This window comes from Microbacterium sp. ZW T6_19 (genome assembly GCF_044987465.1).
GTDB classification, from domain to species: domain Bacteria; phylum Actinomycetota; class Actinomycetes; order Actinomycetales; family Microbacteriaceae; genus Microbacterium; species Microbacterium natoriense_A.
The window spans coordinates 222,579-277,186 of the sequence record NZ_JBJDRH010000002.1; the positions used below are offsets into that span (position 1 = coordinate 222,579).

56 protein-coding genes, 2 tRNA genes and 1 pseudogene (2 of these 59 cut by a window edge) are annotated in these 54,608 nt (G+C 67.3%); 19 read left to right on the forward strand and 40 right to left on the reverse strand.

The window, feature by feature from the left end; genetic code table 11:
• Positions 1–64 carry the start of a nitroreductase family protein gene (locus ACI3KT_RS03510; RefSeq protein ID WP_404902608.1) on the reverse strand. 509 nt of this gene lie to the left of the window's left edge, so only the first 64 of its 573 coding nucleotides appear in the window; its start codon is at positions 62–64; the stop codon falls past the left edge of the window.
• Between the two features lie 101 nt (positions 65–165).
• Between ACI3KT_RS03510 and ACI3KT_RS03515 the strand changes: the two genes are divergently transcribed.
• Entirely contained in the window at positions 166–705 is a 540-nt protein-coding gene (locus ACI3KT_RS03515) for an MOSC domain-containing protein (protein WP_404902610.1), read from the forward strand.
• Between the two features lie 162 nt (positions 706–867).
• Here the strand turns inward: ACI3KT_RS03515 and ACI3KT_RS03520 are convergent, their stop codons facing one another.
• Positions 868–1,359: a DUF2199 domain-containing protein gene (locus ACI3KT_RS03520; RefSeq protein WP_404902611.1), complete on the reverse strand. Its 492-nt coding sequence runs from the start codon at positions 1,357–1,359 to the stop codon at positions 868–870.
• A gap of 167 nt (positions 1,360–1,526) precedes the next feature.
• On the reverse strand, positions 1,527–1,952 hold the full coding sequence (locus tag ACI3KT_RS03525) for a hypothetical protein (protein WP_404902613.1): 426 nt from the start codon (positions 1,950–1,952) through the stop codon (positions 1,527–1,529).
• A gap of 67 nt (positions 1,953–2,019) precedes the next feature.
• Between ACI3KT_RS03525 and ACI3KT_RS03530 the strand changes: the two genes are divergently transcribed.
• Entirely contained in the window at positions 2,020–2,475 is a 456-nt protein-coding gene (locus tag ACI3KT_RS03530; protein WP_307296839.1) for a MarR family winged helix-turn-helix transcriptional regulator, read from the forward strand.
• Between the two features lie 27 nt (positions 2,476–2,502).
• On the opposite strand, the gene ACI3KT_RS03535 is transcribed toward ACI3KT_RS03530, so the two are convergent.
• The 5 genes from ACI3KT_RS03535 to ACI3KT_RS03555 are packed head-to-tail and all read right to left on the reverse strand — an operon-like array spanning position 2,503 to position 7,360.
• Complete coding sequence (locus ACI3KT_RS03535) at positions 2,503–3,525, reverse strand: hypothetical protein (RefSeq protein WP_404902615.1); 1,023 nt, start codon at positions 3,523–3,525, stop codon at positions 2,503–2,505.
• 35 nt (positions 3,526–3,560) lie between these two features.
• The gene (locus ACI3KT_RS03540; RefSeq protein WP_404902617.1) at positions 3,561–4,145 is read right to left on the reverse strand and encodes a hypothetical protein; all 585 of its coding nucleotides are present in this window, start codon (positions 4,143–4,145) and stop codon (positions 3,561–3,563) included.
• A gap of 23 nt (positions 4,146–4,168) precedes the next feature.
• Positions 4,169–6,523: an ATP-binding cassette domain-containing protein gene (locus ACI3KT_RS03545; RefSeq protein WP_404902618.1), complete on the reverse strand. Its 2,355-nt coding sequence runs from the start codon at positions 6,521–6,523 to the stop codon at positions 4,169–4,171.
• 22 nt (positions 6,524–6,545) lie between these two features.
• Positions 6,546–6,956, reverse strand: a complete 411-nt coding sequence (locus tag ACI3KT_RS03550) for a VOC family protein (protein ID WP_373426286.1) — start codon at positions 6,954–6,956, stop codon at positions 6,546–6,548.
• Between the two features lie 5 nt (positions 6,957–6,961).
• Positions 6,962–7,360, reverse strand: a complete 399-nt coding sequence (locus ACI3KT_RS03555; RefSeq protein ID WP_292908834.1) for a helix-turn-helix transcriptional regulator — start codon at positions 7,358–7,360, stop codon at positions 6,962–6,964.
• 180 nt (positions 7,361–7,540) lie between these two features.
• On the opposite strand from ACI3KT_RS03555, the gene ACI3KT_RS03560 reads away from it, so the two are divergent.
• A complete protein-coding gene (locus ACI3KT_RS03560) occupies positions 7,541–8,128 on the forward strand; it encodes an HdeD family acid-resistance protein (RefSeq protein WP_404902620.1) in 588 nt (195 codons plus the stop codon).
• 69 nt (positions 8,129–8,197) lie between these two features.
• Here the strand turns inward: ACI3KT_RS03560 and ACI3KT_RS03565 are convergent, their stop codons facing one another.
• Entirely contained in the window at positions 8,198–8,962 is a 765-nt protein-coding gene (locus ACI3KT_RS03565; protein ID WP_292908740.1) for an SDR family oxidoreductase, read from the reverse strand.
• A gap of 121 nt (positions 8,963–9,083) precedes the next feature.
• On the opposite strand from ACI3KT_RS03565, the gene ACI3KT_RS03570 reads away from it, so the two are divergent.
• The 4 genes from ACI3KT_RS03570 to ACI3KT_RS03585 all read left to right on the forward strand — a co-directional run bounded on the left by ACI3KT_RS03570 (position 9,084) and on the right by ACI3KT_RS03585 (position 11,745).
• Entirely contained in the window at positions 9,084–9,557 is a 474-nt protein-coding gene (locus ACI3KT_RS03570) for an NfeD family protein (protein WP_404902621.1), read from the forward strand.
• 8 nt (positions 9,558–9,565) lie between these two features.
• Entirely contained in the window at positions 9,566–10,483 is a 918-nt protein-coding gene (locus ACI3KT_RS03575) for an SPFH domain-containing protein (RefSeq protein WP_292908744.1), read from the forward strand.
• A complete protein-coding gene (locus ACI3KT_RS03580; RefSeq protein WP_404902622.1) occupies positions 10,480–11,256 on the forward strand; it encodes a glycerophosphodiester phosphodiesterase family protein in 777 nt (258 codons plus the stop codon). The genes ACI3KT_RS03575 and ACI3KT_RS03580 overlap by 4 nt, the downstream gene beginning before the upstream one ends.
• 105 nt (positions 11,257–11,361) lie before the next feature.
• The gene (locus ACI3KT_RS03585) at positions 11,362–11,745 is read left to right on the forward strand and encodes an RNA polymerase-binding protein RbpA (RefSeq protein WP_404902624.1); all 384 of its coding nucleotides are present in this window, start codon (positions 11,362–11,364) and stop codon (positions 11,743–11,745) included.
• Here the strand turns inward: ACI3KT_RS03585 and lnt are convergent.
• From lnt to ACI3KT_RS03630, 9 genes are read right to left on the reverse strand one after another with little or no spacing between them, the layout of a single operon-like run.
• Entirely contained in the window at positions 11,742–13,265 is a 1,524-nt protein-coding gene (gene lnt / locus ACI3KT_RS03590; protein ID WP_404902626.1) for an apolipoprotein N-acyltransferase, read from the reverse strand. The two genes, ACI3KT_RS03585 and lnt, sit on opposite strands and share 4 nt — an antisense overlap.
• Positions 13,266–13,276: 11 nt before the next feature.
• Complete coding sequence (locus tag ACI3KT_RS03595; protein WP_404902627.1) at positions 13,277–15,739, reverse strand: DEAD/DEAH box helicase; 2,463 nt, start codon at positions 15,737–15,739, stop codon at positions 13,277–13,279.
• Complete coding sequence (tatC, locus tag ACI3KT_RS03600; protein WP_404902869.1) at positions 15,736–16,500, reverse strand: twin-arginine translocase subunit TatC; 765 nt, start codon at positions 16,498–16,500, stop codon at positions 15,736–15,738. Before tatC ends, ACI3KT_RS03595 begins: the two co-directional genes overlap by 4 nt.
• A 53-nt stretch (positions 16,501–16,553) precedes the next feature.
• Positions 16,554–16,805 carry a twin-arginine translocase TatA/TatE family subunit gene (locus ACI3KT_RS03605; RefSeq protein ID WP_307296809.1) on the reverse strand — a complete coding sequence of 84 codons (252 nt, stop codon included), beginning with the start codon at positions 16,803–16,805 and terminating at the stop codon, positions 16,554–16,556.
• Between the two features lie 30 nt (positions 16,806–16,835).
• Positions 16,836–17,825, reverse strand: coding sequence for a YafY family protein (locus ACI3KT_RS03610; RefSeq protein ID WP_292908756.1), 990 nt, complete (start codon positions 17,823–17,825; stop codon positions 16,836–16,838).
• Positions 17,822–18,808 carry a YafY family protein gene (locus ACI3KT_RS03615; protein WP_292908758.1) on the reverse strand — a complete coding sequence of 329 codons (987 nt, stop codon included), beginning with the start codon at positions 18,806–18,808 and terminating at the stop codon, positions 17,822–17,824. Before ACI3KT_RS03615 ends, ACI3KT_RS03610 begins: the two co-directional genes overlap by 4 nt.
• Positions 18,808–19,713 carry a hypothetical protein gene (locus ACI3KT_RS03620; protein ID WP_292908760.1) on the reverse strand — a complete coding sequence of 302 codons (906 nt, stop codon included), beginning with the start codon at positions 19,711–19,713 and terminating at the stop codon, positions 18,808–18,810. The genes ACI3KT_RS03615 and ACI3KT_RS03620 overlap by 1 nt, the downstream gene beginning before the upstream one ends.
• A gap of 4 nt (positions 19,714–19,717) precedes the next feature.
• On the reverse strand, positions 19,718–20,743 hold the full coding sequence (locus ACI3KT_RS03625; protein ID WP_404902629.1) for a tRNA (adenine-N1)-methyltransferase: 1,026 nt from the start codon (positions 20,741–20,743) through the stop codon (positions 19,718–19,720).
• Positions 20,740–21,423 (reverse strand): HAD family phosphatase, encoded by a 684-nt coding sequence (locus ACI3KT_RS03630; RefSeq protein ID WP_292908764.1) that lies wholly within the window; start codon positions 21,421–21,423, stop codon positions 20,740–20,742. Before ACI3KT_RS03630 ends, ACI3KT_RS03625 begins: the two co-directional genes overlap by 4 nt.
• A 90-nt stretch (positions 21,424–21,513) precedes the next feature.
• Between ACI3KT_RS03630 and ACI3KT_RS03635 the strand changes: the two genes are divergently transcribed.
• The gene (locus tag ACI3KT_RS03635; RefSeq protein ID WP_292908766.1) at positions 21,514–22,362 is read left to right on the forward strand and encodes a PAC2 family protein; all 849 of its coding nucleotides are present in this window, start codon (positions 21,514–21,516) and stop codon (positions 22,360–22,362) included.
• Here ACI3KT_RS03635 and ACI3KT_RS03640 read toward each other — a convergent pair.
• Positions 22,352–23,179 carry an undecaprenyl-diphosphate phosphatase gene (locus tag ACI3KT_RS03640; protein WP_292908768.1) on the reverse strand — a complete coding sequence of 276 codons (828 nt, stop codon included), beginning with the start codon at positions 23,177–23,179 and terminating at the stop codon, positions 22,352–22,354. The genes ACI3KT_RS03635 and ACI3KT_RS03640 overlap by 11 nt on opposite strands.
• A 42-nt stretch (positions 23,180–23,221) precedes the next feature.
• Positions 23,222–24,517 (reverse strand): M20/M25/M40 family metallo-hydrolase, encoded by a 1,296-nt coding sequence (locus tag ACI3KT_RS03645; protein ID WP_404902631.1) that lies wholly within the window; start codon positions 24,515–24,517, stop codon positions 23,222–23,224.
• Between the two features lie 112 nt (positions 24,518–24,629).
• Here ACI3KT_RS03645 and ACI3KT_RS03650 point away from each other — a divergent pair.
• Positions 24,630–24,712 (forward strand) — tRNA-Leu (locus ACI3KT_RS03650).
• A gap of 87 nt (positions 24,713–24,799) precedes the next feature.
• Here ACI3KT_RS03650 and ACI3KT_RS03655 read toward each other — a convergent pair.
• The 4 genes from ACI3KT_RS03655 to ACI3KT_RS03670 form a co-directional block, all read right to left on the reverse strand.
• Positions 24,800–26,188 carry a diguanylate cyclase domain-containing protein gene (locus ACI3KT_RS03655; RefSeq protein WP_404902632.1) on the reverse strand — a complete coding sequence of 463 codons (1,389 nt, stop codon included), beginning with the start codon at positions 26,186–26,188 and terminating at the stop codon, positions 24,800–24,802.
• On the reverse strand, positions 26,185–27,045 hold the full coding sequence (locus tag ACI3KT_RS03660; RefSeq protein WP_404902634.1) for an alpha/beta fold hydrolase: 861 nt from the start codon (positions 27,043–27,045) through the stop codon (positions 26,185–26,187). The genes ACI3KT_RS03655 and ACI3KT_RS03660 overlap by 4 nt, the downstream gene beginning before the upstream one ends.
• Before the next feature lie 55 nt (positions 27,046–27,100).
• On the reverse strand, positions 27,101–28,198 hold the full coding sequence (locus tag ACI3KT_RS03665) for a VIT1/CCC1 family protein (RefSeq protein ID WP_404902636.1): 1,098 nt from the start codon (positions 28,196–28,198) through the stop codon (positions 27,101–27,103).
• A 145-nt stretch (positions 28,199–28,343) separates the two neighbouring features.
• Positions 28,344–30,086 (reverse strand): DEAD/DEAH box helicase, encoded by a 1,743-nt coding sequence (locus tag ACI3KT_RS03670; RefSeq protein ID WP_292908778.1) that lies wholly within the window; start codon positions 30,084–30,086, stop codon positions 28,344–28,346.
• A gap of 125 nt (positions 30,087–30,211) precedes the next feature.
• On the opposite strand from ACI3KT_RS03670, the gene ACI3KT_RS03675 reads away from it, so the two are divergent.
• Complete coding sequence (locus ACI3KT_RS03675; protein ID WP_404902638.1) at positions 30,212–31,045, forward strand: SGNH/GDSL hydrolase family protein; 834 nt, start codon at positions 30,212–30,214, stop codon at positions 31,043–31,045.
• Between the two features lie 13 nt (positions 31,046–31,058).
• On the opposite strand, the pseudogene ACI3KT_RS03680 reads toward ACI3KT_RS03675, so the two are convergent.
• Positions 31,059–31,290, reverse strand: a pseudogene (locus ACI3KT_RS03680) (TrmH family RNA methyltransferase); the annotation flags it as partial.
• A gap of 379 nt (positions 31,291–31,669) precedes the next feature.
• Here ACI3KT_RS03680 and ACI3KT_RS03685 point away from each other — a divergent pair.
• A complete protein-coding gene (locus ACI3KT_RS03685; RefSeq protein WP_292908782.1) occupies positions 31,670–32,380 on the forward strand; it encodes a DUF998 domain-containing protein in 711 nt (236 codons plus the stop codon).
• A gap of 161 nt (positions 32,381–32,541) precedes the next feature.
• On the forward strand, positions 32,542–33,243 hold the full coding sequence (locus ACI3KT_RS03690; RefSeq protein WP_404902639.1) for a glutamate racemase: 702 nt from the start codon (positions 32,542–32,544) through the stop codon (positions 33,241–33,243).
• A gap of 323 nt (positions 33,244–33,566) precedes the next feature.
• Here the strand turns inward: ACI3KT_RS03690 and ACI3KT_RS03695 are convergent, their stop codons facing one another.
• Entirely contained in the window at positions 33,567–34,454 is an 888-nt protein-coding gene (locus ACI3KT_RS03695; RefSeq protein WP_404902641.1) for a TrmH family RNA methyltransferase, read from the reverse strand.
• A gap of 79 nt (positions 34,455–34,533) precedes the next feature.
• Between ACI3KT_RS03695 and ACI3KT_RS03700 the strand changes: the two genes are divergently transcribed.
• From ACI3KT_RS03700 to ACI3KT_RS03710, 3 genes are read left to right on the forward strand one after another with little or no spacing between them, the layout of a single operon-like run.
• Complete coding sequence (locus tag ACI3KT_RS03700; RefSeq protein ID WP_292908838.1) at positions 34,534–35,364, forward strand: Sir2 family NAD-dependent protein deacetylase; 831 nt, start codon at positions 34,534–34,536, stop codon at positions 35,362–35,364.
• Positions 35,361–35,948 carry a histidine phosphatase family protein gene (locus ACI3KT_RS03705; protein WP_307296779.1) on the forward strand — a complete coding sequence of 196 codons (588 nt, stop codon included), beginning with the start codon at positions 35,361–35,363 and terminating at the stop codon, positions 35,946–35,948. Before ACI3KT_RS03700 ends, ACI3KT_RS03705 begins: the two co-directional genes overlap by 4 nt.
• Positions 35,949–35,989: 41 nt before the next feature.
• On the forward strand, positions 35,990–37,261 hold the full coding sequence (locus tag ACI3KT_RS03710) for an erythromycin esterase family protein (RefSeq protein WP_404902642.1): 1,272 nt from the start codon (positions 35,990–35,992) through the stop codon (positions 37,259–37,261).
• On the opposite strand, the gene ACI3KT_RS03715 is transcribed toward ACI3KT_RS03710, so the two are convergent.
• The 5 genes from ACI3KT_RS03715 to ACI3KT_RS03735 all read right to left on the reverse strand — a co-directional run bounded on the left by ACI3KT_RS03715 (position 37,262) and on the right by ACI3KT_RS03735 (position 43,337).
• A complete protein-coding gene (locus tag ACI3KT_RS03715) occupies positions 37,262–38,068 on the reverse strand; it encodes an HpcH/HpaI aldolase/citrate lyase family protein (protein ID WP_404902643.1) in 807 nt (268 codons plus the stop codon).
• On the reverse strand, positions 38,065–38,550 hold the full coding sequence (locus ACI3KT_RS03720; protein WP_404902645.1) for a MaoC family dehydratase: 486 nt from the start codon (positions 38,548–38,550) through the stop codon (positions 38,065–38,067). The genes ACI3KT_RS03715 and ACI3KT_RS03720 overlap by 4 nt, the downstream gene beginning before the upstream one ends.
• Before the next feature lie 42 nt (positions 38,551–38,592).
• Positions 38,593–39,741, reverse strand: a complete 1,149-nt coding sequence (locus ACI3KT_RS03725; RefSeq protein ID WP_292908840.1) for an acyl-CoA dehydrogenase family protein — start codon at positions 39,739–39,741, stop codon at positions 38,593–38,595.
• Positions 39,741–41,702, reverse strand: a complete 1,962-nt coding sequence (locus ACI3KT_RS03730) for an acetyl/propionyl/methylcrotonyl-CoA carboxylase subunit alpha (protein WP_404902647.1) — start codon at positions 41,700–41,702, stop codon at positions 39,741–39,743. Before ACI3KT_RS03730 ends, ACI3KT_RS03725 begins: the two co-directional genes overlap by 1 nt.
• Positions 41,703–41,783: 81 nt before the next feature.
• On the reverse strand, positions 41,784–43,337 hold the full coding sequence (locus ACI3KT_RS03735; protein WP_404902649.1) for a carboxyl transferase domain-containing protein: 1,554 nt from the start codon (positions 43,335–43,337) through the stop codon (positions 41,784–41,786).
• A 111-nt stretch (positions 43,338–43,448) separates the two neighbouring features.
• Between ACI3KT_RS03735 and ACI3KT_RS03740 the strand changes: the two genes are divergently transcribed.
• On the forward strand, positions 43,449–44,042 hold the full coding sequence (locus tag ACI3KT_RS03740) for a TetR/AcrR family transcriptional regulator (RefSeq protein WP_404902651.1): 594 nt from the start codon (positions 43,449–43,451) through the stop codon (positions 44,040–44,042).
• Here the strand turns inward: ACI3KT_RS03740 and ACI3KT_RS03745 are convergent.
• The 3 genes from ACI3KT_RS03745 to pdhA are packed head-to-tail and all read right to left on the reverse strand — an operon-like array spanning position 44,035 to position 47,503.
• Positions 44,035–45,378 (reverse strand): dihydrolipoamide acetyltransferase family protein, encoded by a 1,344-nt coding sequence (locus ACI3KT_RS03745; RefSeq protein ID WP_404902653.1) that lies wholly within the window; start codon positions 45,376–45,378, stop codon positions 44,035–44,037. The genes ACI3KT_RS03740 and ACI3KT_RS03745 overlap by 8 nt on opposite strands.
• The gene (locus ACI3KT_RS03750) at positions 45,375–46,385 is read right to left on the reverse strand and encodes an alpha-ketoacid dehydrogenase subunit beta (protein ID WP_404902655.1); all 1,011 of its coding nucleotides are present in this window, start codon (positions 46,383–46,385) and stop codon (positions 45,375–45,377) included. The genes ACI3KT_RS03745 and ACI3KT_RS03750 overlap by 4 nt, the downstream gene beginning before the upstream one ends.
• A 2-nt stretch (positions 46,386–46,387) precedes the next feature.
• Positions 46,388–47,503: a pyruvate dehydrogenase (acetyl-transferring) E1 component subunit alpha gene (gene pdhA, locus ACI3KT_RS03755; RefSeq protein ID WP_404902657.1), complete on the reverse strand. Its 1,116-nt coding sequence runs from the start codon at positions 47,501–47,503 to the stop codon at positions 46,388–46,390.
• Between the two features lie 170 nt (positions 47,504–47,673).
• Here pdhA and ACI3KT_RS03760 point away from each other — a divergent pair, with 170 nt between their 5' ends.
• Positions 47,674–48,147 carry an Lrp/AsnC family transcriptional regulator gene (locus ACI3KT_RS03760; RefSeq protein WP_292908808.1) on the forward strand — a complete coding sequence of 158 codons (474 nt, stop codon included), beginning with the start codon at positions 47,674–47,676 and terminating at the stop codon, positions 48,145–48,147.
• Here the strand turns inward: ACI3KT_RS03760 and ACI3KT_RS03765 are convergent.
• Positions 48,119–49,036 (reverse strand): alpha/beta fold hydrolase, encoded by a 918-nt coding sequence (locus tag ACI3KT_RS03765; RefSeq protein WP_292908810.1) that lies wholly within the window; start codon positions 49,034–49,036, stop codon positions 48,119–48,121. The two genes, ACI3KT_RS03760 and ACI3KT_RS03765, sit on opposite strands and share 29 nt — an antisense overlap.
• Positions 49,037–49,103: 67 nt before the next feature.
• Between ACI3KT_RS03765 and ACI3KT_RS03770 the strand changes: the two genes are divergently transcribed.
• Positions 49,104–49,811, forward strand: coding sequence for a 3'-5' exonuclease (locus tag ACI3KT_RS03770; protein ID WP_404902659.1), 708 nt, complete (start codon positions 49,104–49,106; stop codon positions 49,809–49,811).
• A gap of 50 nt (positions 49,812–49,861) precedes the next feature.
• Here the strand turns inward: ACI3KT_RS03770 and ACI3KT_RS03775 are convergent, their stop codons facing one another.
• The 3 genes from ACI3KT_RS03775 to ACI3KT_RS03785 form a co-directional block, all read right to left on the reverse strand.
• Positions 49,862–51,163 carry a dicarboxylate/amino acid:cation symporter gene (locus ACI3KT_RS03775; protein WP_404902661.1) on the reverse strand — a complete coding sequence of 434 codons (1,302 nt, stop codon included), beginning with the start codon at positions 51,161–51,163 and terminating at the stop codon, positions 49,862–49,864.
• 189 nt (positions 51,164–51,352) lie between these two features.
• A tRNA-Ile gene (locus ACI3KT_RS03780) sits at positions 51,353–51,427 on the reverse strand.
• Between the two features lie 30 nt (positions 51,428–51,457).
• On the reverse strand, positions 51,458–51,994 hold the full coding sequence (locus ACI3KT_RS03785) for a gamma carbonic anhydrase family protein (protein ID WP_292908818.1): 537 nt from the start codon (positions 51,992–51,994) through the stop codon (positions 51,458–51,460).
• Between the two features lie 141 nt (positions 51,995–52,135).
• On the opposite strand from ACI3KT_RS03785, the gene ACI3KT_RS03790 reads away from it, so the two are divergent.
• Positions 52,136–52,621, forward strand: a complete 486-nt coding sequence (locus ACI3KT_RS03790; protein WP_292908820.1) for a Dps family protein — start codon at positions 52,136–52,138, stop codon at positions 52,619–52,621.
• A 66-nt stretch (positions 52,622–52,687) separates the two neighbouring features.
• Here ACI3KT_RS03790 and ACI3KT_RS03795 read toward each other — a convergent pair whose 3' ends face one another.
• Positions 52,688–54,154 carry an amidohydrolase gene (locus ACI3KT_RS03795; protein ID WP_404902663.1) on the reverse strand — a complete coding sequence of 489 codons (1,467 nt, stop codon included), beginning with the start codon at positions 54,152–54,154 and terminating at the stop codon, positions 52,688–52,690.
• Positions 54,151–54,608: the 3' portion of an FMN-binding negative transcriptional regulator gene (locus ACI3KT_RS03800; RefSeq protein WP_292908824.1), read on the reverse strand. The gene runs 184 nt beyond the window's last position; 458 of the gene's 642 nt are visible here — the last part of the coding sequence; the start codon falls outside the window, past its right edge; its stop codon occupies positions 54,151–54,153. The genes ACI3KT_RS03795 and ACI3KT_RS03800 overlap by 4 nt, the downstream gene beginning before the upstream one ends.

The following is a 54,608-nucleotide window of genomic DNA, read 5'->3' on the forward strand; positions in this document are numbered from 1 at the left end:
GGCTGAATCGGCCGACCAGCGCTGGGTGCACGTCGGGGATCACGGGCGGGTCGCAGATCGTCATCACACCACTATGCCGCGCCCCGCAGCGACGGGGGAGCAGCTCGGGCGTGGCGCACACGCTTCGTAAGCGGTCGATCGCGTTCGGAGTGGAAGAATGAAGACATGCCGTCTCGGGTCGTCGCCGTTCATTCCAGCCCCATGCACGGCTTCAGCAAGCGGACTCGCGAATCGATCACCCTTCTCGAAGGTGTGGGCGTCGAAGGTGACGCGCACTCTGGCGCAACAGTGCAGCACCGCTCTCGAGTGGCCGCCGACCCGTCACAGCCGAACCTACGGCAGGTGCATCTGATGCACGAGGAGCTGTTCGACGCCCTGAGAGAGAGTGGCCATACGGTCGAGCCCGGTGATCTCGGCGAGAACATCACCACCCGGGACATCGATCTGCTGGCCCTTCCCGTCGGCACCCGCCTGCACCTCGGCGACGCGGTGGTGACGATCACTGGTCTGCGCAATCCATGCCAACAGATCAATGACTTCCAGCCCGGTCTGCTCAAGAAGCTCGTCCGGACCAGCGGCGATGGACGCGTCATCCGACTCGCCGGAGTCATGGGAATCGTCTCCCGTGGTGGGCGGGTAGTCCCGGGCGACACGATCGATATCGAGTTGCCTCGCGAACCCCACTTCCCATTGACGCGCGTGTAAGTACACGCCGAACGCCGTTTGGCGACTGTCGCCTAAAGCAACGCGTCCACCTCCGCCGCCCATGGCGGGAGCTAGGGGAGCGACGCAGGCGCAGTGCGCGACTCCACCGAACGTGAACCAACGGCATCAGACGCGTCCGCCTTGCGCCGTGAGTGCTCGCAGTCAGGGGAGAGCGGAAAGGACGAGTTCGTGGTCCCACTCGTCCGTGAGAACCGACCGAAGCCGGTCGTCCACGCTGTCGACGCAGTACGGCGTGTGGTCTGGATCGAGCACGCTCAGTCTCACCGGCGTGGCCAGAAGCCCCCACGGCTCGATGCTGTTGGCCAACATGCCGTCGACCACAAGATCCTTGTACCCCGCCGACCACCAGGTGTCGAAGACGCGTCGAAGGTCGTCGGGGTGGATGCCGACCCAGACGCCGAAGGTGATCGTGTGCCCAGCGGTCAGATGAACAGGCAACAAAGCACGCACGAAGGCTCCGATGTGGTTCACCTGCATCATGACCGAGGAGTTGGCATCGGCGTGACTCATCCAGACGTCAGATGCGAGGATTTCATGAGCATCCACGATCGGATCGGGATTGGCGAACCGCACGTGACGATCGTGGAGGTCCACTGGGTTCCCGCAGAGCTCGCACTTGTCGGCGGTTGTCATGCTGAGAGCCTAGACGAGCCGATCCACGGAGCACCCGATGTTCGACTGGCGGCAGGTGCACTCGACGATCACCAGTTGCCAGACTCGCAGACGTCCAATCGGCAGGGAGGGGGTGGGCGGGCACCTACTCGGTCTGAGCTGACATAATGTGCATTATCGGTTACAACTCATTTCGCGGGAATACCTGATTCCCGGAAGCGGCTGGCGATGTCGCGCACGGCGGATAGCGTGCGAACGGTGGCCTCTCGATCGGCTGATGTGATCGCTTGAGTGATGCGCGATGCCACATGCGACGTCTTGATGCGCCCTGCTTGCAGCGCGGAAAGCCCTGAGGCGCTCAGCGTCACGCGATCTCCATCGATCATGACGAGCCCGGCGTTCGACATCCGCTCGAGCGTCACGTCGAGGTCGCCCGCCCGGACAGCGAGCGCGCCCTGCAGATCGGTCGTCGTCAGCGAGGCTGTGGCGAGGATGTTCGCTGCAACCCATTCAGTCACTGACCCGAACGGTCCACCTTCGAGCACGCGCTCGGTGAGCAGCGCGTCAAGCACTCGTTCAGTACGGCCGATCTCCTGCTGCAGTGGTGTGGACATGCGCCCTCCTATATCGTTGGTGTAACCAACGTATCACATTGTTGGTACCACCAACGGATGGATTCGAATGTCTTTCACAGACCTGCCGACGTGGATGCTGAGCCAGGCGCACCAGCGAGCCCACAGTATCCTCGCCGCCAAGCTCGGCGAGGTTGATGCACGAGGCTACGACTATCGAGTTCTCGACGTCCTCGCTGCGAGCCCCACTCCCCTGTCTCAGGTGGCGATCGGCTCGTTGGCTCGACTCGACCGCCGCGACGTGACCGTCACGCTCGCTGCGCTTGAAGAGGCGGAGTTCGCCGAACGCAAGCCTGATCCTGACGATGCGCGCCGCAACCTCGTCACTCTGACGGCCACTGGGCACAACCGGTGGGAGCTCCTGGCCGCGTTGGCAGCGGATGCGCAGGAGGATATCCTCGCTCCGCTCGACGCAGAAGCGAGAGACGCGTTCCTCGGCGCCCTTCGGCTCCTCGGCGGAAAGAGTCCAGCATTCGATGACTCTGGAGCGGACGCCATGGAATGAAGAAGCCCGTCCTCGCCGTCTCGACAGCTACTCTGCGGTCACGCACGCCGACGTGATCGTCATGTGCAGCATCCCGTCGATGCTGGTCCTGTCGCGGATGCTCATCCGCGCCACCGGAAGCGTCTCGCTGTAGCGGATGTCCTCCTGCATCGCACGATCAGCGTCATACCCGGCCGCAGTCCATACGTCGAGAATCTGAGAGACGGAGCGTGCATTGTCGCCGGTGCCGAAATCGAGGATCGTCTCCCGTTGAACTCCGTCGCCTTCCAGACATGACGCCGATATCGGCACCGCCGAGGAAGCGTCGATCGGCACTCCGGTCCCGTCGACGACCGTCCCGATCGACGCCTCGAAGGAGTCGGCGATGAGATCGCGCACGGCGGCATCCACGTCCTCCGACGACAGCGGTGTCGGCGTGATCGTCGGGGTCGGCTCCGATGAACTGCGAAGACCTGCGGGGTTCGACATGCCGCACTTACGTCGGCTGTCATCGAACACAGGCAGAACGATCGGGGGTGCGCCACCAGCGCCCACACTCGACGAGTCGGTCGCATAGCGCAGGACCCACGTTCCGTCTTCCTCCCTGAAGGCATACGTGCCGTTCGCGAAGGGCTTGTACCCGTCGTCTCCCCAGGAACGCCCCACGTGCGTAACGACGACCGGACCTTCACGGTGAAAGACGACTCCGTTTGACGCGAACAAGAACGAGCGCTCCACGGCGACGTAGCCGGTGTCGCACCCCTGATACACCAGCGGGGTCACCGTCATGTCCGATGTGACCAGCAGCGCGAAACCCGCCAGTGCAGTCGCGCACGACGCGGCGATGCCGCCGAGGATCGACATGGGCAGCATCCATCGCGGTACGCCGACGCTCCAGATCCCGACCGTCAGGGCGAGCAGGGCGACAGCCATAGACGACGCGATCAACGACGTCCCGTCGGCAGAGCCGATGAGAACGGACGCCGCACCAGATGAGCCCTCTTCGACGCCCACCACGCTCACGAGCACAGCGGCGGCGACGACGAGCACTCCGCCAGCCCACCGGGCCACACTCCGACGAGTATTCATGTACCGTGCCGCGTCGATCAGCCTTCTCCCGGCCGTCCCCACGATCCGCCGCCGGGAGGCGTCGGACACACTGCATCCACTGGCGTCGCCCCGACCTCCGCGCGGATCGCGGATCCCTCCGGCGTGGTGACGTAGGTGAACGCGATGCCCTCGAATGAATCGCCTCCGGGCGTCACCCCGGTCGTGACATTGTCGTACCCGCCCTCGTCTGTAAGGGGCGCGGGAAAGTTGGGGACCAGTCCAGGAGTCGGATGCTCCTTCATCCAGTTCAGCGCTTCCACCGTCGACATGCCCTCGACGCTCCAGTAGCCGGTCGCTGTCAGCGTCGGGGTGCAGACCCATCCTTGGAACGACATGGCGAACTCGTCGCTGGTGCTCTTCTCCGACCGCACGGCGCCGGGCGGCACGGGAGTCGTCTCGAGCCACATGTCGGCGCGCTGCTGCGCCTCGAGCTCGGCGGCTGATGCCTCCGCCGTGGCGCTCGGCAGCGGCGACGGTTCGCTCGAAGCCGTCGACGTCGGCGCGGTCGACGACGCACAGCCGGTCAACAGTCCGATCAGCGCGGCAGCACCGATGACCAAGATCCCCCCACGAGTTTTCATGGCTCGGACCCTACACGATCCGATCAGCCCCCGACATACTCCGCCAGGTGCTCCCCCGTCAGCGTCGACCTCGCCGCGACGAGTTCCGCCGGCGTTCCCTCGAAGACCACGCGGCCGCCATCGTGCCCCGCACCGGGACCGATGTCGATCAGCCAGTCCGCATGAGCCATGACGGCCTGATGGTGCTCGATCACGATCACCGTCTTCCCGGATTCCACCAGTCGGTCCAGCAGGCCCAGGATGTTCTGCACATCGGCGAGGTGCAGACCGGTGGTGGGCTCGTCGAGGACGTAGACGTCGCCCTTCTCCCCCATCTGAATCGCCAGCTTGATGCGCTGCCGCTCGCCTCCCGACAAGGTCGACAACGGCTGACCGAGCGACAGGTAGCCGAGCCCCACATCCTCGAGTCGGCCGAGGATCGCGGCGGCCGCGGGCAGCTTCGCCTCACCCTCCGAGAAGAACAACCTCGCTTCGGCCACCGGAAGATCGAGGACTTCGGTGATGTCCTTGCCCGCGAGCTTGTACTCCAGCACGCTCGCCTGGAACCGCTTGCCGCCGCAGTCCTCGCACGGCGTCTCGATCGTGTCCATGAAGCCGAGTTCGGTGATGATCACCCCGGCGCCCTTGCAGGTGGGGCATGCGCCCTCCGAATTCGCGCTGAAGAGCGCCGGCTTGACGCCGTTGGCCTTCGCGAAGGCCTTGCGGATCGGCTCGAGGAGCCCGGTGTAGGTCGCCGGGTTGCTGCGGCGCGATCCCTTGATGGCGCCCTGGTCGATCGCGACGACGCCGTCGCGCTTCGACACCGAGCCGTGGATCAGCGAGCTCTTACCCGAGCCGGCGACGCCGGTCACGACGGTGAGAACGCCCTTCGGGATATCGACGTCGACGTTCTGCAGGTTGTTGACCGCGGCGCCGCGGACTTCGATCGCGCCGTCGCCGGTGCGAACCGCACCCTTCAACGCCGCTCGGTCGTCGAGGTGCGTTCCCGTCTTCGTCCCGCTCGACTTGAGTCCCTCGACCGTGCCCTCGAAGCAGATCTCGCCGCCGGCGCTCCCGGCGCCCGGTCCCAGATCGACGACGTGATCGCCGATCACGATGGTCTCGGGCTTGTGCTCGACGACCAGAACGGTGTTCCCCTTGTCTCGAAGACGCAGGAGCAGGGAGTTCATCCGCTGGATGTCGTGCGGATGCAGCCCGATCGTCGGCTCGTCGAAGACGTAGGTCACATCAGTGAGCGACGAACCGAGATGGCGGAGCATCTTGATGCGCTGCGCCTCTCCTCCGGAGAGCGTGCCCGAGGGGCGTTCCAGTGACAGGTAGCCGAGCCCCAGCGTCACGAACGCGTCGAGATTGGCGCTCAACGCTTCGAGCAAGGGGCCGGCGCCGGTGAGCGTGAGCCCGCGAACCCAGTCGGCGAGATCCGTGACCTGCATGCGGCACGCGTCCGCGATGCTGATCCCGTCGATCTTCGACGATCGCGCGCCCTCTGTGAGCCGGGTGCCGTCGCACTCCGGGCATGTCGCGAAGGTCGCGACGCGCTCGACGAAGGCTCGGATGTGGGGCTGCAGCGCGTCGAGATCCTTCGAGAGCATCGACTTGGTGATCTTGGGGATCAGGCCCTCGTAGGTCATGTTGATACCGGAGATCTTGACCTTGGTGACGTCTCCGTAGAGGAAGAGATGCCGCTGCTTGTCGGAGAACGACGAGATCGGCTTGTCAGCAGGATAGAAGCCCGACTCCGAGAAGCCCTTCACCATCCAGCCGTCGGCCGTGTACCCCGGCACCATGATCGCGCCCTCGTTCAGCGACTTCGACTCGTCGACGATCTGAGCCAGGTCGAGGTCGGAGACCGCTCCCCTGCCCTCGCACCTGGGGCACATGCCGCCGAGGTAGATCGCGTCCTTGACGATCTTCTTCTCGCCGCCGGGACCGGTCATCACGCCGCTCGCCTTCTGCGTCGGGATGTTGAACGAGAACGCGGTGGGGCCCCCGATGTACGGCTGCCCGAGCTTTGAGAAGAGGATGCGCAACATGGCGTTCGCGTCGGTCACAGTGCCGACCGTCGAACGCGGATTCGCTCCGAGCCGCTCCTGATCGACGATGATCGCCGTCGTGAGCCCCTCGAGTACGTCGACGTCGGGGCGCGGCACCGATGGCATGAAACCCTGCACGAACGCGCTGTACGTCTCGTCGATCATCCGCCGCGACTCGGCGGCGATCGTGTCGAAGACGAGCGAGCTCTTGCCCGACCCCGACACTCCCGTGAACACCGTCAGGCGTCGCTTGGGGATGTCGACGCTGACCTCTTTGAGATTGTTCTCCCTCGCGCCCTGGACCCGGATGATGTCATGGGCGTCTGCGGGGTGTTCGACGGTCATCGTCATCCTCTTCTTGGTTGTGTCAGGCGCTTTGCTGCAGACGCACCATATTGCCAGCCGGATCGCGGAACGCGCAGTCACGCACGCCGTAGGGCTGATCGATCGGCTCCTGCACGATGTCGGCGCCCCGGGATTCGATGGCCGCGAAGGCCGCGTCCACGTCGTCGGTCGCGAGGACGATGCCGCCGAAGCTGCCCTTCGCCATGAGACCGAGCACGGTGGCGCGCTCCTCGTCGTTGATGCCCGGGTCGACGGCGGGCGGCGTGAGGACGATCGCGGTGTCGGGCTGCCCCTGTGGGCCCACGGTGATCCAGCGCATCCGGTCGTAGCCGACGTCCTTGCGGACCTCGAACCCGAGCACGTCGCGGTAGAAGGCGACGGATGCGTCGGCATCCGTGTGCGGGAGGAAACTGGCGTTGATGGTGATGTTCATGATGATCAGGCTAGGTGCGCGTCGGTGCGCGGCGCTTCTTGATTCCTGATCGGTCTGATGACCTGCTTCGCCAGGAATGTCGGGATGCCGTCGACGTCAGCGGCTCGCGCGCGGTAGACGCTCGGTGAGACGCCGACCAGCTCGCTGAACCGCGTGCTGAAGGTGCCCAGCGAGGAGAACCCCACCTCGAAGCACACGTCGGTGACGCTGATGTCACCTCTGCGCAGTAGCGCCATCGCGCGCTCGATGCGGCGGGTCATCAGGTACGAGTACGGAGACTCGCCATAGGCGTCTCGGAACGTGCGGCTGAGATGCCCCGCCGACATGTGCACTCCCCGCGCGAGCGCCTCGACATCGAGCGGCTTCGCATAGTCGCGGTCGATGCGGTCGCGCACCTTGCGCATCAGCACCAGCTCACGCAGCCGCGCATCATCGACAGGAGTCACACGTCGATCCTGCCATGTCGCCGCATGTACTCATATATCGCTCTGCGACACCCCGCCGCAGGTCTCCCCCGCTTCGTCGCAGCCGAGGGCTACGCTGGGGCACATCCCTCACAGGATCTTCCCAGAAAGGGTCTACACATGTCCGAATCCCTCGCCGCCGACGCCAAGGCCGCCTTCAAAGCGATCCGCGTCTCGCTCGCCGTCTCGGGCGCATTGTCGCTCATCGCCGGCATCGTCCTGCTGGTCTGGCCGGTCAAATCGATCGTCTTCGTCACCGGCATCTTCGCCGCCTATCTGATCGTCGCGGGTCTCGTCTACATCGGGCTCGGCATCTTCTCGAGCTCCAAGGGCGGATGGGCCCGTGCCGGGCACATCGCCCTCGGCGTGCTCTACATCGTGGCCGGCGTGATCGCCTTCTCGAACCTCAAGGAGGCAGCGGTCACCTTCGCCCTGATCACGGTCGTGTTCATCGGCATCAGCTGGCTGTTCGACGGCATCGTCTCACTGACGCTGCTCGGGAACGACGGATCGCGCACGTGGACGCTGCTCTACGCGATCCTCAGCATCATCGCGGGTGTCTTCGTGCTCTTCAACGTGCTCGCCGCAGGCATCTGGCTGTGGATCTTCTTCGGCGCCTCCCTGGTCGCGCTCGGCATCGTGCAGATCATCCGCGCGATCACGCTCGGGCGTGACGCGAAGGCTGTGAAAGACGCCGTCACCGGCTGACACTTCGCCGTCGACGCAGATCGGCCCCGAACTGTTCGCAGTTCGGGGCCGATCGTCTCTTTCAGCGGATCATTCCGCGACGAAGCCGCTGACGTCGCCGACGAGACGGGTGTTGTCGACGGGAACCGGGTCGATCGCCGCCTTCGCGACCTCGGCCGCGAACTCCGACACGTTGTAGAGCTTGCCGGCCGACTCACGTCGCTCGGAGATGGCGCCGGGGTTGGCGCGCTCGAGAAGGGTCGCCGTGATCGTGCCCTCGATCATGTCGCCCGAGACGACGGTGAAACCGATGCCCTTCTCGGTGAGACCGGGGATGAGCTCGCGCAAGGCGTCTTCCCCGGCACGCTTCGAGAGCGCGACGGGGAGGTACTCGGGCATCGTCGGGGTCGTGCGGATGAAGTGCGCCTGGTGGCTCGTCACGAACACGACGCGCGCCCCCTCACCGAGAAGCGGCGTGGCCGCGTTCAGCACGTTCAACTGGGCGTCGCGGTTGAGGGTGAGGGCGTAGTCCTCGGCCATACCGGACTCCATGCCGCCGGAGGCGTTGAGCACGAGCACATCGAGCCGGCCGAACTCGTTCTTCACGGCGTCGAACATCTCCGCCACGGATGCCGGGTCGGTGAGGTCGGCGCCCACCACGAGCACACGGCGGCCGAGCTCGCGCAGCTCGTTCGCGAGCTTCTCAGCGCGCGGAGCCTTGTTGCGGAAGTTGATGACGACGTCGGCTCCGGCCTCGGCGAAGTAGCGCACGGTGTCGGCGCCGATGCCGCGCGACGAGCCGGTGACAAGAGCGACCTTGCCGTCGAGGGAACCTGCGGGAAGAACGTCGGACACGGTGACTCCTTGAGATGCGCTGATCGCCGCGAGAACGCGACCCACTCACATTACCAACGGCCGCCCGGGGCACCCTCGGCGGCGCTCAGCACCGTGATAGGTTGACCGCAAAGGAGGCCGCATGAACGATGTCACGATTTTCGTAGAGTTCATCGACCAGTGGGCATGGATCGGGTGGCTGGTGCTGATCGCCGTCTTCCTCGTGATCGAGATGCTGTCGTTGGACTTCACCTTCCTGATGCTGAGCTTCGGGGCGGCAGTCGGCCTCATCACCGATCTGATCGGCATCCCCGTCTGGGCTCAGGTGATCATCGCCGCGGCCGCGGCGGCCCTCTTCATCCTCTTCATCCGGCCGCCTTTGCTGAAGAGGCTGCATCGCGGTGAGGACCCCACGAAGTCGAACGTCGATGCGCTCATCGACCTGCGCGGCCTCGCGCTGCAGGAGATCACGCAGGTCTCCGGCCAGGTCAAGCTCAGCAACGGCGACACCTGGACTGCCCGCACAGCGTCTCCCGTCGCCATCCCCACTGGAGCCACGATCGCCATCACGGCGATCAACGGCGCCACCGCCATCGTCCGTCCCGTCAACGACTAGGAGAACCAGTGGACGACTCCAACTTCATCCCCACCGCGATCGGGTGGATCCTCGCGATCGCCGTCATCATCTTCGTGGTGGTGACGCTCGCACGCTCGATCCGCATCATCCCCCAGGCGACCGCCGGCGTGGTGGAGCGGCTCGGCCGCTACCACAAGACGCTCATGCCGGGTCTGAACATCCTGGTGCCGTTCATCGACCGCCTGCGTCCGCTGATCGACATGCGCGAGCAGGTCGTGTCCTTCCCGCCGCAGCCCGTGATCACCGAAGACAACCTGGTCGTCTCGATCGACACGGTCGTGTACTTCCAGGTGACGGATGCTCGGGCGGCGACCTACGAGATCGCCAACTACCTCGGCGCCGTCGAGCAGCTCACGACCACGACACTCCGCAACGTGGTCGGCGGTCTGAACCTCGAAGAGGCGCTGACCAGCCGCGACAACATCAACGGCCAGCTGCGCGTCGTCCTCGACGAGGCCACGGGCAAGTGGGGCATCCGCGTCGGACGTGTCGAGCTCAAGGCGATCGATCCGCCCGTCTCCATCCAGGATTCGATGGAGAAGCAGATGCGCGCCGAGCGAGACCGCCGTGCCGCGATCCTGACGGCCGAGGGCTCCAAGCAGTCGCAGATCCTCGAAGCCGAGGGCCAGCGCCAAGCCGCCATCCTCCAGGCCGAGGGCGACAAGCAGGCCGCCGTGCTGCGCGCGCAGGGTGAAGCCGAAGCCATCCAGAACGTCTTCACCGCCATCCACCAGGGGCAGCCGGACGACAAGCTCCTCGCCTACCAGTACCTGCAGATGCTGCCGAAGATCAGCGAGAGCTCCTCGAGCAAGCTGTGGATCATCCCGAGCGAGCTCACCGAGGCGCTCAAGGGCATCGGCAGCGCGTTCACGCCGAAGCCGCCGACGGGCACGCCGGGCGCGTGACGCACCCGTACTTCGCGAAGACACGCCACCCTCGAGTCCTCGCCCACCGCGGTCTTCTCACCGCGGCAGGCGAGGACTCCGGTGTGTGGGAGAACAGCGCGGCCGCTTTCGCCGCGGCTCACGCCGTGGGAGTCGAGTACATCGAGACCGACTGCCATGTGTCCGCCGACGGCGACGTCGTGCTCTTCCACGACCCCGACCTCACCCGTCTGAACGGCGACACGCGCGCCGTCGCCGAGATCGGCACGCGCGAGCTGCGCGCCATCTTCGCAGACCACGGCGGACTGCTCACGGTCCGCGAGGCCCTCGATTCCTTTCCCGGGGTCCGCTTCAACATCGATATCAAGACGGATGCCGCTGCGGAACCGCTCGGCGCGCTCGTCGCGCCGCACGCTCATCGAGTGCTCGTCACGAGCTTCTCGGATGCGCGACGGCAGGTGGCGATCGCTGCGGCCCTTCGCGGCGGCGCCGCCATCCGCCCTGCGACATCCGGTGGCAGCCGCACCATCGCCGCAATGGTGGCTCTCTCCGCTCTGCACCTCTCCCCCGGCCGCGTTCTCCGCAGCCTCGACGCACTCCAGATCCCCGAACGGCAGCGGGGCATCCGAGTGCTCACCCCCGCCCTGATCCGCGCCGCTCACCGACACGATGTCGAGGTCCATGTGTGGACCGTGAACGAGGCGTCCGAGATGACACGTCTGATCGAGGCCGGTGTCGACGGCATCGTCTCCGACCGTGCAGACGTCGCCCTCGAGACGCTCGCCGCTCCTTAGGTCGTCGCGCTGGGATTCACCTGTGAATCCCAGCGCGAACACGTCTTCTCGGATGAGAAGCACAGGCTCGAGCGTTATACCTGACAGCGACGAGAGGACCACACAATGGCAGATCGCAGCCTGCGCGGCATCCGACTCGGCGCCCAGAGCCTACAGAGCGAAGAGGGCGTCGTTTTCATGGAGCGCCGTGAAACCACCTACACCTGTGACACATGCGGTCACGTCACGAACCTGATGTTCGCGGCTGACGCCGAGCCGCCCCAGACCTGGGAGTGCCGCTCCTGCGGCGCCGAGGCCCGCCTGAACGTCGACGGCCACGCCGTCACGCTCGAGGTCACCGATGAGAAGGCCGCACGTACGCACTGGGACATGCTCCTGGAGCGCCGCACCCGCGCCGAGCTCGAAGAGCTTCTCGAAGAGCGCCTCGCGGTTCTCCGCGCGCGCCGCGGCACCGGCGAAGACCCGACCCGGCAGAAGATCGGCGCCTAAGCGCGCCGGGAGCGCCACCACCCGATGAGAAGCGCTCCCATCCCGCCCCATAGCAGCAACTGCTGAATCCAGGGGCTCAGCACGACACCAGCCGTGAGGCCGGAGCGAAGCTCGACATCTTCGAGCATCGCCCCGGCCTCATCTGCATCCAGGGCCGTCACGGTCGTCCCGTCGGGGCGGATGATCTGGCTCGTGCCCACCGTCGAGATGTTCACCACGCTGCGCCCCGTCTCGATCGCGCGCATACGCGCGAAGGCGAGTTGCTGCAGGTTCTCATCCGTCCCGCGGAAGTCCGCGTTGTTCGTCTGGAACACGAGAACTTGAGCCCCGTCCGTCAGACTCTGGTGCACCAGGTCGTCGTAGATGACGTCGAAGCAGATCGCCAAGCCGACCTTCGCCCCGTCGACATCGACGATCGGCGGGTTGACTCCCGGCGTGTACTCACGGCCGATCAGCCCGATGAGGTCGGGCACGATCGCGTAGTAGAACGCCCGATCCGGCACGTACTCGCCGAACGGCACAGGATGCCGCTTGTCGTGCGTCTGCTCGGCTGTGCCGTCCGGCATCCACAGCATCGAGGTGTTGAAGTAGAGGTCGTCACGACCCGTGGCGGCGTTCGCCAGCAGCGGGGCACCGATGTTGTTCGCGACACGAGTCATCCGGCGCGCGGTGGCCGAGTCCTGGAACGGGTCGTAGTCGAGCGACCCCTCCGGCCACACGAGCAGATCGACGTCTTCTCCGTACAGCGGCTCGGTCGCAGCGGTCTGGGCATCGATCACCGAGTAGGGCTCGCGCTGGTCGAAGTATCCGGTCGGGCCGTTTCCCTGCACGGCGGCGATGCGCATGGAACCGGCTCCCGCTGTCGGGAAAAGCGGTGTGAACAGCAGGACGGCCACGACCGCAGCGGGAGCGACGAGGCGCATCGGACGCCGCCAGACCCCGAGACGCGTCGTCTCGATCAGCATCGCCACCAGCAGCACCATGAGGAAGCTCAGCCCGCTCACGCCCAGCCATGACGACACGGGCGCCAGGGGGCTCTCAGCCTGCGTCATGCCCAGGCGCGCCCAGGGGAAGCCGCCGTACGGCCAGTTGCCGATGAACAGCTCACGGCCGACCCAGAGCGCCGCCACGACGGCGGGGAGCACGACGAGTCGCCCCGCGGGCCCAGCGAAGGCTCGAGGCAGCCAACGGTAGGCCAGGGCGATCGGGATGAGCGCGATCGCCGTCAGGCCGCCCTCGACGACGCTCAGCGCCGCCCACGGGATCGGGCCGAGATAGCGAGAGGTCCACGAGACGAGCAGCGCGAAGAAAAGGATGCCGTACACGAGCCCGACCAGGAGCGCCCCACCTGCGCGTCGGCCGATCAGCGCCAGGAGCAGGAGGGCGACCGCGGGGAACGCGAGGACCCAGATCGCCGGTCCCGGGTAGGAGGCGTACATCAGCAGAGCGGCAGCGGCGGCGGCGGGCAGCGCCAGAGGAAGAGGCAGCAGCGCGCGCGGGCGCACGGACGTGTCGGACATCGGAACCCCGGTCACATCGACGAGTAGGCGACGATGCCCCGACGGATGCCGTCGAGGGCGACTCGGGCGTTGCGGGCGAGGGCGGCGTCTTCGGCGACGATCGAGAGCTGATCGAGGAGGTCGATGGTCTGCTTCGCCCAGCGGACGAAGTCCCCCGCGGCCATGTCTGCGTCGATCAGCACGCGGTCGAGCATGCCGCCGCGCGCCCAGGAGTGCATGGCGCCGGCGAGGCCCGGGGCCAGCGGTTCAGTGCCGGGCAGATGGTGGTCCTTCTCGAGGTCGTCGAGCTCGGCCCACAGCGTCGTGGTCTTGTCATATGCCGTGCGGAACGCGCCGCGTGGGAGGTTCCGCTCCCCCGCGTTCGCCTCGTCGCGCCGCGGCTCGTACACGAGGCAGCAGGCCATCGCGGCGAGAGACGGCGCGTCAAGACCCGTCCAGAGCCCCTGGCGCAGGGACTCCGCGACGAGAAGGTCGCGTTCTCCGTAGATGCGGCGCATCGTGCGCCCGGCATCCGTGAGCGACGTCTCACCGTCGACCACGGTGAGGTAATCCAGCGTCTCGAGCACCTCCACGACCCGGTCGAAGACACGAGCGACCGTACCTGTACGGGTCTCGATCTGACGACGGATGCGGTCGGTCTGCCGCTTGAGCTTCCAATAGCGCTCCGCCCAGCGGGCGTGATCCTCGCGGTCGGGGCAGCGATGGCATCCGTGGCGCTGCATCTGGCCTCGAAGCGACTGGATGCGTGTCATGCGTGTGTCGCGTGCACCGCGCGGCGCATGCGCGTCCTGACGGTTCTTCTTCTCGAGGTCGCTGAGCTCACGACGGATCGCACCGTACTCGACGAAATCGCCGTGTTCGCACTCCATCGCCTTCTGGTAGCCGGCGAGCGATTCCTCGGCGTCACGCACCTGCCGCGCCAGGCCCACCACGGCACGGTCGGCCTGGAACTGCGCGAACGACGACTCGAGGATCTGGCGGGCCCTGCTCTTGCCGAACAGATCGATCAGATTGACCGCCATGTTGTACGTCGGACGGAAGCTCGAGTTCAACGGATAGGTGCGGCGAGAGGCGAGCGCTGCGACCCCCTGCGGGTCCATGCCCTCGGTCCACTGCACGACCGCATGGCCCTCGACGTCGATGCCGCGGCGTCCCGCGCGTCCGGTGAGCTGCGTGTACTCCCCCGACGTGATCGCGACGCGGGCCTCGCCGTTGAACTTCTCCATCTTCTCGAGCACGACCGTGCGCGCCGGCATGTTGATGCCGAGCGCCAGCGTCTCGGTCGCGAACACCACCTTGACGAGCTTTCGCCGGAAGAGCTCCTCGACGACCTCTTTGAAGGCGGGGAGGAGTCCCGCGTGATGCGCCGCGACGCCGCGCTCGAGGTCGTCGAGCCACTCCCAGTACCCGAGGACCCCGAGGTCCTCGTCCTGAAGGGAACGCGTGGACTCCTCTACGATCGCGCGGATCTCTGCGCGCTCCTCGGCCGAGGTCAGCCGGAGGCCCGAGCGACGCACCTGCTGCACGGCCGCGTCGCAGCCCACGCGGCTGAAGATGAAGAAGATCGCCGGCAGGAGATTCGCGCGATCGAGCAGGTGCACCACGTCCGGCCGGTCGACGCGCTCGATGCGTCGGGCATCGGGCCTGCGCCCGCCACGCTGCGGCCGCTGCGCCTGCCTGCCGGCGTGCCGATCGCTGCGATACGACTGGGCACGTCGGTTGTTGTCGTAGTTCGAGCCGGTGGAGGAGCGGATGCGCATGAGCTCCTGATTGACCTTCGTCGTGGCGAGGCCCGCGCGTTCATCGAACAGCGGCAGCAGATCGTCGCGCACGAGCACATGCTGCTCGAGGGGAACCGGGCGGATCTCGGAGACGATCACCTCGGTGTCGCCGCGCACGGTGTCGAGCCAGTCGCCGAACTCTTCGGCGTTCGACACGGTCGCGCTGAGCGACACCAGCCGCACATGCTGCGGAAGGTGGATGATGACCTCTTCCCACACAGCCCCGCGGAAGCGGTCGGCGAGGTAGTGGACCTCATCCATCACCACGTAGCGAAGGTCGCGCAGCGCTGCGGAATCGGCATAGATCATGTTGCGCAGGACTTCGGTGGTCATCACGACGATGCGCGCGTTGCCGTTGATGTTGGTGTCGCCGGTGAGGAGCCCGACCTGATCGGCACCGTACACATCGACGAGTTCGCGGAACTTCTGATTCGACAGAGCCTTCATCGGCGTCGTGTAGAAGGCCTTGTCGCCCGGTGTCTGCATCGCGAGATGGATCGCGAACTCGCCCACGATCGTCTTGCCCGCTCCCGTGGGGGCGGCGACGAGCACACTGTGTCCTCGTTCGAGAGCGTGACAGCCGGCGACCTGGAATGGGTCGAGGTCGAAGCGCTGACGTGCGGCGAAGGCGCTGGTCTGCGGGTGCTCGGACGCCTCCCGCGCCGCAGCGTAGCGCTCGGCGGGCGAGCTCACGAGACGTCCGGCAGCAGGCCCTCGACCTTGGCGCGCTTGGCGCGACGCCGGTCGAAGAGCAACGAGACCAGGGTCGCGGCGAAATACAGGACGATGAGGATGCCGGCGAGGAGGAACATCGAGAAGATGTCGGCGGCCGGGGTCGTGATCGCGGCGAAGAGGCAGGCGATGAGAATCGCGATCCGCCAGCCTTTGAGAATCGCCTTGCCGCTCATCACACCCGCGACGTTCAGAGCCACGAGGAAGACCGGCAGGACGAACGAGACACCGACCACGAGAACGAATTTGAACATGAAGTCGTAGTACTGACCGGCGTCGAAGTAGTTCACGCCGCCCTCCGGAACGAAGGTGGACATGATCTCGATCACGTGGGGAGCGACGAGAACCGCAACGTAGCCGCCCGCGAAGAAGAGCGGGATCGCGGCTCCGACGAACCCGAGGGTGTATCGGACTTCTTTGCGGGTAAGCCCCGGCATGATGAACGCCCAGACCTGCCACAGCCAGATGGGCGCGGACAGCAGCATGCCGATCGCCAGCGCGATGCGCATGCGGAGGTCGAACCCGGAGGAGACGGCCGAGAACACCAGCTGGGCGAACGGAGTGTCAGTCCCGCGCTCTTCATCGAGGATGCGGATCGGACCGGTGATGTACCAGATGACCTGGTCCGTGACGAAGAACGCGATGATCATGCCGACGGCGAGGCCGATCACGGCGATGATCAGCCTCTTCCGCAGCTCGACAAGGTGCGCCGCAAGCGTCATCCGCCTCTCGCGGGGCGGGACGACCTCGGGCGCAGCGGAACTCTTGGCCACGCCTATGAGGAGCGCGGCGGCGTGTCGGTGCTCGGCGCCTCTGCCGACGTCGTGGTGCCCGAAGCGGTGTCGGAGGGGGTGCCATCTGCTTTGTCGGCGGCATCCTCTGCCTTCATCGCCTTCATCTCACCTCGGAACACACGAGCCGACTGGCCCATGCTCTTCGCCAGCGCAGGAAGCTTCGCTGCCCCGAAGAGCAGCAGGATGATGATGAGGATGATCCACAGGTGCGGACCGGCGAATAGATTGCCCATGAGAAAGTCTCCTCGTTGATTTCTGTCAGTCTAACCGGCGTCGCTGCCGTCAGGTCGGTAGTAGAGCGCGAGTCCGGCTGCGGCCCAGTCGTGGGTTGCCGCTCGGGCGATGCCAGGCTCGACGACTTCGAGCGCGCCGCCGAACCTTGCCGCGAGGCGTTTGATGCTGCGGGGATCGGCCAGGTGCAGCCGTGCCGTGACGATGCCGCCCTGCGCCTCCACGCCGTCGACCGAGAAGAAGGCGCCCAGAAGGGGCGCAAGACGCTCGGGAATGCGCACCGTGACCTCGCCGTCGTCGGCAGCTGCGGAGAACGCCTCGGGGACGGGCTCTCCGCGATGGGTGATGGCGATGTCTGTCAGCTGCGGGTCGCTCACGCGATCGAGATGGAAGGTGCGCATCGCCTGACGCAGATGGCACCAGCCCTGCAGGTACCACTGGCCGTTGGTGATGAGGATCTGCACGGGATCGACTGTGCGGGTCGTGGGCTCGGCATCCGGAGCCTTGTAGGTGAACGAGACGGCGACGCCGCCCTGCACACCAGTCGCGACCACCGTGCGCACCTCGTCGATCGCCGTGGGCGCCACCACGACCTCCGCCGGGGCGTCGGCTGCTCCTCGGGAGAGCTTGGCTATGAGGCCCTTCACGAGACCGGTGTCGGAGACCGCGGGCACCGCGGCGACCATCTGGAGGCCGGCGAGCAATGCGGCGGCTTCACGGGCGGTGAAGCGCGGAACTCGTCGAAGCGCCACATCGTTGGTGATCTCGATCACGTCTTCGTCGTCGAGCAGATCCCAGTTGATGTCGAACATCTCCTGCGGCTGCTGCCAGAATCCGGAGTCACCGGGCAGGCCGATGACGGTGAGCTTCTCGACCATGGACCGCATCTCTTCGCGGCCGACGCCGAACTCTGCCGCGGCCTCGTCGAGTGAGACCTGACCGTGCTCGAGCAGATACGGCACGAGGGTCAGATAGAGCCGCACGCGGTCGGCAGCGAGCAGAGGCTTCGGTTGCGCGCTCATCGGTCCACCTCCGCGTTCGCCTCGACGACGGCGTGCAGACGCGCGATCACGGCATCGCGCAGCGCGATCGGTTCGACGACACGGACTTCTGGGCCGTAGGAGGCCAGTTCGTCGGCGAAGATGTGGACGTCGACGAAGGGCACGGTGATTCCCTGGACAGCGGGCTTCGCGCGGCGGCCCAGCCGCAGGGAGGCCTCGGTTCCCGGTGTCACCTCGAGAAGTGCCGAATTGCTCGCGGCGACCTCCTCGAGTCCGGCGATCGCTCGATCCCCCGCTCCTTCTCGCAGTGCAGGGTCGAAGGAGACGGTGGTGATCTTCACCGCACCGACGATGCGGCTCAGCAGGAACGTGCGATCTCCCCCGGCCTCGACGTCGACACCGAAGACGTGCCAACGGGCTTCGTAGTCGACGAGGGCCAACGGGCGGATGCGGCGGGTACGGGCAGCGTCCTCCCCCGGCTTCAGGTAGTCGAAAGTGACGACGCGGCTCTTCTCGATCGCCTCCTGGAGCGGCGCGAAAGCGGCGTCCCTCGCCGTGATCCGGGGAGCGAAGCCGATGATCGGCTCGTCGCCGTCGATACCCAGAGCTCGGATCTTGCGGACGCCCGCCTGGGCGTCTCCCGAGACCGATTCGGCGCTCCACACGCTGCCGGCGAGCTGCAGCACGGCCAGCTCGGCCGGAGTGAAGTCGATGTCGCTCGGCAGATCGTATTCCGCCTGAGGGATACGATACCGGGCCTCCCGGAGGTCGTTCGGGTCGCTCGCCTCGCCGATGGTCTCGACGGGAACACCCAGCTTGCGCAGCTCGTCCTTGTCGCGCTCGAACATTTTCTCGAGTGCATCCGAACGCGCCCCTGCATCCGCTCGCTGCCGGTACCCCGAGACGTTGTCGAGGATCTGCTGCTTGGTGAGCCCGATCTCCGTGGCCATCAGCGCCACGACGAGGTTCGTCAGGCGCTCCTCCGCGGGAATCCCGGCTGCCATCACTGCTGCTGCTGAGGTGCCGCTGTCGTGATGCCGAGGATGTCGACCACGAGAACCTGCGCGGGCGACGAATCGGCCGCGGGCGTGACGATCATGATCTGCGAGCCGACGGTCGCCCCGACCATCTCGGGAAGCGGCGACGTGACGAGAGACGTGGAGCCCCAGCTGGTGCCGGCGACGCTCTTGTCGTCCCAGTTCAGCACCGTGTGGTTGACGACCACGAAGTCGCCCTCCTTCACCTTCGGGCCGTCACCCTTGATGAGCGTCTGCACGACGGCCTCCTTGGGGGCCGCGGAATCCGGGATGATCACGCCGGGTGTGCCGTCGGGTGCGCGCACGACGGTCGGCAGACCGCGCGCGTCGTTGAACTGCGGGGTGCCCTCGGCCTTCGGCAGGAACACGTGCCCGATGTCGAAGACGATCACAATGCTCCCGGCGTCGGCCTGGGCGCCCATGTCCTTCGGCGTCAGCAGACCGACGACGCGGCTCCCACCGGTCGCGCACTGCAGAACCTTGCTGAGCGCCGGGGACACCTGGCTCCAGTAGGCGATGTCGTGCGGCTGCGTCGTCGAGGCGTCGTAGCCGGTGGTCTGCAGCTTGTCCCCGGTCTCCCCGTCGTACGTCGTGACGTTCGCGATGAAGGGCTGGTTCGCGCTCACGACGGCGGTGCCGTCGCCCACGACGGCGTCGACGAACGTCGAGGACTTCGCCGACACGGGGGCGTAGACCTCGACCTTCGGCTCGGAGCCCACGTCGCCCGAGGTGCTGACCGAGTCCGCCAGGGTCGTCGAGGCGTTCGCTGTGCGGTCGCAGACTGCGCCGTCGAAGGAAGGCGTCGAGGAGCAACCCGTCAGGGCGAGGACGGCAAGGCTGAGGGACGCCAGAGCGGCGGAGGTTCTACGCACGGGCTCAAGCATATTCCGTCGCGTCGCCGGTGTCGCGCGCTGCGGCGGCGAGGCGTGCTCCCTCGGCGGCCTTCGCAGCCTCGCGAGCGCGCTTGCGCAGGTTCTTGTCGTTGATCTCCCGATCGCCCACTGCACCCGGCGTCCACAGCTCGACGTCCTCGTCTCCATAGCTGCTCTTCGACGCACGCCGCTTCACGGATGGAGCGACGGCCCCTGGCGCGAGACGGCGGGCGGTGAGCAGGAATCCCGTGTGCGCGACCATCCGATGATCTGGGCGCACTGCGAGGCCTTCCACGTGCCAACCGCGCACCATGGTCTCGGACGCATCGGGATCCGTGAAGAGCCCGGTGGCGCGGATGTACTCGGCCACCCGCGAAAGCTGGGTCGCTGTCGCGATGTAGCAGAGCACCACTCCCCCAGGTGTGAGGGCGTCGGCGACGACGTCCATGCACTCCCAGGGCGCCAGCATATCGAGCACGACCCGGTCGACGGTTCCCGCCTCGAATTGCGCAGGCAGCTGCTCGGCGAGGTCGCCCACCACGACTTCCCATGTCTCAGGCGTCTCTCCGAAGAACGTGGCGACGTTGCCCCGCGCCACGTCGGCGAAGTCGTCTCGACGCTCGAACGACACCAGCCGACCGGCCGGACCGATCGCTCGCAGGAGCGAGAGCGACAGAGCACCGGACCCGACGCCGGCCTCGACGACGACCGCACCGGGGAAGACGTCGGCCTGCATGACGATCTGGGCGGCGTCCTTCGGGTAGACGATCGCAGCGCCTCTCGGCATCGACATCGCAAAGTCCCTCAGCAGCGGGCGCAGAGCGAGGTAGTCGTGGCCGGAGCTGTTGGCGACGACAGAGCCGTCCGGCAGTCCGATGAGATCGCGGTGCCGCAGGACGCCGTGGTGCGTGTGGAGCTCGCCGTCCTCTCGGAGCGTCACGGTGTGCAGACGCCCCTTCGGCCCCGTCAGCTGCACACGATCGCCTTCGCGGAAAGGTCCGCTCGGTCGCTTCGCTGTGGATTGGGTCATCGGGTGGCTCCTGTCAGAGACGTCAAGCGGGTGAAGAGATCGGCGATGTCGGATGCTCCGCGCTCAGCGAGCGTGGGCCACAGCTCATGCGCGCCGACGCCGTCGAGAGAGACGATATGCGGCACGCCGAGTGCCACTGCGCCAGAGGCGATGCCGGCGCGGAGGCCGGTGGGAGAATCCTCGATCACGACAGTGTCGGAGATGTCGACGCCGAGCAGGGCGGCGGCCTGGAGATAGGGCTCGGGATGGGGTTTCGAGTTCTTCACATCATCGCCGGCGACCACGATGTCGAAAGCCTCGAAGTCGATGAGATCGACGACTCCGAGGGCCATGCGCCGCAGCGACATGGTCACGAGGCCCGTGCGGATACCGGTGGCCCGCAGGTCATGCAACAACTCCCGAGCGCCGGGGCGGAACGGCACGCCCTGCGTCCGCAGCGCCTCCTGGACGGCATCCGTCAAGCGCGAGATGATCGCCTCCGCGGCCATGTCCACTCCGGCGTTCTGCAGGATGATGGCGCTGTCGATCAGGCCGTTGCCAACGAGCTGCAGAGCGTCGTCGTGGGTCCAGCTGCCGCCGTAGGACTCGACCAGGGCCGTCTCGGCAGCCATCCAGTACGGCTCGGTGTCGACGAGTGTTCCATCCATGTCCCAGAGGACTGCGCCCGGCTGTCTGCTCACTGAACCATGTTAGCCGTGGCTGCACCGGGCCCCCTCGCCGCGGACTAGCCTGGAGGGATACCCCGTCCACCGTCATGAAGGGAGCACACGATGGATGTTCTCGGTTCCCGCATCATCATCGCCGCCTTCGACGGCTGGAACGACGCAGGCGAAGCCGCGAGCGGAGCCATAGCGGCGCTGCGGTCGATGACCGACTACGACCTCGTGCACTCGATCGACCCCGAGCTCTACTTCGACTACCAGTACACACGCCCCGCCACGAAGATGGACGGCGAAGGGCGACGTCAGCTGACCTGGCCCGAGGCCGGTCTCTGGCGCCCGCGCGATCCGGCGACGGGTCCCGAGTTCTGGCTGCTCACGGGTGTCGAGCCCGCACGCACCTGGCAGTCCTTCGCCGCGGAGTTCATCGACGTCGCGCTTCGCGATGACGTCACGGGGCTCGTGACGCTCGGAGCGATGCTGTCGGATGTACCGCACACCCGGCCCATCTCGATCTTCGCGTCAAGTCAGAACGACGACGTGCGCGAGGCGTACGGGCTCGAGCGATCGCTCTACGAGGGGCCGGTCGGCATCCTCAGCGTGTTCGAGCACTTCGCCGAGAACGCCGGCATCCCGACGGCCAGCCTGTGGGCCAGCGTGCCGCACTACGTCGCCTCGGCCACGCCTTCGCCCAAGGTCACCCTCGCCCTGCTGGACCGCCTCGAGGAGCTCACCGGGGTTGACGTGCCCCGCGACAATCTGCGCACCGAGGCCGCAGCCTGGGAGGCGTCGATCGACGCGGCCGCGGCTGACGACGAGGACATGGCCGAGTACATCCGCCAGCTGGAGCGCACCCGTGACACTTGGGACTCGCCCGAGGCGTCCGGCGATGCGATCGCGCAGGCGTTCGAACGCTACCTGAAGCGGCGCGGCGACGGGCCGGGCGACCTCAAGCGGTGAGGACCCCGGTGCCGAGCAGCACCAGCAGCGCGGTTCCGAGCAGCACGCGGTAGATCACGAACGGCAGGAAGCTGCGCTTCGAGATCCAGTTCATGAAGAACGCGATGACACCCAGAGCGACGACGAAGGCGATGCCGGTCGCCGCCAGCGTCTCGCCGAAGGAGAAGTGCTGGTTCGGTGCGTCCCAGCTCTTGTACACCTGGTAGAAGCCGCTGCCGAAGACGGCCGGGATCGCGAGAAGGAAGGCGTACCGTGCTGCGGCGGCGCGCTCGTAGCCGAGGAACAGCCCCATCGTGATGGTGCCGCCGGAGCGCGAGACCCCGGGGATCAGAGCAAGCGCCTGGGCCAGACCGTAGCCGATGCCGTGCGGGTAGGTCAGATCGTCGAGAGTGCGGCGCTTGGCGCCGACGTGATCGGCGATCCCGAGCAGGATGCCGAACACGATGAGCATGATCGCCACGATCCAGAGCGACCGCAGCACGCTCTCGATCTGGTCCTGGAAGAGCAGACCGAGGACGACGATCGGGATGCTGCCGATGATGATCATCCAGCCCATCCGAGCATCGGGATCGTTGCGGGGCACCTTGCCGGTGAGGGATCGGAACCAGTGCGAGATGATCCGCACGATGTCGCGCCAGAAGAACACGACGACCGCGGCTTCCGTCCCGATCTGCGTGATCGCGGTGAATGCGGCGCCCGGGTCTTCTCCGGAGGGCAGGAAGCTGCCCACGATACGCAGATGCGCGCTGGAGGAGATGGGCAGGAACTCGGTGAGTCCCTGGACGATGCCGAGGAGGAGGGCTTCGAGCAGGTTCATACGGGGCCTTCTGTGCGGGCTGCGCCGGCGGGAGTCGGGCGCTCAGTACGAGCGCAGCAGATCGGCCAGCACCTGCTGACCGAAGACAAGCGAGTCTACGGGTACTCTCTCGTCGACGCCGTGGAACATGCCCGTGAAATCGAGATCGGCCGGCAGCCGCAACGGTGCGAAGCCGTAGCCGGTGATGCCGAGGTAAGCGAGCGCCTTGTTGTCGGTTCCGGCGCCGAGGAGGTACGGGATCACCGGTACGCCAGGGTCGTGCGCACCGAGGGTCGCGACCATGGCATCGACCAGTCCGCCTTCGAACGGCGTCTCCATCCCGATGTCCTGCACGACGATCTCGATGGCGATGTCGTCGCCGACGATGCGCTGCAACTCGGCGAGGACGTCGTCCTCGGTGCCCGGGATCACGCGCACGTCGATGAGGGCCTCGGCGCGCTCGGGGATCACGTTGTGCTTGTACCCCGCGCTCAGGACCGTCGGGTTCGTCGTGGTGCGGAACGTGGAGCGCAGGAAGGCCTCGGCAGGTCCGGCTGCGGAGGCGAGGGCATCGGGGTCGTCCGTCGAGCGGCCGGTGAGCTCGCTGAGTCCTTCGAGCAGGGCCCTCGTGGTGTCGGTGAGCTGGATGGGCCAGCGGGTGCGGCCGATCGCGGCGACGGCTTCGGCGAGCTTGGTCACCGCGTTGTCGTCGTGTAGGCGGCTGCCGTGACCGGCCCGTCCCTTGGCGACGAGACGGATCCAGATCATCGCCTTCTCGCCGACCTGAAGCAGGTATGCGCGCCGGTCGTCGACCGTGATCGAGTATCCGCCCACCTCGCTGATCGCCTCGGTCGCACCGGCGAACCACTCCGGTTTGTTCTGGACGACGAGCGCGGAGCCCTCGACGCCGCCGTTCTCTTCGTCGGCGAAGAACGTGATGATCAGGTCGCGCTGGGGCTGCTCCCCCGAGCGGATGATGTCGGCGATGGCCGTGAGGATCATCGCGTTCATGTTCTTCATGTCGACGGCTCCGCGGCCCCACAACATCCCGTCCTGAACGATGCCGGCGAACGGGTCGACGCTCCAGTCCTCTGCGACCGCAGGGACGACGTCGAGATGGCCGTGCACCACCAGTGCCGGCTTGCTGCTGTCGCGCCCCGCCACGCGGGCCATCACATTCGTGCGGCGCGGGATGGGCTCGTAGTACTCGACCTCGAGGCCGAGCTCTTCGAGATACCGGCCGACGTACTCCGCCGCCTCGCGTTCACCCTTGGCGTTGCCGCCGCCGTAGTTGGAGGTGTCGATGCGGATCAGCTCGCCGGCGATGCGGACGACCTCGGGGAGCGGCTGAGCAGTCATGGCTCCAGGCTATCGAACCCGGGTGGCGCGCCCGGGAGTCAGGGTCGGTTTCAGAGAGCCCCCGCGCTCGTGCTAATGTAAATCTTCGTTCGGCAACGAACATCCAACACCTGCGCGGGTGGCGGAATGGTAGACGCGCTAGCTTGAGGTGCTAGTGCCCGATAGGGCGTGGGGGTTCAAGTCCCCCTCCGCGCACAAGACGAAGAAGAGCCCCGATCCGGACGGATCGGGGCTCTTCTTCTTTGTGATGGCCGTGCAGCGGAACGACTGCGCTCCCGCCTATCAATGCAGCCAGGTCCGCGATCGCACGCCGCCGCTGAGCAGTCGTTTGGCGGTGTACATCTCCTCGTCCGCCGCGGAGATCAACTCGTCTGCGCTGGGCCGAGGATCGTCGGCGCCCGTCCACGAGATCACGCCCACGCTGGCGGACAGCGGCATCCCCTCCGCAGCCCCCGCCAAGGGCGCGGACACGGCGTCTCGCACACGACCGGCGAGCCCGCTGGCATCGTCGCGGTCCACATGATCCACCACGATCACGAACTCGTCTCCGCCCAGGCGCCCGATCGCGTCACCCGAGCGGCAGACGCGCACCAGACGCTCCGCGACGGTGCGGAGCACCTCGTCGCCGGCGCTGTGGCCACGCAGGTCGTTGATCGCCTTGAAGCCGTCGAGATCGAGGAAGATCACGGCAGAGCTCCGCTCCGAGAGATTCGCGGTGGTCAGCAGCTCGGTCAGGCGGGCGGACAACCCCGCTCGGTTGAAGAGACCCGTGAGGCCGTCGTGAGACGCGTCGTGGCGAAGCCGGTCCTGCAGGCGCAGATGTTCCACGACGCGTTCGGCTTGGCGCGCGAGGGCGACCAGCGTTCCCGCCTCATCCGGACCGAGTGTGCGCGGCCGGCGGAACCAGCAGCAGATCTCGCCGATCACCCGTCCGTCCTGCCGCACGACGGGCGTCAGGATCAGGGATTCCACCCCGGCTCGGTTCAAGGCGTGAGCTGAACCCGGCAAGGTTCGCACGATGTCGTCGGGATCGTGGCAGATCACCTGATCGGAGCCAGCCCTCAAGCCCTCGTCCTGGTCGACGCCGAAGGGAGGGTCACCCCACGTCGAGACGCCCCCACCGTGGTCTGCAAGTCGCACCACGGTCCATGCCGATTGCGTCGCCTGTCCTGCAGCATCGATGAGAACGCGGCCGAGATCCTCGAGGCCGCGGGCCACGGCGAGCCGCCCTGTCGCATCCTGCAGCAGGGCGAGTTCACGGTGCGCGGCGTCAGCCGTGCGACGAGTCTCCACAAGCTCACGTTCGAACGCAGACCGCCCGATCGCGTCCATGGCGACGATCACTATGCGCGCACTGCCGGCGTCATCGACCCGTCGATCGGCATTCACGAGGAGCGGATGCCGACTCCCATCCGGGCGCCGTATCTCGAGGACGAGTTCACGCACGCGGCCCTTCTCCACCAAGCGGGGCACCACCTGGGTCTCGTAGAGCATGCGTGCCGCCGGCGGCATCCACTCGGTGAGATTCCGGCCGACCAGCGAGTCCTCCCCCGCGCCCAGACAGTCGAGCGTCTTGCGATTGTGGACGAGCACGACGCCCGTCATGTCGACGGCGAGGATCGCGGCCGGGGCTGCGTCGACGAGATCCGCGGCCGACTCGCCACCGGTCACAGGGCGTTCCTGATGACCTCGGTGACCAGAGCAGGCTCTGTGAGCAGAACGAAATGCCCCGCGCTGTCGAGCTGCACGAGGTCGTTCGAAGGGATGCGGGTGCGCAGGTACTCCCCGATGTGGGGCGGGCAGATGATGTCGCCCCGAGACTGGACGATCGTGCAGTGCACAGGGATCTCGTCCAGCCGACGCCGCACATCGCTGAAGAAGACGACGCGGGCGAAATGCACGGCCACGCGCTGAGCCGTCGTCGCGAAGAGCGTACGCACCCTGTCGACGACTTCAGGACGATCGTCACGGGCGGTGACCGCCGGAGCGAGCGACGAAGCCCAGCTCGGCTGGTTCGTCTCGATCGCGGCGAGCAGGCCGAGCACGTCATCTCGGCTGAAGCCGCCGACGTAGGCCTCATCGTCCACGTACCTCGGCGACGGGCAGACCATCACGATCTCGCGGAACAGCTCAGGACGACGGATGGACGCCAGGGCCCCGATCATCCCGCTGATCGAGTGGGCGACGAGCACCGCGCTCTCGGCCGCGATGGCATCGAGGACCTCGATCAGATCGTCGGCGTAGCCCTCGAGCGCGTCGTAGCGGCGCTCGTCATAGGAGCCGAGGTCAGAGGCGCCCGACCCCACGTAGTCGAACAGCACGACACGATGGTCCGCTGCGAACGTCTCGGCGATCGGCCGCCAGATGGACTGATCGGTGCCGTATCCGTGAGCGAAGACGATGACATCCGCGTCGACCGGCCCCAGGATCGTCACGGCGTTGCGCCGCATGATCTCCTCGGCCGATAGCTCTCCTGGTCGATCCGCGAGTACGTCCGTCACGGCATCCGCCCTCTCATCTGCTGTCACGCTGAGACTACGGCACAGACATGCCCGGGAGAGTCGTTCGCCACGATGGGCGCCGCTAGGCCGCGCCGACGCCGAACACCAGCCCGAGCACGTACGTGATCGCCGCCGCCCCGAACCCGATCGCCAGCTGGCGCAGAGCCCGGCGCAGCGGCGGGCCACCGGAGAGGATCCCGACCATCGCCCCTGTCGAAAGCAGGGCTACGCCGACGAGGATCAGGGCCACGATGACCGCCGTGGTCCCCTGCAGCCCGAAGAGCCAGGGCAACACCGGCACGATCGCTCCCGAGGCGAACAGCAGGAAGCTCGAGATCGCCGCGGTCCAGTCGCTGCCCACGATCTCGTGGTCGTCGGCTCCGTGGGTGCGCACGGGACCCGTCGTCGCGTACTGCGCCCCTGCTCGCGCGGCCGTCACGATCTTGCGGGCTCGGCTGAGCGACTCCGCCTCGTCCATGCCGCGGGCCCGGTAGACGAGGGCCAGCTCGTTCTCGTCGATGTCCAGATCCGCCGCGGACGCGGCGGCATCGTCGTTCGCCTCGGTGGACGCCAGGAGCTCACGCTGCGACCGCACGGAGACGAACTCCCCTGCTCCCATCGACAGCGCGCCGGCGAGGAGGCCCGCGATACCGCTGAACAGCACGAAGCCGCTGCTGACGCCGGTCGCGCCGATGCCGAGCACGAGCGCGAGATTGCTGACGAGGCCGTCGTTCGCTCCGAAGACGGCCGCCCGGAACGAACCCGACAGACGCCGCCGTCCGCGTGCGGCGAGCCCTCGCACGACCTCGTAGTGCACCTTCTCGTCCGCCCGCATGGCCGGCGAGGCCCAGGCCTCGGTGTCGTACGGAGAACGAGCCTCAGCGCTCTGCGCGAGCGCGAGCACGAAGATCGACCCGAACTTCCCGGCCATCCACCCGAGCATGCGCGAGCGAAGGCCGGCCCGAGGCAGACGGGCGGGCTCCGCGCCGAGAAGATCGAGCCAGTGCTGCTCGTGACGGCGCTCGGCCTCGGCGAGGTTGAGAAGGATCTCGCGTTCCTCGCCTTCCCGACGGGCGGCGAGGCGCTGGTAGACGGTGCCCTCGGCGCGCTCCTCGACGAGATAGCGCGCCCAGCGGCGACGATCGGCGGCGGTGGGCTCTGCGGCAGCGGGCGCTGTCATGCTCTCCTCCAGGATTCGGGCAACCGTTCAACGCTATCCGGGCGGATGCCGGGTCGCCGAGTCCGGACGAGGATTGCCAGGTTTTCGGGAATCCGAACCCGTCGGCGCGATCGAGCGCCCGGCCGTCAGGGAGCAGGACTTGTGGTCAGGAGCGCACGCGCTTGCGGAGCACCTCGATGCGCGACTGCAGCTGCGTCACGGTGGCCTGTGCGACGGCCGGGCCGCCGCAGATCCGACGCAACTCGGCGTGCACCGAGCCGTGCGGCTCCCCCGTCTGCCTCGCGTAGAGTCCGACGAGACTGTTCAGCAGCTGCCGCTGCTCTTTCAGGGTGCGGTGCAGCGGCGTCGGCAGCGTGGTCGTCTCGGTCGGATCGGCCGTCGACTCCCTGACTTCCCGCAGGCGCGACTGGCGAGCGGCGCGCTGCATCAGCAGCTCGTGCACGTGCTCGGGTTCGAGGAGACCCGGGAATCCGATGAACTCCTCCTCTTCCGGCGTGCCGGGTTCGGCGAGCTGCCCGAAGTCCTTGCCGTCGAAGACGACGCGGTCGAAGTGGGCGATCGACGAGATCGCCTGGTAGCTGAACTCCTGAGTCAGGGCGTCCGAGGCGTCGTCTTCGCGATTGGCGCTCTCGAGCAGCGAGTCGTCGAGCCCGTCTGCATCTTTGTCATTGCGGTCGAGGGCGTGATCGCGCTGCTTCTCCATCTCGTTCGCGAGGCCCATCAGCACCGGAACGTTGGGCAGGAACACGCTCGCGGCTTCTCCGCGCCGTCGCGCCCGCACGAACCGGCCGATGGCCTGGGCGAAGAACAGCGGAGTCGACGACGACGTCGCGTACACGCCGACGGCGAGTCGCGGCACGTCGACGCCCTCGGAGACCATGCGCACCGCGACCATCCAGCGGTCGTCGCTCGCGCTGAACTTCTCGATGCGCTGCGAAGCGGAGGCGTCGTCGGAGAGCACGATGGTGGGCTGGCGGCCGGTGATGCCGTGCAGGATCTTGGCGTAGGCGCGGGCGACCGTCTGATCGGTCGCGAGAACCAGTCCCCCGGCATCCGGGATGTGGTGGCGGATCTCCGTCAGCCGTCGATCCGCCGCCGACAGCACGGCCGGCATCCACGAGCCCTCGGGGTCGAGAGCCGTGCGCCATGCCTGGGAGTTGACGTCCTTCGTGTTGTCCTGCCCCAGATGCGCCTCGAGTTCGTCGCCCGCGCTGGTGCGCCAGCGCATCTTGCCCGCGTACATGTGGAACAGCACGGGTCGCACCACGCCGTCGGCGAGAGCGCGACCGTAGCCGTAGCTGTAGTCGGTGCTCGACACACGTGCGCCCGACTCGTCGGGCAGGTACTCAACGAACGGGATGGGCGCGGTGTCACTGCGGAAAGGCGTGCCGCTCAGCAGCAGGCGTCGCTTCGCGGGTCCGTAGGCATCGCGGATCGCGTCACCCCAGCTCAGCGCATCGCCGCCGTGGTGCACCTCGTCGAGGATCACCAGGGTCTTGGCGTCTTCGGTCAGGTGCCGGTGGACGGACGACTTCGCCGCCACCTGCGCGTAGGTCACGACGACGCCGTGGTACTGCCGTGCGGGAGCCCAGTGGCTGTTCTTGAAGTAGGGGTCGAGCCTGATGTGCACGCGCGCAGCGGCATCCGCCCACTGCGTCTTCAGGTGCTCGGTCGGGGCGACCACGATGATCCGGTTCACCTCGCCGATGCGCATCAGCTCGACGGCGAGGGTGAGGGCGAACGTGGTCTTGCCTGCTCCGGGGGTGGCAGCGACGAGGAAGTCACGCTGATCCGCCTGGAAGTACTGGTCGAGCGCCTCCTGCTGCCAGGCCCGCAGCTTGTTCGCGGTGCCCCATGGGGCGCGCTGAGGGAAGGACGGAGAAAGCATCCCTTCAACGATAAGCGGTGCTGCAGACAGAGAGCACACGCTGCCGTCGTACGCCTGCGCCGGGTAGGCTCGTTCCCTGCGCCGCCGCGATCCCTGAATGGCGCATGTTCGCGAAGGAGAGCTGGATGACCGACCAGGATTCGACCCGGACGCCGTTCGTGGCCAACGAGACCTCCCATCCGTGGCGGCGCTTCGTCGCGATCGGAGACTCGTTCACCGAAGGCATCGGCGATCCCGATCCCTCGGCACCCGGCAGCCACCTCGGCTGGGCCGACCGCGTCGCGGAAGTGCTCTCGCAGCAGGTCGACGACTTCGCCTATGCGAATCTCGCGGTGCGCGGCAAGCTCATCGCTCAGATCGTCAGAGACCAGATCGAGCCGGCCGTCGCGCTGCGACCGGATCTCATCTCGATCTGCGCCGGCGGCAACGACGTCATCCGCCCTGGTACCGACCCCGATGCGATCGCCGTCCAGCTCGAGGACGCGATGGCACGTCTCGCGTCGACCGGTGCCGCCATCGTGGTGTTCACGGGGATCGATACGGGCTTCACACCCGTCTTCCGGCCGTTCCGCGGCAAGGTCGCGATCTACAACGAGAACGTGCGGGCGATCGCGGATCGGCACGACTGCATCGTCGCGGATCAGTGGGCGCTCAAGGTCGTGCAGGATCCGCGGTTCTTCGACGACGATCGCCTGCACTACAACGCGCTCGGCCACCACGAAGTCGCGCGCATGGTGCTGCGCGCCCTGAACGTCCCGAACGATCTCGAAGCGATGCAGCCGGAGCCCATTCCCGTGCGCACCTGGCGCGAGGCCCGTGCGGAAGACCTGGGCTGGGCCCGCGAGCACCTCGTCCCGTGGGTGCTGCGCCGCCTGCGGCACCAGTCCTCCGGCGATCACGTCGCCGCCAAGCGCCCCGACGCTGCTCCGTTCATCCGGTTCGAGACTGATCAGAGCTGACGACGCAAGCCCGTCAGCGGGACAACGCCCACAGGGCGACCGCGGCCGCGGAGGCGACGTTGAGGGAGTCCACTCCCCCGGTCATCGGGATCGTCACGACGCTGTCTGCGGAGGCGAGGGGTGCCCGAAAGACCGTCGCCCTCCGAACCCATCATCAGCGCCACCCGGGCGGGGCGGTCGCGCGCGTAGACGTCGAGGAGCACGGCGTCGTCAGCCAGTGCGAGCGCGGCGAGCTCGACCCCGGCACGGCGCATGTCTTCTAGGCCTCCCCTCTGTCATGCAATAGCCGAGCGCCGTGGCGGCCCTGATGATGCGCTCTCGGGTCTCGGAGCGCACTCGATCGGAGAACTCACCGCCAGCGACTCTGTTGAGATGCCACTCCCGCCCGTGCCGCGACGTCGTACATCGTGACACGTCGTGGGCGTGCGCATCCCTGACCTCTGCAGTTGATCGAAGTACTTCGATTCCTGAGACTAGTCCCCTGCCACTGGATCTCCCGGAGCCGCAACAGGTTCCCCCCATAGGTCTCAAAGCGACAAGTCACCGCTTCTCGGATCGGACTTGAAGGAGCCAGCGCAAACCTCCAATAGTCCTCCGCCTAGCTCATAGGAATTAACAAGTGCAATGACAGCATCCACGCGACCGCAAACCTCGACACTTCGCATAGGCGGCCTGCTCTGGACTATCGGCCCTGCCTGGTATGTCCTCTGCGAAGCCATCGCCGCGTCAGCCTTCCACGGCTACAACTACGCAACCTTCTACATCAGCGATCTCGGCGTGCCGGAGTTCGGCGAGCTCGAGGGGCGGACTCTCGCGTCCCGTCTGCCGCAGGTCATGGACGCCGGCTTCATCGGCGCTGGCGTCCTGTTCCTGCTCGGCCTGGTCGTGCTGCTGGCGAGCCTGCGTTCGGGAGTGCCCAAGGCACTGCTCGCGGGGTTCGGAATCCTGCACGCTGTCGGCATCGTCTTCGTCGGGCTCGTTCCCGGCTCGCCCCAGAACGTCGACAGCGGATTGATCATCATCCATGTCCTGGGGGCCGTCGCCGCGATCGCAGGCGGCAATCTAGCGGCGATCTCCTCGACCTGCGCGCTCCGGCAAAGCGGCCTGTCGCGCTCCGTACGAAGCCTCGGCATGGTGCTCGGCATCGCGGGGTTACTCAGCGCAGTGCTCCTGACCCTGCACTGGGTGCTTCCCGACGGGGTGTGGGAACGCGGGGCGGTCTACTCATTCATGCTGTGGCAGCTGCTCATCGGCATCACACTGCGTACGGGCGCGGGTACGGCACGGCACGGTCGCCCACTCCGTCAAACCCCGAGCATGAGCGCGAAGCAGTGACCAAACCCAGGCTGCAGCACAGTACTAGAGTCGCCCGCGTGAACGCGACAGCGCACTCCAACGGCGTCGCGACGCTCCACCGCCCCGTCGGCATCTTCGATGCGGGGATCGGCAGTTACGACATCGTGCGCCGCATCCGTGCCGCTTATCCTCGGCAGGACGTGCTGTACCTCGCCGACCGCGCGAGCTTCCCCTACGGAGCCAAGAGCGAAGACGCCCTCCTGGCCAGCGTCGGGCGAGCTGCTCAGACGCTCGAATCTCTTGGTGCGAGCTCGATCATCCTCGCCTCCAACGCGCCCAGCGTGACGGTCCTCGAACCGCTGCGCGCGCGGGTGCAGGTGCCGATCCTCGGAGTGCTCCCACCGGTGCGCGCAGCATTGACCGCGATTCCAGACGATCGCACACTCGCAGTGGCCGGCGCGAGCGTGCTAGTGCACAGCGACGCGCTCCGGCACCTCATCTCCGACGCCGCCGGTGCCGACGCGGACCGCGTGCACGCCGTGGCCGCCGACGAACTCATCGCCCTCGTCGAATCAGGCGCATTCCTGGACCAGGCGAAGGTCGAACATCCCATTGCCCAATTCATCGCGGCGCTCCGCCAACAGCACCCGCAACTGGGTGGCCTGTCCCTGTCGAGCACACACATGCCGTGGCTTGCCACCGCGATCGCCGAGGAGGCTCCCGACATTATGCTTTTCGACCCAGCCGACGATGTCGTTGCCGAGTTCGCACGGCTAGCCACGCACGGCTCCGGAAGCCTCGAATGCCTCGCCACAGAATCGCACCGGCATCCGATCCAGGATTTCCAAACGATGTTGGAGAAGATGCGCCTCGACATCACGCCGACACTCATCGAGCTCTGATTACGCCCGTTGAGAGGCACATCGGCGTGGCGCGACCTCGAGCGCGCAACCCACGGAAAGAACCTGGTTGGACGCATGGAGATCGGCGATAGAGGCGCTCGTGCCGAGCGTCTCCGGCGCATCAGTCATCACGGCGCTGCCAGCCAGGCCGCCGGGGCTGCCCGGAGGCGCGGATACTCAATCCCCAGCGCAGGGTTCCGGGCGATCGCCACCGGTGACCTCGACAAAGCAGTGAACATCTCGCCCTTGGCGTCGATCGGCCAGGTGACTGCCGTGGGGTGAGTGCGATCCGTTCGATCCGAACTGACACCACCACGGATGTTCTACCTCGTTGCGTAGAACGTCACCGCCGTCGCTGCGGCGACGTTCAGCGAGTCGACGCCACCCGTCATGGGAATGGTCACGCGGCGATCGAGCAGGCGATCGGTTGCTGGCGTGATGCCGTCGCCTTCGGTGCCGAATACCAGCGCGAGCTTCTCGTGATCTTCAGCGACCAGCTCGTCGAGGGTGATCGCTCCCTCCCCCAGCGTCATGCCGGCGACAACGTAGCCAGCGTCCTTGAGTTCGTCGATGCCTGCTGGCCACTCCGGAATCCGGGTCCACGGCACCTGGAACACCGTGCCCATCGAGACGCGCACGGAGCGCCGATACAGAGGATCCGAGCAGGTCGGCGTTACGAGAACTGCGTCGACGCCGAGCGCGGCAGCGTTTCTCATCGCACTCCCGACATTGGCGTGGTCAGCCAATCCCTCTAGGATGGCGATGCGCGAGCGGGACCTCTGCGAAGAGTCTGGAACGCGTGTTTTGGGGTCACACACGTTCGTGTGGTCGCCGATTCCCTCCAGGAGCAGCACCAGCGAGGCATCGGCGACGATGTCGGCGACCGACGGAAGCGTCGGTCGGTGCATCGATGCGATCGCTCCGCGGTGCACCGCGAACCCGGTGACGCTCTCCGCCACCTCATCCGGAACGACATAGACGGGGACATCGTGCTCGACGAGCAGAGAGCGGATGCCGTCGACCCAGCGTCGCTGCACCATGACCGAGCGCGGACGGTGCCGCGCGGCGACGGCACGCTCGATGACCTTGGCCGATTCTGCGATGTAGAGCCCACCTGCCGGTTCGGAGACAGCCCGCAGCGCGGTGTCGGTGAGGCCGCGGTAGTCGTCCAGCCGCGCGTCGTCTGCGGAGGCGATCTCGATGAGTTCCATAGACCTCCACTGTGACATGCGCGGCGAGCCGGTGACGGCCGCGCCCCGTAGACTCGCTGAGGGAGGTTCCGTGACCGCGATGACGGATGACGAGCTCGACGCTCGCATCGAGAAGGCCGCAGATCTTCTCCGTGGACGCAAGGTCGCCCTGCTCACGGGCGCCGGCATCTCGACCGACTCCGGGATCCCCGCCTATCGCGGCGAAGGGGCCCGCACCAGGTCCGACCCGATGACGATCCAGAAGTACCTCGGCGACGAGTCCGCTCGGCGGCGCTACTGGGTGGGCGGTCACCTCGGCTGGCGGGCCTTCGCGCAGGCCGAGCCGAACGCGGGGCACATCGCCCTCGCAGAGATGGAAGCGGGAGGCGTCGTCAGCGGCGTCATCACGCAGAACGTCGACGGTCTGCACCTGCGCGCCGGCAGCTCGCACGTGATCGAGGTGCACGGCACCATGCGCCGCGTGCTCTGCCTGCACTGCGGTCAGGTCTTCGACCGCCGCGACATCGCTGGGCAGATCGAAGAGCGCAACCCCTGGATCGCCGTTCCCGAGAACGTCGTGCTCGCACCGGACGGCGATGTCCTGCCCGAGAGCACAGACGGGTTCATCGTGCCGGTGTGCACGGTGTGCGAGGGGATGCTCAAGCCCGACGTCGTGTTCTTCGGCGAGTACGTGCCGCAGGACAGGTTCAAGGCCGCCGAGTCGCTGCTGCGCGCGAGTTCGGCGCTGATCGTCGCCGGCTCCTCCCTCGTCGTGAACTCGGGAGTCCGGCTCGTCGAACGCGCGCGTCGTCGCGGCATCCCCCTCATCATCGTCAATCACGAGCCCACTCGCGCCGACACCTGGGCGGACGTCACGCTCGCGTCCGGCACGAGCATCGTGCTCCCCGCCATCCAGGAGCTTCTGCAGTGACCCTCATCACCCTCGTCCGACACGGCCAGACCGACTGGAACCTGGCTCGCCGCATTCAGGGAACGACCGACATCCCGCTGAACGAGACCGGCCGGGCCGACGCACATCGGGCAGCCGACCAGCTGAGCGGATCCGTCCACCACACCATTTACGCGAGCCCGCTGCTGCGCGCCCGAGAGACCGCGGAGATCATCGCGGCAGAGCTGGGGCTCGGCGCTCCGGCGCTCGTGCCGGAGATCCGGGAGCGGGAGTTCGGCGAGGGCGAAGGGATGCTCGTTCCCGAGTACCTCGAGAAGTACGGCGACTGGCACGCCCCGGTTCCCGGCGCCGAGTCGCTAGAGGAGGTCGGCGAGCGCTCACTCGCGGCCCTGCACCGCATCGCCCGTGAGGCGCGCCGACGTTCAGCCCCCGTGGCCGAGTCGGTGATCGTCGTCGCTCACGGCGGTGTCATCCGCTCCCTCATCGATCACGTCTCCGGCGGCACGCTCCCGAAGATCGGCGACATGCTGGCCAACGGCTCGGTGCACCGCTTCGAGGTATCGCCCGCGTCGGTGCGCCTGCTCGAGCAGGCGCGCGTCTTCTGACGATGGGTCACGAAGGGGCGGTGTCCGCATGGCTGCGAGCCATGGCCATACGCTTCGACGAGGTCGACCCCGACGACGTTCCCGACGCGCAGCTCGAACCCTTGCTCGCCTTCATCGGCGACTCTCGCGTCGTCGCGCTCGGCGAATCGATGCACCGCAGCCACGAATTCCTCGCCTGGCGGGCACGGCTGCTGCGATTCCTCGTTGAGCGCGCGGGCTTCAGCGCCCTCGTCCTGGAGAGCGGCTTCGTCGAGGGCTTGTCGGTCGATGGTTGGGTGCGCACCGGGGAAGGCAGTCTCCGCGAAGTGCTGAACGAGGGCGTCACCTACCATTTCGGGAAGTGCCAGGAGGCCCTCGACCTCGTGGTGTGGATGCGCGAGCGTGCCTTGGCGGGCGAACCCGTGCGCTTCTACGGCATGGACGTCCCCGACTCCGCCGCGTCGGCGCTTCCCGCTGTGCAGGAGGTCGTCCGATTCCTCGATCGGGCCGATCCGCCCTACGCGGATCACCTGCGCGCGACTCTTCTCCCGGCGTTCGACCACCTGCCCGCCGATCGATCAGGGCTCGCCCGCGCGGCGACGGCGATCCAGTCCTACCTCGCACTCCCGGGTGACCGGCGCCACGCGATCACCGCGGCGATCAACGGCATGACAGAGCGCCTGCGCGCACGCGCGACCGACTACGCCGCCGCCGGAGCCGATCCCGAACATGTCGCGATCGCCATCCGCGCGTCGGAACTGGCCCGAAGCACAGATGCGTTCCTCGCGGCCATGTCCGAGGGCCCCACGCGCACCTGGTCACCGGCGAACATCCGGGACGTGGCGATGGCCGACACGGTGGAGTGGATCCTGCACCGAGAGGAGCGCGTTCTGCTGTTCGCCGCCAACGGGCACGTGCGCAGGACTCCGTATCTCGCTCCCCCGTTCGTCAGCGACCCGCTCGCCACGGTGGGCACGCATCTGGCGGCACGGCTCGGCGATGATCTGCGGGTGATCGGTACGACGTTCGGCGGGGGCGAAGCATGGCTTCACCGTCCGAGCCCCACCGACCCGCCGGGGCACTCCACGCCCTTCGTCGAACAGCTGGCTGCGCCGCGAGGGGATACGCTGGACGGGGTCCTCGCGGCTGGCGGGTCAGGGACGTTCTTCGTCGACCTGACCGGAGCCCCTGAACCGATCATCGCGGCCGCGGGCACCCACAACGGTCCCGAAGTCGAACTCGCCGATATCGGCGCTGCGTTCGACGGCATCCTGCACGTCGAGAGCCTGTCGCCATGGCACACGTGGATCGACGAACGAGGGCACTGGAGCTGATCAGCCGTGGCGGGCGATGATCGATCGAGCGTGACGGAGCACTGGCTCGTCGATCATCCGGCCCCGGAAGCGGAACACGCCGCGCTCGGCGTCAGCGGCGTCGATCACCGCGCGCGCCCATTCCACCTCACCGGCGTCGGGACGGTAGGCGTTCCTGATCACCGCCACCTGCGAGGGGTGGATGCACGCGGTCGCACGGAACCCTGACGATGCGGCGTCCGTCGCTTCGCGCTCGAGCCCCGCCAGATCGTCGATCGCGATGTGCACGGCATCGATCGCCGTCTTGCCGTGCGCGCCCGCCTCGAGCAGCACCCGCGAACGCGCATACCGCGCGATGTCGCGATAGCCGCCCTCCGCCGTACGGCTCGATGTCCCGCCGAGCGATGCCACGAGGTCTTCTGCCCCCCACATCATGGCGGTCACCCGGGGGTGTGCGGCGATCCGATCGGCAGCGCTGACACCGCGCGCGGTCTCGCACAGCGCGATGAGCGAGAAGCTGTCGTCGAAGACGTCGAGAGCGTCGGGGTTCTCGGCCTTCGCGACCATCACCGTTCGGAAGCCGGTCCGAGCGAGGGCCGCCAGGTCGGCCGCGAAGGCGTCTGTCTCCGGCGCGTTCACCCGGACGATGACACGGGCGGGATCGATGTCGGCATCGACGAGGTTGATCCGCGCGGCCGCCTTCGCCGCCGGCAGCACCGCGTCCTCGAGATCGAGGATCACGGCATCCGCCTTCTCGAGGGCTCCGTGGAAGCGATCAGGGCGGTCGGCGGGGCAGAACAGCAGCGCGGGACCGAGGTCGAAGCTCATTGGTTCTCCTGTTCAGGCAGGCGGTGTACCAGCACCGTGCGGATCGCGGTCGCGACGACGACGTCGTCTTGGTTGCGGCCGGTGTGGGCGATCGTGACGATCCCCTGCGTCGGACGCGAGGATGAGAGCCTCTTCGCCGTGATCGTGCTCTCGGTGTACAGGGTGTCGCCCGCGAAGAGCGGATGCGGAAACGCGATGTCCCCGAAGCCGAGCTGGGCCACGAGGGTGCCCTGCGTGAGCTGCGCCACGGAGCTTCCCACCATGGTCGACAGCGTCCACATCGAGTTCATCAGTCGCTGGCCGAACTCCTGCGAACGCGCGAAAGCCGCATCGAGGTGCAGCGCCTGCGTGTTCATCGTGAGAGTGGTGAACAGCACATTGTCGGCCTCGGTCGCTGTGCGGCCGGGCCGGTGCAGATACCGGGCGTCGACTTCGAATTCTTCGAAGTAGAGACCCCGCTGGACGATCTCCCGCGCACTCATCTCGGCTCCCTCCTGTGGCTCTGCCCCGCGCATCCTGCCACGCTACCCGGCGAGGCCGAGCGACCGCGCGATCACGAGCAGCTGCACCTCGGTCGTGCCTTCGCCGATCTCGAGGATCTTCGAGTCGCGGTAGTGGCGCGCCACCGGGAACTCGTTCATGAAGCCGTTGCCGCCGAAGATCTGCGTGGCATCGCGTGCGTTGTCCATCGCCGCCTCCCCTGCGACCAGCTTCGCGATCGCCGCCTGCTCGGCGAACGCTCGACCCGAGTCGCGAAGACGCGCCGCGTGATGCCAGGCGAGTCGGGCCGTGTGCACGCGTGCCCGCATCCGCGCCAGTGTGAACTGGGCGTTCTGCCGAGTGCTGAGCGCGCTGCCGAAGACGGTCCGGCTCTTGGCGTAGTCGACCGCTGCCTCCAGGCATCCCTCTGCGGCTCCGGTCGCCAGCGCGGCGATCGCGATGCGCCCCTCGTCGAGGATGCTGAGGAAGCTCCGGAAACCGGTGCCCCTCTCGCCCAGCAGGTTGCCGGCGGGCACCCGGGCGCCCGCGAATGTGAGGGGGTGGGTGTCGGAGGCGTTCCAGCCGACCTTGTCGTACGGCGCCTCCACCGTGAATCCGGGTGTGCCGTTCGGGACGATGATCGTGGAGATCTCCTTGCGGCCACCTTCGACGCCCGTCACCGCCGTGACCGTGACGAACCGGGTGATGGGCGTGCCCGAGTTCGTGATGAACTGCTTCGAACCGTCGATAACCCACTCCTCGCCCTCCAGCCGAGCAGTCGTGCGCGTGGCGCCGGCGTCGCTGCCCGCTTCGGGTTCGGTGAGCCCGAAGCCCGCCAGCGCACGCCCCGCGAGAAGATCCGGAAGGAACTCGCTCTTCTGTGCCTCCGTGCCGAACCGGTAGATGGGCATGGCGCCGAGGCTGACCCCGGCTTCGAGCGTGATCGCGAGAGACTGGTCGACGCGGCCGATCGCTTCGATCGCGATGCCGAGCGCCATGTAGTCGCCGCCCTGGCCGCCGTACTCCTCGGGGAACGGGAGCCCGAACAGGCCCAGCTGACCCATCTGCGCGACGACGTCCATCGGCAGAGTGTGCGTGCGATCGGCCTCATAGGACTGCGGTGCGATGACGGTCTCGGCGAAGTCGCGCACCATCGCTGCGAGCTCGAGTTCCTCTTCGCTCAGGTCGTCCATCATCGGTCCTCCTCCGTCGTCCCCGGTTCGGGGATCTCCGTCACGCGGGCGACCGGCTGGGCGCGCCGCACCTGGTCGCCTGCGGCGACCAGAAGGTCGACGACGCCGTCGTGCGGCGCCACCACCAGATGCTCCATCTTCATGGCCTCGATCGACACGAGCGGATCGCCCGCATGGACGGCCGCGCCGTGGTCGACGTGCACGGCGACCACGCTTCCCGGCATGGGTGCGCGAGCCTCCGGATCGGTTGCCGCAGCTGCCGTATCGCGTGCAGCCAGACGGCGCAGCATCCGCTGACGTCGGTCGAGAGGCCGCAGCCGGGCGGATCGACCGTCCGACGCGACCCACACGGCGCCCGCGTCATCCGAGACGGCCACAGCGGGCGAAGACGGCGCAACGGCAGCCTCCGCCAGGATGAGCTCGTCGTCGTCGGTGAGGTAGGCCGCTGGTCCGACAGCGCTGTCGTCGCGCTTCGACGCCCACACGGCTCCGGCTCGCAGGTGCACGGCGTCCAGCCCACCACGGTTCGACTCCCACCGCTCCTGGAGCAGCAGGTGGTGTCGTACGGCGTCGAGCATGGAAGACGTCGGAGGCTCCGTCGCCATCGGGAGCAGCGACTCGATCAGTCCCGTGTCGAGATCACCGGCCGCGACCCGCTCGTTCCGGCACAGCGTGCGCAGAAACGAGATGTTCGTCTCGACACCGAGCACTACGGTACGGCCGAGCGCCTCGTCGAGCCGGCGCAGGGCGGTCACTCGGTCGTCGGCGACGGCGATCACCTTGGCGATCATCGGATCGTAGAAGCCGGTGATCTCGCTGCCCGTCTCGATGGCGGAATCGACGCGTACGCCGGGCGGAATCTCGAACGCCAGGATCCTGCCCGTGGACGGGACGAAGCCCCGCTCCGGAGCCTCGGCGTAGATGCGCGCCTCGACGGCGTGCCCTGCGACACGCGGCTCGATATCGAGAGGGAATCCCGAGGCTACGCGCAGCTGCAGCTCCACGAGATCAAGCCCGGTGACCTCCTCCGTCACAGGGTGCTCCACCTGAAGACGCGTGTTCATCTCGATGAAGAAGACTTCGTCGGGAGCATCCGCGTCGACGAGGAACTCGACCGTTCCGGCGCCGACGTAGGACACGCTCTCGGCAGCCCGCACCGCGGCGTTCAACAGCCTTTCCCGCGTGCTGTCCGGGATCCCTGCGGAGGGGGCCTCCTCGATCACCTTCTGGTGGCGGCGCTGCAGCGTGCACTCGCGCTCGCCGAGAGCGAGCACAGTGCCGTGCTCATCGCCGAAAACCTGCACCTCGATGTGACGAGGCCGTTCGATCAAGCGCTCCAGGATCAGAGAGTCGTCGCCGAAGGCTGACGCCGCGATCCGTCGAGCGGTCGCGAGCGCCGCTGCGAGGTCTGGCGCCACGGACACGACCTCCATGCCCTTGCCGCCCCCGCCGGCGCTGGGCTTGACGAGCAGGGGGAACCCCACGCTCTCTGCCTCTTCGGCGATCTCGATGTCGGAGAGGCCTTTCGCATCGAATCCGGGGACGACGGGGACTCCGTGTATGGCCACGTGCTCGCGCGCCTTCGCCTTGTCGCCCATGATCTGCAGGGCGTCGATGGACGGGCCGATGAAGACGATGCCGCTCTCGGCGCAGGCCTCGGCCAGCCCCACGCTTTCGGAGAGGAAGCCGTATCCGGGATGGATCGCCTGTGCTCCGGTCGCGCGCGCCGCTGCGATCACGGCATTGATGTCGAGGTAGGACTCTGCTGCCGGTGCGGGGCCGATGCGCACGGCGGCGTCGGCCTCCTCGACGTGCGGGGATGCGGCATCCGCATCGCTGTACACGGCGACGCTGCGGATGCCCAGCTCACGCAGAGTGCGGATCACGCGGCGGGCGATCTCGCCGCGGTTCGCGACGAGGACGGTGTGGAACAGCGTCGGTTCCGGGGTCGAAGATCTCATGAAGCTGCATCCGTCGGTTCCGGGGCCATGGTCGGGGTGACGGAAGCACCCAAGGCAGAAGGCATCGTGAAGCTCATGAAGTCACATCCGGAAGAGGCCGAAGCGGGGTTCGGGCAAGGGCGTGCGGGAGACGACATCGAGTGCGAGCCCCAGCAGATCGCGGGTGTCGGCGGGGTCGATGATCCCGTCGTCCCACAATCGGGCGGTGGCGTAGTAGGGCTCGCCCTGCTGCTCGTACTGCTCGCGGATCGGCGCCTCGAACTCCGACCGCGCCTCGACGCTCCAGCCCTCACCACGGGCGGTGAGCTGATCCTCCTTGACGGTCGCCAGCACGGAGGCCGCCTGCGCGCCTCCCATGACCGAGATGCGGCTCGCCGGCCACGTCCAGAGGAACCGCGGCGAGTACGCACGACCGCACATCGAGTAGTTCCCTGCGCCGAACGATCCGCCGATGATCACAGTGAGCTTCGGCACTCTCGTGCTCGCGACCGCAGTCACCATCTTGGCGCCGTCCTTCGCGATGCCGCCGGCCTCCGCGACGGAACCGACCATGAATCCCGTGATGTTCTGAAGGAAGAGGAGGGGGATGCCGCGCTGATCGCAGAGCTCGATGAAGTGGGCGCCCTTGAGGGCCGACTCGCTGAACAGCACGCCGTTGTTGGCGACGATGCCGACGGGGTGTCCGTGCAGCCGCGCGAAGCCTGTGACGAGAGTCGTGCCGTACTCGGCCTTGAACTCGCGAAAGGACTCCCCGTCGATGAGGCGGGTGATGACCTCATGCACGTCGTAGCCGGCATTCACGTCCACGGGGACGACGTCGTACAGCGGCGATGACTCTTCCGGAGCCCTGCTCGGCCAGATCTCCCACGCCGGCGCGGCAGGAGCAGGAAGCGTCGAGACGATGTCGCGCAGGATCTCGAGCGCGTGCTCGTCGTCTTCGGCGAGATGGTCTACCACGCCGCTACGACGGGCGTGCAGTTCGCCGCCCCCGAGCTCGTCCGCCGTGACGATCTCGCCGATGGCCGCCTTCACCAGCGGCGGTCCGCCGAGGAAGATCGTGCCCTGTCCGCGCACGATCACCGTTTCGTCGCTCATCGCGGGCACGTACGCACCGCCCGCTGTGCACGATCCGAGCACCGCCGCGAGCTGCGGGATGCCGGCGGCCGACATCCGGGCTTGGTTGAAGAAGATCCGACCGAAGTGCTCGCGATCGGGGAAGACCTCGTCCTGCTTCGGCAGGAAGGCCCCGCCCGAGTCCACCAGGTACAGGCACGGGAGACGGTTCTCCATCGCGATCTCCTGCGCGCGCAAGTGCTTCTTGACCGTCAGCGGAAAGTAGGTGCCGCCCTTGACTGTCGCGTCGTTGCAGATCACCATGACATGCCGACCGTGCACGAGGCCGATGCCGGCGATCACGCCGGCACCAGGCGCCTCTCCCCCATACAGGCCGTCGGCGGCGAGCGGGGCGATCTCGACGAACGGGCTGCCCTCGTCGAGCAGCCGCGCCACACGGTCACGAGGCAGCAGCTTTCCGCGGGCGACGTGACGCTCTCGCGACGCGGCGGGTCCGCCGAGCGCCGCCTCGGCGAGCCGGGTGCGCAGCTCTGCGGCCAGCGACTCCTGGGTGGCTTGCATGGTGGACTCCTCCTCGAGCCGCGTCCATCCGCGAAACACTGTGGCGCGTCGCGTGCGTCTTCGGTTAGTGTTCACTAACCCGATGATTCAGGTTAGCGAGGATTAACTGAGATGACAAGCCCGCTCACCGCCCGAGATCGCGCGAAAGCCGAGAGAAGCGACGCGATCCTCCGCGAGGCCGCGCAGCTGTTCGCCGCCCGCGGATACAGCGGTGTGAGCCTCGAGGACATCGGCACGGCGGTCGGCGTCTCGGGCCCTGCGGTCTATCGCCACTTCGCCGGCAAGCAGGCGCTTCTCGGAGCAGTCCTCGTGAAGGTCAGTCAAGATCTCGTGTCCGGCGGCACGCGTGTCTCCGCCTATGCCGACTCGGACCAGGAGCGGATGCGGTCGCTCATCCGCTTCCACGTCGACTTCGCACTCGGCAACGCCGACGTCATCCGGGTACAGGATCGTGATGTCGCCCACCTCGCCGAGACCGACCGCGCCGAGGTCCGTCGTCTGCAGCGGGCGTACATCGATCTCTGGATCGCAGCTCTCGCCCCGCTCGTAGACGCGAACGAGGACGAGCTCCGTCTGCGCGTGCAGGCGTGCTTCGGTCTCATCAACTCGACACCGCACTCGACCAGGGCTGCCGCCAGACGCCACTCGGCCACCGCGACGGTGCTCGCCGCGATGGCCGATGCGGCGTTGCGCGCGACTACCTGAGCAGCATCGCGCGTCCCGGCTCTTCGAGCACGTCTGCCACGTCCTTGAGGAAGCGCGCCCCCTCGGCGCCGTCAACGAGACGGTGGTCGAAGGACAGGCTCAGCGTCATCACCTGTCGAAGCGCGATCTCACCGCGATGCTCCCAAGGCTGCCGTCTGACCGCTCCGACTGCGAGGATGCCCGATTGTCCCGGCGGCAGGATCGGCGTGCCGGCGTCGACGCCGAAGACGCCCACGTTCGAGATCGAGAAGGTTCCTCCCGCGAGATCGGCCGGGGAGGTCTTTCCCGAACGCGCCGTCTCCGCGAGCGCCTTGAGTGCGTCGGCGAGTCCGACGAGCGTCATCTGCTCGGCGTCACGGATGTTCGGAACGATCAATCCGCGATCTGTGGCGGCGGCGATGCCCAGATCGACGTAGTTGTACTGCACGATCTCTCCCGCCTGCTCATCCCAATGCGAGTTGAGCCCTGGCGTGCGCGCCAGCGCCAGGCATGCCGCCTTGGCCACCACGGCGAGTGGGCCGATGCGATGCTCCGCCAGCGCGCGATCCTCACGCAGGGAGGCGATCAGTTCCATCGTGGCTGTCACGTCGACCGTCAGGAACACGGTCACGTGCGGTGCTGTGAACGCGCTCTCCACCATCGCCGCGGCCGTGTGTTTGCGCACACCCCTGATCGGGATGCGAAGTTCGCGTTCTCCCGGTGACAGCGCCGCCGCCGTTTCCGGAAGGTCCACGGAGGAAGAAGCGGCGTCAGTCGAGATCCCGACTCGTTCGGCGTAGGCGTCGATGTCCGCTCGGGTGATGACGCGGTCTCCGACCTCCGCTGCCACCAGCACCAGATCCACACCCAGACGCTTCGCGTAGGCCCGTACAGGCGGCGTGGAGCGAGGGCGCTCGATCGCCGTCTCCACGGTGGCGGTGGGTCGCGCATCATGGGGTGCGGCTTCGAGCACTGCGGTGTCCGCCGCGGCGGTCACGCCTGCCCGTCGGGCTCGACGAGCGGGTCGCCCACCCTGCGAGGGCGCAGCGCCGTAGCCGACGAGGTTCGGCTGCGTCTTCTCGGCAGCGTCAGACCCTTTCGGAGCATCCTCGTCGGCGCCCTCGACATCGAAGGCGATCAACGGGGCTCCGACGGCGACGACCTGCCCGGCGTCGGCGTGCAGCGACGACACCGTGCCTTCGTACGGGGACGGCAGCTCGACGATCGCCTTGGCGGTCTCGACTTCTGCGAGCGTCTGATTCAGCGTCACCGTGTCGCCGGGCGACACCAGCCACTGCACGACCTCGGCCTCGGTGAGGCCCTCGCCCAGGTCAGGAAGACGGAATTCGGCGATCATGCGTCTGCTCCCGTCAGGCTGTTCGGACGGTCGAGCACCCGGTCGACCGCGTCGAGCAGACGATCGAGGTCGGGCAGGTGGAACTTCTCGAGCTTGGCGGGCGGATAGGGGACGTCGTGCCCGGTGACTCGCAGCGGCGCAGACTCGAGGTACTCGAAGCAGCGCTCGGTGATGCTGGCGATCACCTCTGCGGCGACGCCAGCCTCGCGGGACGCCTCGTGCGCGACGACGACGCGACCGGTCTTGCGCACCGATGCGGCGACCGAATCGTAGTCGACGGGCGAGAGCGAGCGCAGGTCGATCACCTCGAGCGAGATGCCGTCGTCCTCCGCGGCCTCTGCGGCCTGGAGCGCCGTGCTCACCATGGCCCCGTATGCGATGAGGGTCGCGTCGCTGCCGGCGCGGACGACACGCGCGAGACCCATAGGAGCGGCATCCGCCAGGGGTGCTTCCAGATCGACCTCGCCCTTGTGGTGGTACAGACGCTTCGGCTCGAAGAAGATCACCGGGTCGTCACTGGCGATCGCCTGGCGCAGACTCCGGTAGGCGTCCTCCGGGTTCGACACCGCGATCACGCGAAGGCCGGCCGTGTGGACGAAGTACGCCTCCGGTGATTCGGAGTGGTGCTCGGCCGCGCCGATGCCACCCGCCCAGGGGATGCGGATCGTGATGGGCATCTTCACCCGCCCCTGAGTGCGGTAGTGCAGCTTCGCCACCTGTGACACGATCTGGTCGAACGCCGGATACACGAAGCCGTCGAACTGGATCTCGACGACCGGACGATAGCCGCGGAATGCGAGGCCAACGGCTGCGCCGACGATACCCGACTCCGCGAGGGGCGTGTCGATCACCCGTGCGGCCCCGAATTCGTCGAGCAACCCATCTGTGATGCGGAACACTCCTCCGAGCTTTCCGATGTCTTCGCCGAGGAGCACGACCTTGTCATCGTCGAGCATCGCTCGACGCAATCCTGCGCCGAGCGCCTTTCCCAGAGTGAGCTCAGCCATGATCAGGCCTCGCCCTCGAACGACGCGAGGTAGGCCGCGTACTCGTCGCGCTGCCGCTGCAGGCCGGTGTGAGGTTCGGCGTACACGCCGTCGAACACGGCGAGCGGCGGGCGTGTCACCATGCCGAGGCACGCGGCGCGCATCTCGCGCGCGGCGGTGTCGGCGGCGGTCTGGATCTCGGCGAGCTGCTCGTCGTCGAGTTCACCGAGGGATCGCAGGTGCGCCTCGAGGCGCGCGATCGGGTCGCGTCGGCGCCACGACTCCAGGTCGGCCTCGGAGCGGTAGCGCGTGGGGTCGTCGGCCGTCGTGTGGGGCCCCATCCGATACGTGACGGCTTCGATGAAGGCCGGGCCCTTTCCGGAGCGCGCGTGCTGGAGCGCCCAGCGCATGGCCGCCATGCAGGCGAGGACGTCGTTGCCGTCCACGCGCAGGCTCGGGATGCCGAAGCCGGGTGCGCGTCCCGCGATGGGGAACTGCGACTGCACGGCCACAGGCTCGGAGATGGCCCAATGGTTGTTCTGACAGACGAAGACGACAGGCGCCTGATACGACGAGGCGAACACCATCGCCTCGTTGACATCTCCCTGACTCGATGCGCCGTCGCCGAAGTACGTCACGGCGACCTCGTCGGCCTTGTCGTGCTTGATGCCGATCGCGTACCCGACGGCGTGCAGGGTCTGGGCTCCGATGATGATCTGCAACGGCGCGACCCGCAGCTCACGCGGATCGTATGCGGCGCCTTCCTCTCCGCGCCATGCGCGGACGAAGTCCCCTGCACGCGCGCCGCGCGCATAGATCACGCCGGTCTCCCGGTAGCTGGGGAAGATGTAGTCGCGCGCTTCGATGGCGCGCGCCGTGCCGATCTGCGTCGCCTCCTGGCCGTTGCACGGAGCCCACAGACCGAGCTGACCCTGTCGCTGAAGTGCGATGCCCTCGGCGTCGATACGGCGCACGACGACCATGTCGCTCAGCAGAGCGCGCAGCTGGGACGGGTCGACATCTTCGACGTACGCGTCGAGCCGAGGGTTCGCGATGCGCGTGCCGTCGGGCGCGAGGATCCGCTCGGACAGCTCGAGATCCTGCGCGGTGTCCACGATCGGGGTGAGTTGCGGTGACATCTTCGTCCTCCTCTGTCGCGAACGCCCTCGTGGGGCGTTGCACGTCGTCCACCGGCTTCTTCACCGGTAACCTGAGGGTACGTCCGCTCAACACCTCGCTCAAGCAACTGCACACCGCTTGAGCATGTTGCTCAATCTGGAGGGGTATGCGGGTGCTACCCTTTGGCACTATGCCCGGACTTGACCGCATCGATCTGGAGCTCCTCGCTGCTCTCGCCGATGATCCACGCACCACGATCGTGGCGCTCGCCGAGAATCTCGGCCTGTCGCGCAACACCATCCAGGCGCGGATGACCCGTCTCGAGCAGACCGGGGTCTTCCTGTCATACGAGAGGTCGTTCTCCCCCGACGTCCTCGGATTCCCGCTGCAGGCCTTCGTGAACATCGGGGTTCGGCAGACCGAGCTACCCCGCATCACGGCGGAGCTGGCGCGCATACCCGAGGTCCTGCAGGCGCACGGGCTGAGCGGCTCCGTGGACCTGCTCGCGCGCGTCGCGTGTCGAGATGCCCGTCACCTGTTCGACACCGACGCCCGCATCCTCTCGATCGAGGGCGTCGAGCGCACCGAGACGTCGCTCGCGATGGGCGAGGTGATCCCGTTCCGGGTAGCCGGGCTCATCGGCCTCGCGCGACGGGAATCCTGAGGAACCGGCGGATCGCCCCGGCCGCTTCGGCGGGGGTCTCGTAGTGGATGAGATGGCCGACGTGGGCGATCTCGACGAGTTCCGCGTCATCGAAGCGGTCGGCAAGCTCGCGCTCGGCCTCGATGGGAGTGATGTCATCACGTTGCGCGGCGATGAGCAGCGTCGGCACGGGGATCTTCGGAGCGAACTCACGGACGTCGTGCGACACGCTGGCGACGAAGGCATCCTTGAGGACATCGCGGTCGGCGAACAGCGAGAAGTAGGTGTCGTGCTGGTCGTGGATGAAGCGGCGGAGTTCGGGATCCTTGGTCTTCGCCATCGTGATGCTCATGATCCGTACGATCACGCGGTTGCGCAGCAGTGCAGTGCCGGCCTTCTCGGGCAGGCGAGCACCCATCGCGTAGTAGAGCACCGCGAGACGAGTCATCAGCCCCTTCGGGCCCTCGAGCGCCGGAGCGCCGATCGGGTTGATGAGGATCAGCTGTGGGGTGTCGAGCCCTGCGGCCACCGCCGCCGCGGTGACGATCGACCCGAACGAGTGACCGAGAATGATCGCGCCTGGCGCCACGGTGGCCGCGAACTCGGTCAGCCACGCCGCGTACTCGTCGAGGTCGTAGGTGTGCCCAGTCGACGGCGCGCTCTCGCCGAACCCCGGCAGATCGGGGGCGATGACGTGCGCCTCAGGAAGGAAGGCGAGGACGGACTCGAGACCGTGGTGGTCGCCGCGGAAACCGTGCACCGCGATGATGGTCGGACGCTCGTCGGGGGCCCCTGAGTCTGTCGGAGAACCGTACTCCCAGTAGGCGGTGATCGCGCCGCGGACCTCGACCTCGTGACGCTCGACCGGCAGACGGCTCAGTCGATCGGCGTAAGGCGAGGGCACGGTCATCCCTCGAGTCTATTCAGTCGCCGTGTGCCTTCCTGGCAATGTCCCACGCCCGCTCTAGCGTGAGGGCATGTCATCCGATCCCGCGCTTCCGAGCTGGCTCAGCCGCGTCGCCGTCTTCGATCTGGAGACGACCGGGGTCGATGTCGAGACGGATCGCATCGTCACGGCGCATGTTGGCGTTCTCGATGCGAAAGGCCGCGAGATCGCCTCGCGCGATTGGCTGGCCGATCCGGGCATCGAGATTCCCGAAGGGGCGACGGCGGTGCATGGCGTCACCACCGCGCATGCACGCGCTCATGGTCGGCCTGTACTCGAGGTCGTCGCCGACGTCACCGGCGCGCTTCGCTCGCTACTCTCGCAGGGTGTACCGGTGGTCGCGTACAACGCCTCCTACGACTTCTCACTACTAGCTCACGAGGCGATGCGGCACGGCGTCGATCCACTCAGCTCGCCTTCTCCGATCATCGATCCCCTGGTGATCGACAAGGCGTACGACCGGTACCGCCCTGGCAAGCGCACGCTCGAAGTGGTAGCCGCGCACTATGCGGTGCCGCTGGAGGGTGCTCACGATGCCTCGGCGGATGCAGTCGCTGCAGGCCGCGTCGCCCAGGCGCTGGCCCGCCGGTTCCGCATGCCGGAGACCCTCGAGGCACTGCACACGCAGCAGATCGGGTGGGCACGATCTCAGGCCGCGAGCCTGACCGAGTACTTCATCAGCATCGGTCGCATCGAACCGGAGGAATCGCTCGACGGCACCTGGCCCGTTCGTTCCTAGCCCGTCGAGGAAGACGGGCGGCGTCATTCTCGCGGCGCCTCGGTCATGTGTCAGTCGGCGGCATCCGCCTTCTCGAACTGCTCCGTCAGATCCTCGAGGTCGGGATCGTCAGCGGTGACAGACTTCCTACCGTCGTACACATCGCGGTCGAGTTCATCGCCTGCATTCGCGACGAGCATGGCGACGAAGGTGTCGCCGTTGACGTTGAGGAACGTCCGGAAGATCCCCGCGAACCAGTCGACCGCGATGAGCAGGCCGACCGCCTCGAAAGGCAGGCCGAGGGACGTGGCGAGGAACATCGCCACGACGGGGAAGCCACCCGGCACGGTGATGGTGCCCATGTTGAGCAGGATCGCCAGCGCCATGCCGAGTGCGATGGTCCCGAAGTCGAGCGTGATGTCACCGGACTGCGCGAGGAACATGACGACGATCATGTAGTTGAGGACCGCCCCATACGATCCCATGGTCAGACCGACGGAGAGGGTGAAGTTCGCGATGGGCTGACTGACCCCGACCTTCTCGATGGCGGTTCTGAGCACGGTCGGGTAGGTGACGGCCGAGCTCGTCGTCGTGATCGCGATCATCGTCTGATCACCGAGCTTGGCAGGGAGCTTGGCGAGGTTGAGCCCGGTGCGCAGGCCGACGACGAGCAGGAACAGCACCGTGATGATCAGGACACCGAGCAGCGTCGCTCCGAGGTACTTGAGTGCACTGGTAACGACCGAGAATCCCACGGTGCCGGCGAGGTTGGCGAGCAGGCAGAATACGCCGATCGGGGCGATGATCATGACGAATCGGATCATGGTGAGCACGATCTGTTGGAGCTGGTCGAAGAAGTCGAGCACGAGGCGGTTGCCGGTCTTGGTGACGTACGCATTCAGAGCGAGGCCGAACAGCAGCGAGAAGATGATTATCGGCACCATGGTCGCCGTGGACATCGCCGCGAAGATGTTCGTCGAGACGAAGTTGAGCAATGTCTCCTGCCAGCCGACCGGCTCTCCCACTGACTCCTGCAGAGACGCGTCCACCCCAGCCGAGAAGTCGATGCCGGCACCGGGTTGGATCACGACGCTGATGCCCCAGGCGAGGATCGCCGCGACGATCGAGAAGCCGATCATCCATTTGAACGTGCGGAACGCCAGTCTTCCCATTCCCGAGCCGGTCATCGATCCGGTCGCGACGATGACAGACGACATCACGAGCGGGACGATCGCCATCTGGATGAGGCGGATGAACAGGTCCCCGATGAACTTGAGGTTGACAGCCCAGTCCCCGACGATCAGACCGACCACGACGCCGAGGATCGCAGCGAGGCCGATCTGCAGGGCGGGATTCGTCAGTGTTCTCTTCATCGCGTTCCTCTGCTCGAGTGCCGCCGTCCATGATGCGTCAGCGGTAGATGGCTCAAGAGTAGGAGCGCAGCGGGGCCCGACCGATCAGATCGGCAGGAGCGTAACGGGGAGTTCACACGAACGCTGGCACCGTAACGCGATGGTTACAGCGATCGCCCCTCGGAGCGGTCGCCGAGCGGCCGCATGGAGTAGGGCGGGCGGGACTTGAACCCGCGAATCGTTGGGTTATGAGCCCACTGCCTTAACCAGCTTGGCCACCGCCCCGTACCCCTCCAGCCTAGCGGGCGCTCCCGCTCAGACGGGAGTCGCCTGAGTGTGGGTCTGCGTGTGCCCGAGGTAGATGTCAGCATTCGCGATGAGACCCGCGCGCTCCTCGTCGCTGAGCGTGCGACGCACCTTCGCGGGCACTCCTGCGACCAGCGAACCGTCAGGAATCTCTGTGCCTCCGAGCACGACCGCTCCGCCTGCGACAAGACAGCCTGCACCGACCACCGCTCCGCTGAGGACGACGGAGCCCATGCCGATCAGCGAGCCGTCGCCGATCGTGCACCCGTGCACGACGGCGTTGTGGCCGATCGACACCTTCTCTCCGACCACCACGGGGTGCTCGGCATCCACGTGCACCGACGCGTTGTCCTGCACGTTGCTGCCCGCGCCGATCGTGATTCCGGCCGAATCTCCGCGGAGCACGGCGTTGTACCAGACGCTCGCGCCGTCAGCGACCGAGACGTCGCCGACGATGCGCGCGCCCTCGGCGACGAAGGCGTCGGCGGCTATCGACGGCACACGATTCGGCAAGGTCAGGACGGATGCTCCGGCGGCGATGCTCATAAGGCGAGACTACCCTCAGTCCCCCGTGTTTCCGCGGGTTTCACGGCCGGTAAGCCCAGCCTGTGCTTGCTTGCGGAATGTTCCAGGCTGAGTAGCGTTGTCTTCAACACGACCGATCAGACCACTCCGGAGGAGCCCAAGATGAGCAAGGCACAGACCGTTTCGACCACCGCCAGCGACCCCACCGTCGCCGCAGCCGCCGCGCAGTTCCTCTCCCCCCTCGTCCTCGGCCTCGAAGCCCTGACCGTCAACGGCAAGCAGGCCCACTGGCACGTCCGCGGAGCGAACTTCGTCGGAGTCCATGAACTCCTCGACACGATCGTCGCTCATGCGGGCGACTTCGCCGACACCGCCGCAGAGCGCATCGTCGCTCTCGGCCTGCCGATCGACGCTCGCCTCAGCACCGTCGCGGAGAAGGCCGGCGCGACTGCGGTTCCCGCGGGCTTCGCCCAGTCCGACGACGTGATCCGCGCCGTCATCTCCGACATCGACGCCATCCTCGCCGACACGCAGGCCGCGATCGACGGACTCGACGAGATCGACCTCACCAGCCAGGACGTCGCGATCGAGATCAAGCGCGGCCTCGACAAGGACCGCTGGTTCCTCGTCTCGCACATCGCCGCCTGACCCGGTCGTCGTCGAAGGGCGCAGGATCTTCGGATCCTGCGCCCTTCGTGCGTCCCGACGCCGCGATCAGGCGTAGTGAGTCATCCGCCCCGCGAGGAGCGTCGCGGTCACAGGCATCTGCCGCAGCTCCGGGCCGTGCGCGCGGAGCGGGTCGGCACCGCACAGCACGATGTCGGCCGGCTCTCCCGGACGGATCGAGGTGCGTGTGCTCGCGATGAGCGCCTGATCGACCGTCAGGCGCTCTTCCGCATGCCACGGCTCGCGGTCGTCATCCGTGCGTTCGACGGCGGCGCCGATCGCCTGCCACGGATCAAGCGGCGCCACCGGCGCATCCGACCCGAACAGGAGGCGTGCACCGGCATCGCGCAGCGACCCGAGCGGGTAGCCGATCGACGTCTGTCCCGCCCAGTGCACACCCACGAGGTCGCGGTCGTCCAGAGCATGCTGCGGCTGCACACTGGCGGCGACTCCGAGGCGCGCGAAGCGCGCGAGATCGGCATGGCGCACGAGTTGCGCGTGCTCGATCGTCCCGACCGCCCCTGTCGTGGTGAAGGCGTCGAGAGCGGCCGTGACCGCTCGGTCGCCGATCGCGTGGACGGCCACCGCGAGACCCGCCCCGGTCGCCGTGACGAGCAGGTCTGTGAGCTGTGCGGGCGGCACGTTGATCACGCCGAAGTTGTCTTCCTCACCGGGATAGTGGTGCGAACAGGACGCCGTGCGAGTGCCGAGCGAGCCGTCGGAGATGATCTTGAGGGGGCCGACATGGATCAGAGGGCTCGCATGTTCGTCTCCGGTGCGGAGCCCCGCGGCGATGGCCCGGTCGAGGTCGAAGGGATAGATCGCGAACTCGACACGATGGGCCGCGAACCCCGCGGCGACGCGTCGAGGCCAGGCATCCGCGTTCCACGCCATGTCGAAATCGACCAGACCCGTGATGCCGCGCGCTGCTGCTCGCTCCCCCGCATCGCGCACCGCCTCGTCTCCGCGGCGCGGGTCGGCGGCGTTGAGACGCCGCGAGATCTCGAAGGCGTCCTCCTCCCGCAGCACTCCGTCCGGCGCGATGAAACCCTCGCGACGGAGGGCCGCGGTGTTCAACCATGCGCTGTGCACGTCGGCGTTGATCAGGTAGGCCGGGGTCTCGCCCGTCGCGCGATCGATGAGCTCGAGCGTCGGGACGTCGGACCACAGGGCATCCCGGAATCCGGCCCCCACCAGTCGTCCGTCCGGCAGGGGCGAAGAGCCCCGCATGAGCTCTGCGGCCTCCGCCGCAGAGCCAGCAGCGCCCAGAGGAACACGCTCGACGGCCAGCGCCCATTGCACGGTGTGCACGTGGTTGTCCCACAATCCGGGTACGGCCCAGGTGCCGTCCGCATCGAGAACCTCCCCGACCGGGCGCAGGGCCCCGGTCGGAGCGATGTCGATGATGCGGCCCTCGCCGATCACGATGTCGACGGGTTCGTCGTCGATCAGGAACTCGCGGCCGGGGCCGGCGACGCGCACCCCGCGGATCGTGCCGATCTCCGCGCCGATCACCGGCGTGCCTCGGCGAGGGCGTCGTGGGCGCGACGCATCTCCGACGCGAGCTCGGGCTGCCCGTAGGGTCCATCGGCTTCGAGTTCGGCGATGATCGTCTCGACGGTGTCGGCCGGCTTGTTCTGGCTCAGCTTGCGTTTGGCGACCACGCGAGTCGGCGAGAGGCGGAACCCCACGGTCCCGGCGGCCAGACGCTTCACGAACCCTTCGTCGTTGGGACGCTCCCACATGAGTCGAGGGCCCGGCATCCGCCCCTCGAATCGCTCGACCAGACGATCGAGGATCTCGAGGTTCTCCTGATCGCCGAGGATCTCGGGGGTGCCGGAGAGATGCACCGCGGTGTAGTTCCACGTCGGAACGGCTTGCACGTCGCCGTACCAGCCGGGAGAGATGTAGCCGTGCGGACCCTGGAAGACGACGAGCATCTCTCGCTCGCCCATCCCGTGGATCTGAT

Excerpts from the sequence above, each read along its gene's own strand:
- ACI3KT_RS03525 (WP_404902613.1), bottom strand. The coding sequence starts at position 1,952 with ATGTCCACACCACTGCAGCAGGAGATCGGCCGTACTGAACGAGTGCTT.
- ACI3KT_RS03550 (WP_373426286.1), bottom strand. The coding sequence starts at position 6,956 with ATGAACATCACCATCAACGCCAGTTTCCTCCCGCACACGGATGCCGAC.
- ACI3KT_RS03700 (WP_292908838.1), top strand. The coding sequence starts at position 34,534 with ATGACGGATGACGAGCTCGACGCTCGCATCGAGAAGGCCGCAGATCTT.
- ACI3KT_RS03750 (WP_404902655.1), bottom strand. The coding sequence starts at position 46,385 with ATGGCTGAGCTCACTCTGGGAAAGGCGCTCGGCGCAGGATTGCGTCGA.
- ACI3KT_RS03560 (WP_404902620.1), top strand. The coding sequence starts at position 7,541 with ATGTCCGAATCCCTCGCCGCCGACGCCAAGGCCGCCTTCAAAGCGATC.
- ACI3KT_RS03615 (WP_292908758.1), bottom strand. The coding sequence starts at position 18,808 with ATGGCAGCCGGGATTCCCGCGGAGGAGCGCCTGACGAACCTCGTCGTG.
- ACI3KT_RS03740 (WP_404902651.1), top strand. The coding sequence starts at position 43,449 with ATGACAAGCCCGCTCACCGCCCGAGATCGCGCGAAAGCCGAGAGAAGC.
- ACI3KT_RS03775 (WP_404902661.1), bottom strand. The coding sequence starts at position 51,163 with ATGAAGAGAACACTGACGAATCCCGCCCTGCAGATCGGCCTCGCTGCG.
- ACI3KT_RS03545 (WP_404902618.1), bottom strand. The coding sequence starts at position 6,523 with ATGACCGTCGAACACCCCGCAGACGCCCATGACATCATCCGGGTCCAG.
- ACI3KT_RS03610 (WP_292908756.1), bottom strand. The coding sequence starts at position 17,825 with ATGAGCGCGCAACCGAAGCCTCTGCTCGCTGCCGACCGCGTGCGGCTC.
- ACI3KT_RS03715 (WP_404902643.1), bottom strand. The coding sequence starts at position 38,068 with ATGAGCTTCGACCTCGGTCCCGCGCTGCTGTTCTGCCCCGCCGACCGC.
- ACI3KT_RS03710 (WP_404902642.1), top strand. The coding sequence starts at position 35,990 with ATGGCCATACGCTTCGACGAGGTCGACCCCGACGACGTTCCCGACGCG.
- ACI3KT_RS03570 (WP_404902621.1), top strand. The coding sequence starts at position 9,084 with ATGAACGATGTCACGATTTTCGTAGAGTTCATCGACCAGTGGGCATGG.
- ACI3KT_RS03790 (WP_292908820.1), top strand. The coding sequence starts at position 52,136 with ATGAGCAAGGCACAGACCGTTTCGACCACCGCCAGCGACCCCACCGTC.
- ACI3KT_RS03720 (WP_404902645.1), bottom strand. The coding sequence starts at position 38,550 with ATGAGTGCGCGGGAGATCGTCCAGCGGGGTCTCTACTTCGAAGAATTC.
- ACI3KT_RS03785 (WP_292908818.1), bottom strand. The coding sequence starts at position 51,994 with ATGAGCATCGCCGCCGGAGCATCCGTCCTGACCTTGCCGAATCGTGTG.
- ACI3KT_RS03675 (WP_404902638.1), top strand. The coding sequence starts at position 30,212 with ATGACCGACCAGGATTCGACCCGGACGCCGTTCGTGGCCAACGAGACC.
- ACI3KT_RS03735 (WP_404902649.1), bottom strand. The coding sequence starts at position 43,337 with ATGCAAGCCACCCAGGAGTCGCTGGCCGCAGAGCTGCGCACCCGGCTC.
- ACI3KT_RS03685 (WP_292908782.1), top strand. The coding sequence starts at position 31,670 with ATGACAGCATCCACGCGACCGCAAACCTCGACACTTCGCATAGGCGGC.
- ACI3KT_RS03515 (WP_404902610.1), top strand. The coding sequence starts at position 166 with ATGCCGTCTCGGGTCGTCGCCGTTCATTCCAGCCCCATGCACGGCTTC.
- lnt (WP_404902626.1), bottom strand. The coding sequence starts at position 13,265 with ATGTCCGACACGTCCGTGCGCCCGCGCGCGCTGCTGCCTCTTCCTCTG.
- ACI3KT_RS03765 (WP_292908810.1), bottom strand. The coding sequence starts at position 49,036 with ATGACCGTGCCCTCGCCTTACGCCGATCGACTGAGCCGTCTGCCGGTC.
- ACI3KT_RS03695 (WP_404902641.1), bottom strand. The coding sequence starts at position 34,454 with ATGGAACTCATCGAGATCGCCTCCGCAGACGACGCGCGGCTGGACGAC.
- tatC (WP_404902869.1), bottom strand. The coding sequence starts at position 16,500 with ATGACGCTTGCGGCGCACCTTGTCGAGCTGCGGAAGAGGCTGATCATC.
- ACI3KT_RS03640 (WP_292908768.1), bottom strand. The coding sequence starts at position 23,179 with ATGAACCTGCTCGAAGCCCTCCTCCTCGGCATCGTCCAGGGACTCACC.
- ACI3KT_RS03635 (WP_292908766.1), top strand. The coding sequence starts at position 21,514 with ATGGATGTTCTCGGTTCCCGCATCATCATCGCCGCCTTCGACGGCTGG.
- ACI3KT_RS03760 (WP_292908808.1), top strand. The coding sequence starts at position 47,674 with ATGCCCGGACTTGACCGCATCGATCTGGAGCTCCTCGCTGCTCTCGCC.
- ACI3KT_RS03585 (WP_404902624.1), top strand. The coding sequence starts at position 11,362 with ATGGCAGATCGCAGCCTGCGCGGCATCCGACTCGGCGCCCAGAGCCTA.
- pdhA (WP_404902657.1), bottom strand. The coding sequence starts at position 47,503 with ATGTCACCGCAACTCACCCCGATCGTGGACACCGCGCAGGATCTCGAG.
- ACI3KT_RS03645 (WP_404902631.1), bottom strand. The coding sequence starts at position 24,517 with ATGACTGCTCAGCCGCTCCCCGAGGTCGTCCGCATCGCCGGCGAGCTG.
- ACI3KT_RS03665 (WP_404902636.1), bottom strand. The coding sequence starts at position 28,198 with ATGACAGCGCCCGCTGCCGCAGAGCCCACCGCCGCCGATCGTCGCCGC.
- ACI3KT_RS03555 (WP_292908834.1), bottom strand. The coding sequence starts at position 7,360 with ATGCGCAAGGTGCGCGACCGCATCGACCGCGACTATGCGAAGCCGCTC.
- ACI3KT_RS03670 (WP_292908778.1), bottom strand. The coding sequence starts at position 30,086 with ATGCTTTCTCCGTCCTTCCCTCAGCGCGCCCCATGGGGCACCGCGAAC.
- ACI3KT_RS03770 (WP_404902659.1), top strand. The coding sequence starts at position 49,104 with ATGTCATCCGATCCCGCGCTTCCGAGCTGGCTCAGCCGCGTCGCCGTC.
- ACI3KT_RS03605 (WP_307296809.1), bottom strand. The coding sequence starts at position 16,805 with ATGGGCAATCTATTCGCCGGTCCGCACCTGTGGATCATCCTCATCATC.
- ACI3KT_RS03520 (WP_404902611.1), bottom strand. The coding sequence starts at position 1,359 with ATGACAACCGCCGACAAGTGCGAGCTCTGCGGGAACCCAGTGGACCTC.
- ACI3KT_RS03540 (WP_404902617.1), bottom strand. The coding sequence starts at position 4,145 with ATGAAAACTCGTGGGGGGATCTTGGTCATCGGTGCTGCCGCGCTGATC.
- ACI3KT_RS03530 (WP_307296839.1), top strand. The coding sequence starts at position 2,020 with ATGTCTTTCACAGACCTGCCGACGTGGATGCTGAGCCAGGCGCACCAG.
- ACI3KT_RS03725 (WP_292908840.1), bottom strand. The coding sequence starts at position 39,741 with ATGGACGACCTGAGCGAAGAGGAACTCGAGCTCGCAGCGATGGTGCGC.
- ACI3KT_RS03730 (WP_404902647.1), bottom strand. The coding sequence starts at position 41,702 with ATGAGATCTTCGACCCCGGAACCGACGCTGTTCCACACCGTCCTCGTC.
- ACI3KT_RS03625 (WP_404902629.1), bottom strand. The coding sequence starts at position 20,743 with ATGACCCAATCCACAGCGAAGCGACCGAGCGGACCTTTCCGCGAAGGC.
- ACI3KT_RS03745 (WP_404902653.1), bottom strand. The coding sequence starts at position 45,378 with ATGATCGCCGAATTCCGTCTTCCTGACCTGGGCGAGGGCCTCACCGAG.